This is a genomic window from Myxococcus sp. CA040A (genome assembly GCF_013336725.1).
GTDB lineage: Bacteria > Myxococcota > Myxococcia > Myxococcales > Myxococcaceae > Myxococcus > Myxococcus llanfairpwllgwyngyllgogerychwyrndrobwllllantysiliogogogochensis.
Genome location: NZ_JABUMR010000015.1, coordinates 115,344 through 170,792, shown reverse-complemented (window position 1 = coordinate 170,792; position 55,449 = coordinate 115,344). Strand labels below are relative to the sequence as shown.

32 protein-coding genes and 1 pseudogene (1 of these 33 cut by a window edge) are annotated in these 55,449 nt (G+C 70.0%); 10 read left to right on the top strand and 23 right to left on the bottom strand.

Annotated features, from left to right (window positions below; translation table 11 throughout):
- The 6 genes from HUA75_RS42395 to HUA75_RS42365 all read right to left on the bottom strand — a co-directional run.
- A partial coding sequence (locus HUA75_RS42395) for a condensation domain-containing protein (protein ID WP_254628061.1) occupies positions 1 to 998 on the bottom strand: 998 nt, incomplete at its 3' end.
- Between the two features lie 112 nt (positions 999 to 1,110).
- A complete protein-coding gene (locus HUA75_RS42390; protein WP_254628060.1) occupies positions 1,111 to 5,481 on the bottom strand; it encodes a type I polyketide synthase in 4,371 nt (1,456 codons plus the stop codon).
- A gap of 20 nt (positions 5,482 to 5,501) precedes the next feature.
- Positions 5,502 to 6,794, bottom strand: coding sequence for a glycosyltransferase (locus HUA75_RS42385; protein ID WP_174489685.1), 1,293 nt, complete (start codon positions 6,792 to 6,794; stop codon positions 5,502 to 5,504).
- A 41-nt stretch (positions 6,795 to 6,835) separates the two neighbouring features.
- A complete protein-coding gene (locus HUA75_RS47340) occupies positions 6,836 to 11,521 on the bottom strand; it encodes a beta-ketoacyl synthase N-terminal-like domain-containing protein (RefSeq protein WP_371746321.1) in 4,686 nt (1,561 codons plus the stop codon).
- Between the two features lie 27 nt (positions 11,522 to 11,548).
- Complete coding sequence (locus HUA75_RS42370; RefSeq protein ID WP_174489684.1) at positions 11,549 to 16,111, bottom strand: type I polyketide synthase; 4,563 nt, start codon at positions 16,109 to 16,111, stop codon at positions 11,549 to 11,551.
- Positions 16,112 to 16,118: 7 nt separating this feature from the next.
- Positions 16,119 to 22,592: a MupA/Atu3671 family FMN-dependent luciferase-like monooxygenase gene (locus tag HUA75_RS42365; RefSeq protein WP_174489683.1), complete on the bottom strand. Its 6,474-nt coding sequence runs from the start codon at positions 22,590 to 22,592 to the stop codon at positions 16,119 to 16,121.
- A 468-nt stretch (positions 22,593 to 23,060) separates the two neighbouring features.
- Here HUA75_RS42365 and HUA75_RS47335 point away from each other — a divergent pair, with 468 nt between their 5' ends.
- Positions 23,061 to 24,326 carry a cytochrome P450 gene (locus HUA75_RS47335; protein ID WP_246137301.1) on the top strand — a complete coding sequence of 422 codons (1,266 nt, stop codon included), beginning with the start codon at positions 23,061 to 23,063 and terminating at the stop codon, positions 24,324 to 24,326.
- 51 nt (positions 24,327 to 24,377) lie between these two features.
- Here HUA75_RS47335 and hppD read toward each other — a convergent pair.
- A pseudogene (gene hppD / locus HUA75_RS42360) lies at positions 24,378 to 25,412 on the bottom strand (4-hydroxyphenylpyruvate dioxygenase); the annotation flags it as partial.
- A 214-nt stretch (positions 25,413 to 25,626) separates the two neighbouring features.
- The gene (locus HUA75_RS42355) at positions 25,627 to 27,264 is read right to left on the bottom strand and encodes a cyclic peptide export ABC transporter (RefSeq protein WP_141644144.1); all 1,638 of its coding nucleotides are present in this window, start codon (positions 27,262 to 27,264) and stop codon (positions 25,627 to 25,629) included.
- A 177-nt stretch (positions 27,265 to 27,441) separates the two neighbouring features.
- On the opposite strand from HUA75_RS42355, the gene HUA75_RS42350 reads away from it, so the two are divergent.
- A complete protein-coding gene (locus HUA75_RS42350; protein WP_174489681.1) occupies positions 27,442 to 28,461 on the top strand; it encodes a DUF4105 domain-containing protein in 1,020 nt (339 codons plus the stop codon).
- On the opposite strand, the gene HUA75_RS42345 is transcribed toward HUA75_RS42350, so the two are convergent.
- From HUA75_RS42345 to HUA75_RS42335, 3 genes are all read right to left on the bottom strand, one after another.
- Positions 28,450 to 29,196, bottom strand: coding sequence for a hypothetical protein (locus HUA75_RS42345; RefSeq protein WP_174489680.1), 747 nt, complete (start codon positions 29,194 to 29,196; stop codon positions 28,450 to 28,452). The genes HUA75_RS42350 and HUA75_RS42345 overlap by 12 nt on opposite strands.
- A gap of 74 nt (positions 29,197 to 29,270) precedes the next feature.
- A complete protein-coding gene (locus HUA75_RS42340; RefSeq protein ID WP_141644141.1) occupies positions 29,271 to 30,227 on the bottom strand; it encodes a ketopantoate reductase family protein in 957 nt (318 codons plus the stop codon).
- 73 nt (positions 30,228 to 30,300) lie between these two features.
- Entirely contained in the window at positions 30,301 to 31,608 is a 1,308-nt protein-coding gene (locus HUA75_RS42335; RefSeq protein WP_174462577.1) for a styrene monooxygenase/indole monooxygenase family protein, read from the bottom strand.
- Between the two features lie 239 nt (positions 31,609 to 31,847).
- On the opposite strand from HUA75_RS42335, the gene HUA75_RS42330 reads away from it, so the two are divergent.
- On the top strand, positions 31,848 to 32,849 hold the full coding sequence (locus HUA75_RS42330; RefSeq protein ID WP_174489679.1) for a hypothetical protein: 1,002 nt from the start codon (positions 31,848 to 31,850) through the stop codon (positions 32,847 to 32,849).
- A 7-nt stretch (positions 32,850 to 32,856) separates the two neighbouring features.
- Here the strand turns inward: HUA75_RS42330 and HUA75_RS42325 are convergent, their stop codons facing one another.
- From HUA75_RS42325 to dacB, 3 genes are all read right to left on the bottom strand, one after another.
- The gene (locus HUA75_RS42325) at positions 32,857 to 34,020 is read right to left on the bottom strand and encodes an alanine racemase (protein WP_371746320.1); all 1,164 of its coding nucleotides are present in this window, start codon (positions 34,018 to 34,020) and stop codon (positions 32,857 to 32,859) included.
- A 68-nt stretch (positions 34,021 to 34,088) separates the two neighbouring features.
- On the bottom strand, positions 34,089 to 36,266 hold the full coding sequence (locus tag HUA75_RS42320; protein WP_174489677.1) for a prolyl oligopeptidase family protein: 2,178 nt from the start codon (positions 36,264 to 36,266) through the stop codon (positions 34,089 to 34,091).
- A gap of 163 nt (positions 36,267 to 36,429) precedes the next feature.
- Complete coding sequence (gene dacB / locus HUA75_RS42315) at positions 36,430 to 37,917, bottom strand: D-alanyl-D-alanine carboxypeptidase/D-alanyl-D-alanine-endopeptidase (RefSeq protein ID WP_174489676.1); 1,488 nt, start codon at positions 37,915 to 37,917, stop codon at positions 36,430 to 36,432.
- A 232-nt stretch (positions 37,918 to 38,149) separates the two neighbouring features.
- Here dacB and HUA75_RS42310 point away from each other — a divergent pair, with 232 nt between their 5' ends.
- A complete protein-coding gene (locus HUA75_RS42310; protein WP_174489675.1) occupies positions 38,150 to 39,091 on the top strand; it encodes an SH3 domain-containing protein in 942 nt (313 codons plus the stop codon).
- A 42-nt stretch (positions 39,092 to 39,133) separates the two neighbouring features.
- Here HUA75_RS42310 and HUA75_RS42305 read toward each other — a convergent pair whose 3' ends face one another.
- From HUA75_RS42305 to HUA75_RS42295, 3 genes are all read right to left on the bottom strand, one after another.
- Positions 39,134 to 41,257 carry a DUF4114 domain-containing protein gene (locus HUA75_RS42305; protein ID WP_174489674.1) on the bottom strand — a complete coding sequence of 708 codons (2,124 nt, stop codon included), beginning with the start codon at positions 41,255 to 41,257 and terminating at the stop codon, positions 39,134 to 39,136.
- A gap of 200 nt (positions 41,258 to 41,457) precedes the next feature.
- The gene (locus tag HUA75_RS42300) at positions 41,458 to 42,108 is read right to left on the bottom strand and encodes a hypothetical protein (protein ID WP_174489673.1); all 651 of its coding nucleotides are present in this window, start codon (positions 42,106 to 42,108) and stop codon (positions 41,458 to 41,460) included.
- Between the two features lie 168 nt (positions 42,109 to 42,276).
- On the bottom strand, positions 42,277 to 42,966 hold the full coding sequence (locus tag HUA75_RS42295; protein ID WP_174489672.1) for a hypothetical protein: 690 nt from the start codon (positions 42,964 to 42,966) through the stop codon (positions 42,277 to 42,279).
- 119 nt (positions 42,967 to 43,085) lie between these two features.
- On the opposite strand from HUA75_RS42295, the gene rdgC reads away from it, so the two are divergent.
- From rdgC to HUA75_RS42280, 3 genes are all read left to right on the top strand, one after another.
- On the top strand, positions 43,086 to 43,733 hold the full coding sequence (gene rdgC / locus HUA75_RS42290) for a recombination-associated protein RdgC (RefSeq protein WP_174462585.1): 648 nt from the start codon (positions 43,086 to 43,088) through the stop codon (positions 43,731 to 43,733).
- Positions 43,720 to 44,409: a hypothetical protein gene (locus HUA75_RS42285; protein ID WP_141646853.1), complete on the top strand. Its 690-nt coding sequence runs from the start codon at positions 43,720 to 43,722 to the stop codon at positions 44,407 to 44,409. Before rdgC ends, HUA75_RS42285 begins: the two co-directional genes overlap by 14 nt.
- A gap of 558 nt (positions 44,410 to 44,967) precedes the next feature.
- Positions 44,968 to 46,827, top strand: coding sequence for a hypothetical protein (locus HUA75_RS42280; RefSeq protein ID WP_174489671.1), 1,860 nt, complete (start codon positions 44,968 to 44,970; stop codon positions 46,825 to 46,827).
- 98 nt (positions 46,828 to 46,925) lie between these two features.
- Here the strand turns inward: HUA75_RS42280 and HUA75_RS42275 are convergent, their stop codons facing one another.
- From HUA75_RS42275 to HUA75_RS42265, 3 genes are all read right to left on the bottom strand, one after another.
- On the bottom strand, positions 46,926 to 47,465 hold the full coding sequence (locus HUA75_RS42275; RefSeq protein WP_174489670.1) for a GFA family protein: 540 nt from the start codon (positions 47,463 to 47,465) through the stop codon (positions 46,926 to 46,928).
- 62 nt (positions 47,466 to 47,527) lie between these two features.
- Positions 47,528 to 48,394 (bottom strand): hypothetical protein, encoded by an 867-nt coding sequence (locus tag HUA75_RS42270; protein WP_141646850.1) that lies wholly within the window; start codon positions 48,392 to 48,394, stop codon positions 47,528 to 47,530.
- 44 nt (positions 48,395 to 48,438) lie between these two features.
- Positions 48,439 to 48,879, bottom strand: coding sequence for a hypothetical protein (locus HUA75_RS42265; protein ID WP_174489669.1), 441 nt, complete (start codon positions 48,877 to 48,879; stop codon positions 48,439 to 48,441).
- Between the two features lie 226 nt (positions 48,880 to 49,105).
- On the opposite strand from HUA75_RS42265, the gene HUA75_RS42260 reads away from it, so the two are divergent.
- The 3 genes from HUA75_RS42260 to HUA75_RS42250 all read left to right on the top strand — a co-directional run bounded on the left by HUA75_RS42260 (position 49,106) and on the right by HUA75_RS42250 (position 52,308).
- Positions 49,106 to 50,113, top strand: coding sequence for a cupin-like domain-containing protein (locus HUA75_RS42260; RefSeq protein WP_141646848.1), 1,008 nt, complete (start codon positions 49,106 to 49,108; stop codon positions 50,111 to 50,113).
- A 243-nt stretch (positions 50,114 to 50,356) separates the two neighbouring features.
- Complete coding sequence (locus tag HUA75_RS42255) at positions 50,357 to 51,412, top strand: cupin-like domain-containing protein (RefSeq protein ID WP_174489668.1); 1,056 nt, start codon at positions 50,357 to 50,359, stop codon at positions 51,410 to 51,412.
- Positions 51,409 to 52,308 (top strand): hypothetical protein, encoded by a 900-nt coding sequence (locus tag HUA75_RS42250; protein ID WP_174489667.1) that lies wholly within the window; start codon positions 51,409 to 51,411, stop codon positions 52,306 to 52,308. The genes HUA75_RS42255 and HUA75_RS42250 overlap by 4 nt, the downstream gene beginning before the upstream one ends.
- Here the strand turns inward: HUA75_RS42250 and HUA75_RS42245 are convergent.
- The 3 genes from HUA75_RS42245 to HUA75_RS42235 form a co-directional block, all read right to left on the bottom strand.
- Entirely contained in the window at positions 52,277 to 52,675 is a 399-nt protein-coding gene (locus tag HUA75_RS42245) for a hypothetical protein (protein WP_141646845.1), read from the bottom strand. The genes HUA75_RS42250 and HUA75_RS42245 overlap by 32 nt on opposite strands.
- An 8-nt stretch (positions 52,676 to 52,683) precedes the next feature.
- Entirely contained in the window at positions 52,684 to 53,955 is a 1,272-nt protein-coding gene (locus tag HUA75_RS42240; RefSeq protein WP_174489666.1) for a hypothetical protein, read from the bottom strand.
- 84 nt (positions 53,956 to 54,039) lie between these two features.
- Positions 54,040 to 55,449, bottom strand: the 3' portion of a protein-coding gene (locus tag HUA75_RS42235) for a CHAT domain-containing protein (RefSeq protein ID WP_174489665.1). The gene runs 1,356 nt beyond the window's last position; the window shows 1,410 of its 2,766 coding nt (coding positions 1,357-2,766); its start codon lies beyond the right edge, outside the window — the gene reads right to left on this strand; the stop codon is at positions 54,040 to 54,042.

Sequence of the window (55,449 nt, the reverse complement as noted above, 5' to 3'; positions counted from 1 at the left end):
TCCGGCACGTTGCGGCCGGCGATGGGCGAGCCGACGGTGATGTCCGTCTGTCGCGAGTGCCGGTGCATCAACGTCTGGAACGTGGCCAAGAGCGTCATGAAGAGGGTGGCCCCCTCCTGCTGGCTGACCTCCTTCAGCGCACGCGTGAGCGCGACGGGGAGCGTGACGAACTGGCGGGAGCCCCGGTACGTCTGGCGCGCCGGGCGCTGCCTGTCCGTGGGCAGCTCCAACGGCGCTGGCAACGTCTTCAGGTGCTGCTTCCAGAAGTCCAGCTCGACGCGCAGCCGCTCACCCTGCATCCGCTCGCGCTGCCACTCCGCGAAGTCGGAGTACTGGATGACGAGCTCGGGAATCGCGGGCGCCTGTCCCGTGACCTCCGCCGCGTAGAAGGCCATCAGCTCGCGGACGAAGACACCCAGCGACCAGCGGTCCGTCACCAGGTGATGCATGGTGACCAGGGCCACGTGGTTGTCGGGCCCCAGGCGCAGCACCTTGCCGCGCAGCAGGGGGCCTCGCGCCAGGTCGAACAGGCGCTGGGACTCCTCGCTCGTGCGGCGCTCCACCTCCTCGTCCTGCTCCGCCTTGCCGAGCCGGGAGATGTCCTCCACTGGGATGGTCAGCAAAAGCTCCGGCACGACGACCTGGATGGGGAGCCCGTCGTCCCTCGCGGCGAACACGGTGCGCAGCGACTCGTGGCGTCGCACCACCTGATTCACACACCGCTCCAGCAGGGGGACGTCCAGCACGCCGGTGAACTGCACGGTGATGTGAACGTTGTAGGCGAAAGCCTCTCCGCCCTCGAGCTGGTCCACCACCCACAGTCGCTGCTGCGGGAAGGAAGCCGGTGCGGGCTCCGTTCCGGCGCGACGCGGAATGGTCCGCTCGAGCGCCTGCGTCGTCGTGGCCTGGAGCTGCCCCTTCTTCTCCTTGAGGAGCAACTCGTACAACGCGCGCTGCTTGGGAGTGAGCTTGTCGAGATTCTTGGAGCTACCGCTCATTGCTGGACTCCAACTTCGGTGCCTCCGCGACCCGGGGGGACCCAGGGCGGAGGAGAAGGTTGCGGGGGGCCGATGACGTGTCCTGCTCGGCCCGGCTGAAATTCAGTGCGGGCTAGCGCGAGCGTCGCGCCAGCTCGGCTTCAATCTCTTCGTCGCTGAGGTTGGACAGCTCCTCGAGCGCGGCTTGACTGGCGGCCTCTTCGAGCGCGGTCTGGTGGTCGGCCACCAGCTTCGCGAGAGAGGCCACGGTGGCGGCCTCGAAGAGCTTCGCCAGGGGAATGTCGAACTCGAACTGGGTGCGCAGGCGTCCGGCCACGCGCGTGGCCAGCAGCGAGTGGCCTCCCAGGTCGAAGAAGTTGTCGTTGAGGCCCACGGAGTCCACGCCGAGGACTTCCTGCCAGATGGCCGCGAGCTGTTTCTCCAGCTCGCTCGCGGGCGCCACGAAGGGCGTCTTCGCGCGACGCGGCTTGCCGGCCGCCCGCGCACCCGACGTGGGCTGGGACGTGTCGCGCTGAATCCAAAGCTTCCAACGCTGGGCCAGGTCTCCGGTGGCGACGATGACGTGTCCATCCACGCCGAGCGTCACCAGGCGACGGACGGCCTCGGCGCCTTCCTGGGGCGTCATGGCGTACTGGTCCATGCTGGTGCGTACGTGGGTGTGCTTCGTCTCTTCCGGCCACGGGTCCCACGACGCGCTCACCCAGCGAGTCCCAGTTCCTCCGGAGCGGGCTTGCGCGAAGGCGTCCATGAAGAGGTTGGAGGACGCGTACGTCAGGTAGCCGAGACCCCCGAGGACCGCGGCGTTGGACGAGAAGAGCAGGGCGAAGTCCACCGAGCGACGGCTCAGCACCTTCTCCAGCGCATACGTGCCGTAGACCTTCGGGCCGAACTGCGTCTCGGACTCGCCCCGACCAATCTCCGTCAGCGGGTTGTAGAGCGACGGGCCGTGGGTGACGCCCGCGCAGTGGAGCACGCCATGCAACGCGCCGAAGCGGGCCTCCACCTGCGTCACCGCCGCCTCCAGTTGCTGGGCGTCCGCGACGTCCGCGCCCACCACCATCACCTGCGCGCCGCTCTGCTCCAGCTCCCGTACGCGGAGGATGCGCTGGGCCACCGCGTCAGTCTCCGGGTGCGTGGCCAGATACGAATCCCATTCGGACGGCGCCGGCAGGGTGGTCCGGCCCAGCAGCGCGAGCCGTGCCTTGAGGGTCTGCGCCAGGTGCCTGGCCAGCATCAGGCCCACGCCGCCAAGGCCTCCGGTGATGAGATAGACGCCCTGCTCGCGCAGCGGCGCGTGCGCCTCTCCCGAGGGCTCGAGGCGGAGCGGCGCATGGGTCTGCGTGAAGCGCTGGTTGGAGCGCCACGCGACGACCGCGTCACGCGTGCGTTGACTGAACTCGGCCAGCAGGCGCTCCGCGAGCTTCTCCACGCCCGCGCTCCGAGGCTCGGGGGCAATCAAGTCGATGCAGCGCGTGGTGACGTGCTCCTGCTCCTGCGGAATCACCTTGCAGGGCCCCAGCAGCGTGGCCTTCTCCGGGAGGGCGGTGCCCTCGCCCGCGACGTCATGCAGCCGGTCCGTCACGACCTCCAGCCGCACGGGGCGGGAGGTGTCGCCCTGGGCGAGCGCCTGCCCCAAGTGCAGGAGGCTGTAGTAGCCCGTGTCCTGGACCTTGCGGAACAGCTCGGGCCCCGGGAGGTCCTCGCCCGACGAGGCGAGGCTCCACAGGTGGACCACCACGGACGGGCTCAGCTCCTGGTCCGCCAGGTCCTTCCACAGCGTGGCGTAGTCACCGCGCAGACGCGGGTCGAGAGCGTAGCGGCGCGCGGCGTCTCGCATGAACGCGCTCCCCTGGCGCACGCTCACCACGTCCTGTCCTGACTCCTCCAGTCGACGGCACAAAGCCTCGCCGACGCCCAGTCCATCCACGAAGACGACCCAGCAACGACGCTCGGCCAGGGCCTTGCGGTCCAGGGCCACGGGCGCCGTGCGATGCCAGGCGGGCACGTGGAACCAGTCCGCCATGTCCACCAGCTTGCCCTGCGGCACCTGTGCCTGCGTGGCCTCGACGCGCGTGCCCGGAGCCACCCAGTAGCGCTGGCGCTCGAAGGGGTACGTGGGGAGCGGCACGCGGCGCAGAACACGGCCCTCGCTCACGGCTTCCCAGTCCACCTCCACGCCCTCCAGCCAGAGCTGGCCCAGCGTGCCGAGCACCGCCACCGGCGCGGGCTGGCTGTCTCCAGCCGCGGGCAGGCAGCCTCGCACCGAGTGCGTCCCGGTGCTTCCCGCCAGCGCGCGCGCCCGATCGACGAGCGGCCCCGTGGCCCCCATCGCGAGCACGACGCGAGACGGCTCCTTCACCAGCTCACGAAGCGCGTCGTCCAGGCGCGGCGCGCGGCTCGCCGCGTCCTTCCACGTCTCCGGTCGAGTCGCCTCGGCGGCGGTGAGCAGGGCGCCCGTGGCGAGAGAGTAGAGAGGCACTTCGGGCGCCTTCAGCGTGGAGGCGCCCGGTGACAGGTCGCGGCCCTCGCCTCGGGCGACCACCAATGAGAGGGCCTCCTCCAGCGGGAGCGTGCCCGCGAGGCTCGCGGCGATCCACGCGCCCGTGCCCTCACCGAGCATCGACTCGGGCTGAACGCCCCATGACATCCACAGGCGCGCCAGGGCATACGGCTCGACGAAGCCCGCGGCGGCGCTCACCGGGCCGGAGCGGCTGGGACGGCTCCCGTCCTCCGGATACAGCACGGCGCGCAGGTCCACGCCGAGCCGCGACTGGAGCAGCTCCGCGCAGCGGTCCACTTCCGCGCGGAAGGCGGGCTCCGAGCGGTACAGCGACTCCAGCGGAGCCTCCGCTCCGGCGTCGGAGAAAAGGAAGGACACGGGGCGGTTGCCCGTCTCGTGCGTGCCCGAGAGGACGCGCTGGGGCTCCGCCATGCGCAACACGCGCACGGCATCCTGCCCGTCGCGAGCCACCACTACCCGACGGTGCGCATGGGCCTTTCGGCCCACCTGGAGCGTGTACGCCACGTCCGCCAGCGCCTGTTGCGGCTGGGACTCCAGGTGCTGCGCGAGCCGAGCGGTGGCCGAGTCGAGCGCGGTGTGGCTGCGCGCGGAGAGCACGAGCAACTCCCACGGGCGTCCGGTCGAAGCCGACGGCGCGGGAGGTGCTTCTTCCAGGACGATGTGCGCGTTGGTGCCGCCGATGCCGAACGAGCTGACGCCCGCGCGCCGGGGCGTCCTGCCACGCGGCCAGGGCTGCAGCGCGGTGTTCACGTAGAAGGGGCCGCTGTCGAAGTCGATCTGCGGGTTGGGGGACTCGAAGTGGAGGCTGGGCGGAAGCTGCTGATGCTTCATCGCGAGGATGGCCTTGAGCAGGCTCGCGCTGCCGGCCGCCGCGTCCAGGTGGCCCACGTTCGTCTTCACCGAGCCGATGGGCACCGTGCGACGACCCTTCGCCTTCGCGCCGAACACCTTCGTCAGGGCGCGCAGCTCGATGGGGTCTCCCAGCGCGGTGCCGGTGCCGTGCGTCTCCACGTAGGAAATCGTGTCGGCGGAGACTTCCGCTGCGGCGAGGGCGTCCTTGATGACGGTGGCCTGGCCCTGCACGCTGGGCGCGGTGAAGCTGGCCTTCACGGCGCCGTCGTTGTTGATGGCGGAGCCCTTGATGACCGCATGGATGGTGTCGCCGTCGGCCAGCGCGTCCTCCAGGCGCTTGAGCACCACCAGACCAATGCCGCTGCCGAAGATGGTACCCGCCGCCTTCGCATCGAAGGCGCGGCAGTGGCCGTCCGGCGAGGCGATGCCGCCGTACTGATACAGGTAGCCCACCTTCTGCGGGACGTTGATGGCGACGCCGCCCGCGATGGCCATCCGGCACTCGTCCGCGAGCAGGGCCTGTCCCGCCAGGTGCAACGCGACCAGCGCGGTGGAGCACGCGGTGTGCACGGAGTACGCGGGCCCGCGCAGATTGAGGCGGTGAGCGACGCGCGTGGTGAGGAAGGCCAGGTCATTGCCCAGGCCAATCTCGAACGGGTCCAGTCCACCCAGCGCCGCGGGGTTGGAGAAGAGGTTGAAGACGTACGTGTCCGTGCGCGCGCCGGCGTACACGCCGATGCGACCCTTGTAGCGCTCGGCGTCGTAGCCCGCGTGCTCCAGGGCCTCCACGGCGCACTCCAGGAAGACACGCTGCTGCGGGTCCATCACCTCCGCTTCCTTGGGGGTGACGCCGAAGTAGCCCGCGTCGAAGAGGTCCGCGTCCTCCAGGACGGCGGCGGCCTTCACGTAGTTCGGGTCCGAGCGGATGGCGGCCGTGTCCAACGCGCTCGCCTCCAGGTCCGCGTCCGTCAGGAAGCTGATGGACTCCACGCCGTCCCGCAGGTTGCGCCAGAAGGCCTCCAGGTCGCGTGCTCCCGGGAAGCGCCCGGCCATGCCGACGATGGCGATCTCCAGTCCCGTGGTGTCCGCGTTGGAAGAATCCGTGGCCATGTCTCTCTCCAAAGTCCCGCTCAAGTTTCGACCTTCCTCGCCCGCTGCTGCTTCAGCGCCATCCGCCGGCGCTGTTGCCGCCCCTCGTCATCCGCGTCCGCCTCGTTCTCGGTGCCCGAGTCCGAGGCGAGCCCTACTCGACGGACCAGGTCCTCGAGGAGGTGACGCGCCTTCATCGTTCCGTGCTCCGCGCGGAGCTGCTCGCCCAGCCGCGCCGCTGACGCCTGGAGGTCCGCGCGAGCGTGCACCGTGCTCAGCGCGTCCCCGAGGCGCTCCGCGTTCAGCTCCCCGATGGGAAGCGCCGCGCCTCCACAACCCAGCTCCTGGACAACCTCGCCCCAGGTGAACTGGTCATACGTGTGCGGCACGACGACCTGCGGGACGCCCGCCCGGAAGGCCGCGCCCGTGGTCCCCGCGCCACCGTGATGCACCACGCACGACACCCGCGAGAAGAGCCAGGCGTGCGGCACCTGACCCAAGGCCCTCACTGTCGACGGGAGGGCGCGCTGCCCCAGTCCGCTCCAGCCGTGCTGGATGAGGGCCCGTCGTCCCGAGCGCACCGTGGCCTGTACCAGCGCCTCCGTCAGCGCCTCCGGGTCCGCATGCGTCATGCTGCCGAAGGTGATGCAGACGGGAGGTTCGCCCTCCGCGAGGAACGCGGCGAGCTCCGCGTCCGGCGTGAAGCCCGGCTCATCGAGGAAGCAGTACCCGACGGTGTGGTGGTGCGGCGGCAGGTCCGCGGCGGGAGGCCGCACGTGCCGGCTCAGCGCGGTGAGCACGAGCTGATTCGACAGGCCATCCACCAGCGGATTGTCCAGCGGCGGCAGGCCGTGGGCTTCGCGCAGGGGATTGACCAGTCCGCGCACGGCCGCCTGGAAGGCCGGGCCGCCACCACCACTGCCGCTGTGCTCCACCAGCACCGTGACGAAGGGCAGGTGCGTCAGGTCATGCACCATGCGCGCGGCGGGCTGGACGCGCCCGCTGATGAGCACGTCCGCACCCCGACACGCGGCGCGCAGGTCCTCGAACATGCGGGGCAGCGACTCCACGAGCGGCTGGAAGAGCTGGAGCATGCCTCCGGCGGAGTGCACGACGTCCGGGCTCCCCATCATCGCCTGGGTGATGCCGCTCTGCGCCGCCCTCAGGTCGGGACCCACCGGGATGAAGTCGAGGTCATGGAGTTGCGCGAGCGCGCGGTACGAGGGCGCGGCGGCGAGCACGGGCTGATGGCCGTGGCGCTTCAGCTCGACGGCCAGCGCCACGAAGGGCTGGATGTCGCCGAGGGTTCCGAAGTTGGTGAGGATGGCTCGCATGGGGTGAGGGCGCGGGGAGGTCGAGGCGGAGCCGCGACGACTCAGTCGCCGTCCTCCGGCTCTTCGTCGTCCGCGCGTCGGCGTGAGCGCTGACGCTGGAGGTTCTGTTTGCGGCGCTGGACGGTGGACTCGCGCTCGTCGGCCTCGTTGTTCGCCGAGCCCGGCCCCGCCTCGGGCGGCTGGAGCAACGCCGCGAGGGCCTTCACCGTGACGCCTTCGTAGAGGCTGGACGCGGGCACGCTGACATTGAGCCGCCGCTTGAGCCGGTCGCTGAGCTGCACGGCGATGAGGGAGTCACCGCCCAGCTCGAAGAAGTTGTCCTGGATGCCAATCGGCGCCACGCCCAGCGTCTGCTGCCACAGGTCCGCCAGCGTCCGCTCCATGTCCGTTGTGGGCGCCACGTAGGCGCTGCGCAGGTTCGACGGCCGAGGATGTTGAGGGCGCGCCGCGGGCTCTTCGCGGAGCTCCTCGGACACGGAGGCCCGCGAGCCCGAAGACTGTCGCGCGGCCACGTCATGCGTGGACACCACCAGCCAGGGGCCCGTCGCATGCGCGAGCGCGCGGCTCATGGCCTCCGCGCCTTGCTCGGGAGAGAGCGCCAGACGGTCCAGCGCCTCGCCACGTGCGCCCGGGTGCGCGCCGTAGTCCTCCACCTTCACCACGTCCCAACCCAGGCTCAACCACCGCCGGCCTTCATGTGACGCGGCCTGGGCGAAGGCGTCCTGCCATGCGCTCGCGGCCGTGTGCGCGACCGTGGCCATGCCGCCGAGCACCGCGGAGATGGACGAGGCCACCACGCGGAAGTCCAGCGCACGCTCACCCAACACCGCGTCGAGCAGGGCCAGCCCTCGCGCGCGCGGGTCGAAGTGCCAGGCGCTCTCCTCGGGCCCCGTCTCGGAGACGAGTCGCGCCACCTGGTCTTTCGGGAGCCACGCCGCATGCACCACGCCGTGGAGCGCGCCGAAGCGGGCCACGGCCGTGTCGACGGCTTCGCGCAGCGACTCCTGCCGCGTCAGGTCGGTGGGGAGCACCACGACCTCCGCGCCCAGGGCCTCCAACTGCCGTGCCCGGCGGATCCGCTGCGTCCAGGCCTCGGTCTCACCGTGACTTGCGACGTGAGCGTCCCAGGTGTCGCGCGACGGAAAGCCCAGGGGCTCCAGGCACACGAGCTTCGCTCCTGGCGACAGGCTGGCCAGCGCGCGTCCATTCATCGCGCCCAGACCGCCCAGCCCATGGACGAGCAGGTACACGCCGCCGGGGCGCGCGCTCGGGTGGGGCCTGGGCGCATCGGGCAGCGGCAGTGGTTCCAGGGACTGGACCCAGCGATGCGGACCCCGCAGCGCCACCACCGTCTCCACGGGCACCGAACGCAGCTCCGCGCGGAGGGCCCGCAGTCCGGTGGAAGAGAGGTTCGCCGCCGGGCCCGTCACCACGTCCACGTGATGGAACCGCAGGCTCGGGTGCTCCTGCGGAATCACCCGGCAGGGGCCGAGCAGCGTTGCCTTGTCGGCGCGGAGCGACTCGTCGCCCGTCACGTCGTGGACGTGGTTGGACACCACCCAGACGGTGCAGGGCCGCTCGGGCGCGAACTCGACGAGCGCCCGCGCGAGGGCGACGAGCGTGAAGTAGCCGCTCGTCTGGACCTGCGCGAAGGACGCGGGGACGTCCGGCGTCAGGCTCCAGAGATGCAACACGGTGTCGGGGAGTCTGCCCGCATCCCGCAGCGCACCGAGGAGCGCGCGCAGGTCCGGAAGCGAGCCCGGCGCCACGGTGTAGTCCCACTCTCCCGTTCGACTGAAGCCGGCACCTGGCCGCACGCGGAGCACCATCCGCTCCTCGCCGGGCTCCGGTGTCAGCAGGGCCTCGGTGGGAGAGGACTCGTCCTCGAGCACCAGCCAGACGCGCGGGTGTGTCGCCTTCGCGGTGCGCCCGGGAGCAAGCGGCGTGCGCTTCCACGACGGGGCATGGAACCAGCGCTCCATCGGCGCCTGGGCGAGCGGGACCCCGAGCGTCTCGGTCGTGACGGGCGCGGCCTCGGCATGCGGCTTCGTGTCGGGCTCCACCCAGAAGCGCTGTCGCTCGAAGGGGTAGGTCGGCAGCGGAAGGCGATGGCGACGCTCCTCGCCGTGGAAGCCACGCCAATCCACGGTGACTCCGGCCTGCCAGAGTCCGCCCAGCGTCGTGTACGCGAGCGGCGGCGCGTCCGTGGCCACGGTGTCCTGCGGCGTGGGCATGGAGGCGAGCACCGGGCGTCCCGAGGTGGTGTCGGGATACCGCCGCGTCAGCCGGCTGAGCACCTGTCCGGGGCCCACCTCCAGCACGACGCGCTTGGGGTCCGAGAGCAGCGCGTGCAGTCCATCAGCGAAGCGCACCGCGCCACGCAGGTGCTGGGCCCAGTACTTCGGGCTCGTCGCCTGCTCCGTGGTGATCCACGTCCCGGTGACATTGGAGACGAAGGGCAGGGTGGGGGGCCGCAGCGTCACAGCCGCCGCGCGCGCGGTGAAGGCCTCCAGGATGGGGTCCATCATCGCCGAGTGGAAGGCATGGGACGTGACGAGCACGTGGCTGCGTACGCCCGCCTCATCCAACTGCCGCTTCAACTTCTCCACGGCCTCCGTCGGCCCGGAGGCGACGCACTGCATGGGTGCGTTCACCGCGGCGAGGCTCAGCTCGGTGCCGAGATAGGGACGGACCTCGTCCTCGCTCAGCGGCACCGCCAGCATGGAGCCGGACGGCAGCGACTGCATCAGCCGGCCGCGTGCGGCGACCAGTTGAAGCGCGTGCTCCAGGGTGAAGACACCCGCGAGGCATGCGGCCACGTACTCGCCAATGCTGTGACCGAGCATTGCCGCGGGCTTCACGCCCCAGGACATCCAGAGCCGTGCGGTGGCGTACTCGAGGGTGAACAACGCGGGCTGCGTGAACTCCGTGCGCGCCAACGTCTTCTCGTGCTCCGCGGGCTCTCCCGACTTCGGGTACATCACCTCGCGCAGGTCGCGCCCGGCCAGATGCGCCTTGAGCAGCTCGGCGCAGCGGTCCACTTCGGCGCGGAAGACGGGCTCCGCGTCATACAGTGCGCGCCCCATGCCCACGTGCTGCGAGCCCTGACCCGGGAAGAGGAACGCCACCGGGCGCTCCACCGCGTCCTGCGCCTCCGTGTGGACGCGTGCATCCCCTGTCGTGGAGAGCACTTCCACCGCGTCGCCCACGCTTCGCGCGAGGACGAAGCGTCGCTGCGAGAAGCGCTGGCGTCCCGCCTGGAGCGTCCAGGCCACGTCCGCGAGCTTCGCGTCGGGCTGGGACTTCAGGGCCTCGGCCAGTCGCTTCGTGCTGGCCTCCAGCGCGGAGGGCGTGCGCGCGGACAGCGGCAACAACTGCCACGCGCGACGCGAGGCCGCGCTGTCGAGCGACCGAGGCGCCTGCTCAAGCACCACGTGCGCATTGGTGCCACCCACGCCGAACGAACTCACGCCGCCGCGCCGGGGCAGTGCGCCGGCGGGCCAGGGCTTGAGCGTCGCATTGACGTAGAAGGGACTGCCGTCGAAGTCGATGGCCGGGTTGGGCCGCTCGTAGTGAAGGCTGGGCGGCAGCTCTCCGTGCTTCACGGCCAGGGCTGTCTTGATGAGGCCGGTGATGCCGGCGGCGGCGTCCAGGTGGCCGACGTTGCCCTTCACCGAGCCCAGCGCGCAGAAGCGCCGCCGCTGCGTGGAGGAGCGGAAGGCGCGCGTGAGGGCCTCCACCTCGATGGGGTCTCCCAGGGGCGTCGCGGTGCCGTGGGCTTCCACATAACCGATGGAGTCCGCGTCCAGTCCGGAGGCCGCGAGCGCCTCCGCCACCACCTGGGACTGCCCTTCGATGCCCGGGGCGGTGTAGCCCGCCTTGAGCGCGCCATCGTTGTTGATGGCCGAGCCCTTGATGACGGCGTGCACCGTGTCGCCATCTCGCACGGCGTTGCGCAGCTTCTTCAGCAGCACGACGCCCGCGCCGCTGCCGAACAGCGTGCCCCGGGCCTTCGCGTCGAAGGGACGGCAGCGGCCATCCGGCGACGCCATTCCACCCTCGGCGTGTCGGTAGCCATGGAGGAAGCTGACGTTGACGGACGCTCCGCCCGCGAGTGCCATGTCGCACTCGCCATTGAGCAGGCTCTGGCAGGCCAGGTGCACAGCCACCAGTGACGTCGAGCACGCGCTCTGCACCGCGTGGCTCGCGCCCCGGAGGTTCAGCTTGTACGAGACGCGGGTGGCCAGGAAGTCGGTGCCGTTGCCGATGTTGACCTGCACCGGCTCGACGGACTCCAGCACGCGGGGATTCCGCGCCAGGTTCATCAGCAGATACGTGTTGAGCGTGGCCCCGCCGTACACGGAGATGGCGCCCGGGTAGTCGCGCGGCGAATAGCCCGCGTGCTCCAGCGCCTCCCAGCAGACCTCCAGGAAGACGCGGTGCTGCGGGTCCGTCAGCTCCGCCTCACGCGGCGGCATGTCGAAGAAGGCGGCATCGAAGGACTCGGGCTCCGGCAGCACCGCCGCCGCGCGCACGAAGTCGGGGTCCTCCACCAGCTCCGGAGCAACTCCCGCCGCGAGACACTCCTCGGGGGTGAAGAAGCGGATGGACTCCACGCCGCCGCGTACGTTCGCCCAGAACTCCGCCGTGTCGCGGGCGCCAGGAAAGCGCCCGGACATGCCGATGATGGCAAGGTCCGCGTCGTCGATGTCTGCTGGCTGCTTCACGTCCACGTCATCCACTCCTTGACTGCTTCACTCACGGCGACTGCGCCGCTCCCTGCGCTGGGCTCCCCGGTTCTGACTCGTCTCGAAGCTGGGGGACTCCTCCGGGGCGGGCAGTCCTCCCAGTCGCTTCGCCAGCGCGGCCACGGTGGGAGCCTCGAAGACGGAGGTGAGGGGGACTTCGCGCCCCAGCTCCCGCTTCAGACGGCCGACAATCTTGAGCCACAGCAGCGAGTTGCCACCCAGGTCGAAGAAGTTGTCGTGGATGCCCAGCCGCGCCAGTCCGAGCTGCTCCTGCCACACCTTCGTCAGCGCCAGCTCCACGTCATCCGTGGGCGCCACGTACTCGGTGCCGAGCTGGGGCCGCTCGTGCGTCGCGCCACCCGCCGCGTCCGCGTGCTTCCCCGTGCCCTCGCGCCGCACCCACCGCGCGACGCGCGCGACCAGGTCGCCGGTGGACACCACCACCTGTCCACTCAGGGGAGACTCCACCACGCGGCGGAAGGCCTCCACTGCTTCAGTGGGCGACATGGCGAACACGTCGATGCTCGTGCGGACCTCGCGAGTCACCTCGTCCACGCCGGGCCAGCCGTCCCAGTTGGTGCTCAGCCACCGGGTCAGCCCCTCGCGCGAGCGGGAGATGGCGAAGGCATCCAGGAAGGCGTTCGCCGCGCCGTACGCCGCGAGCCCCAATCCTCCGAGCACCGCGGCGTTGGAGGACACGAGCAGCACGAAGTCCAGGGGCCGGCCCGTCAGCGCGCGCTCCAGCGCGTAGGTGCCATGGACCTTGGCCCGGAAGTGGGGCGCGCAGGCCGCCGCGTCCAGTCCGGAGAGCAGTGCCACCGCGCCTTCACCCGCGAGTCCCGCCGCGTGAATCACTCCGTCCACCGTGCCGAAGCGAACGTCCGCCTCCGCGAGCGCCATGCGCAGCCGCGACTCGTCCGCCACGTCCGCGCGGACCACCAGCACCTCCGCGCCCGCTGCCTCCAGGTCCTTCACCGCGCGCTGCTTGTGCCCGCCCGGGTCCACTTCCAACCCCGCACGGCTCACCAGGATGAGCCGGGCCTGATGGGCGCTCGCCAGATGCCGCGCGAGCAGCAGGCCCACGCCACCCAGGCCGCCGGTGATGAGGTACACGCCGCGGGCCTTGAAGGGCTGCGCCGCCACGCCATCCTGTTCGAGCCGCAGCGGCTCATGCGTCTGCGCCAGCCGGTGTGTCCCTCGCCAGGCGACCACGGGCTCCGGGGTGTCGGAGGCGAGCTCGCGCAGAAGGGCGCTCGAGGTCATCGCCACGCCTCCAGGGCCCAGGTCCACGTAGCGGCAAGCCAGGGTGTCGTGCTCCTGGGGAATCACCTTGCACAGCGCGGGCAGCGTGGCGTGCTCGGGATTGACCGCGTCCGTGCTCTCCACGTCGAACGCTCCGCGCCCCACCACCGTCAGCTCCACGGGGCCGGGAAGGGACTCCTCCGCCAGCGCGCGCGTCAGCCGCAGCAGGGGATGGAACCCGCGCTCCTGAAGTTGGTCGAAGCGGGCCTCGGCCGACTCGTGCTCCGAGCTGTCGAGTCCATCCAGGCTCCACAGATGGACGATGCGCTCCACCTTGAAGTCCTTCGCCTTCAGGGCCAGCAGCAGGAACGTGGGCTCCTCCGCGTCCATGGGGTCCAGGCTGAAGCGGTGCCCGCCCAGCTCCTGGAGTCGAGCACCGCGTGACACGCGCGCCACGCGGTGCCCCGCGCTCTCCAGACGCGCGGCCAGCGCCTCGCCCACTCCACCCGCATCCACGAACACGACCCAGTCGCGCACCGTGTTGGCGCCCGCACGAGGCAGGGGCAGCGGCGCGCGACGCCACGAGGGCAGGTAGAACCAGCCGCCGACGTCCGACGTCTTGCGCGCCGCGCCTCGCCGCTGAGCGGACGGGGCCTCCGGTGCGAGCCAGTAGTCCTGTCCCTCGAAGGGATAGGTGGGCAGGGGCACGCGCAGGCGCCGCTTGTCGCCGCGCACCGCGTTCCAGTCGACGCCGATTCCCGCCGCCCAGAGCTTGCCGAGCGTGGCGGTGAGCAGTTCCTCGTCGGGCACCGGGTCCTGCGGATGGCGCAGCGAGGGAAGGACCGGCGGCGCCTGGGGCCCCGTGAGCTGGAGGCGCGCGAGCGTGCTCAGCGTGCGGCCGGGGCCGACCTCCAGGTAGACGCGGTGGGGCAGCTCCGCCAGCGTGCGGATGCCATCGCCAAAGCGCACGGTCTGCCGCAGGTGACGCGTCCAGTAGACCGGGTCCGTGGCCTCCTCGGGCGTCATCCATGTGCCGGTGACGTTGGACATCAACGGCAGCGTGGGCGCGTTGCGCTGGAGCGTCCCGATGAACTCCTGGAAGCGCGCGAGAATCGGCCCGACCAAATGTGAGTGCGCCGCCACGTCGATGGGGATGTGACGGAACTCCACCTCACGTCGCGTCAGCTCGGCCGCCAGGGTCTCCACGGCTTCCACCGTGCCGGCCACCACGCACTGAGAGGGGCCGTTCACCGCCGCCAGGGACAGCGTCTCCCCGAGCAGGGGCCGCACTTCCGACTCGGGCAGCGGCACGCTGAGCATTCCGCCACCCGGTAGCTCCTCGAAGAGCTTGCCGCGCAGCACCACCAGCGCCAGCGCGTCCTCCAGCGAGAACACTCCCGCGAGACAGGCCGCCGTGTACTCGCCCAGGCTGTGGCCGATGACGGCCTCGGGCTTCACGCCCCAGGACTCCCAGAGTCGGGCCAGGGCGTACTCGATGGTGAACAGCGCGGGCAGCGCCAACGAGGTCCGCTTGAGCCGCTGACTCGCGCTCGCCGCGGAGTCCGCGTCCGGGTACATGACGGGCTTCAGGTCGAAGCCGAGTCGGGGGCGCAGCAGCGCGCAGCACTGGTCCACCGCTTCGCGGAAGGCGGGCTCGGCGGCGTAGAGACCCCGGCCCATGTCCGGGTACTGCGCGCCGCCGCCCGGGAACATGAAGACGGCCGAGGGCGTGGCGGAGCCGGGCGCGAGCGTGAAGAGTCGCTGCGGATCCCTCGTCTCCAGCACACGCACGGCATCGTCCCTGTCGCGGCACACCAGCACGCGACGGAGGTCCAGCGCCTTTCGCCCCGATTGAAGCGTCCACGCCACGTCCGCGAGCTGCTGCTCGGGATGCGCCTTCAGGTGCGCCAGCAGGGCGGTGGTCTGCTTCTCCAGCGCCGTCTGCGTCCGGGCGGAGAGCACCAGGAGCTGCCAGTCGCGAGGCGCATCGCCCGGCCGGACGAGCGGGGACTCTTCCAGGATGAGGTGCGCGTTGGTGCCGCCGATGCCGAACGAGCTCACCCCCGCGCGGCGCGGCGTGGCGCCTTCGGGCCAGGGCGTGAGCGCGGTGTTGACGTAGAAGGGGCTGTTGGCGAAGTCGATGCGCGGGTTGGGCGTATCGTAGTTGAGGCTGGGGGGCAGCTCCGCGTGCTCCAGGGAGAGCACCGTCTTCACCAGTCCGGTGACTCCCGCCGCGGCGTCCAGGTGCCCCACGTTCGTCTTTACCGAGCCCAGCCCGCAGAAGCCGCGCTTGTCGGTGCCCGCGCGGAACACGGTGTCGAGCGCCTGCACCTCGATGGGGTCTCCGAGCGGCGTGGCGGTACCGTGAGCCTCCACGTAGCTGATGGACTCCGGCGTCACCTCCGCGATGGCCTGGGCCCGGGCGATGACCTCCACCTGGCCCTCCACGCCCGGCGCGGTGAAGCCCACCTTCATCGCGCCGTCGTTGTTGATGGCCGAGGCGCGGATGACGGCGTGGATGGTGTCGCCGTCGTTGAGTGCATCCTCCAGGCGCTTGAGCACCACCACGCCCGCGCCGCTGCCGAAGAGCGTCCCCTGGCCCTTCGCGTCGAACGCGCGGCAGTGGCCATCCGGAGAGGTGATGCCGCCCTCCTGATAGTGGTAGCCGGTGCGCTGCGGAACGTGCACGGACACGCCGCCCGCGAGCGCCACGTCGCACTGGTAGCCCAGCAGCGACTGGCAGGCGAGGTGCGTGGCGACGAGCGACGTGGAGCAGCCCGTCTGCACCGTCAGGGCCGGACCCTTGAGGTCCAGGTGATAGGCCACGCGCGTGGCGAGGAAGTCCTTGTCGTTGGCCACCATGGCCGGGAACGTGTCCTCGGCCTGCTGGAACTCCGCGCGCGCGAGCAGGTTGAAGAGCAGGTAGCTGCTCAGGCTGGAGCCCGCGTAGATGCCCGTCGTCCCCGGGATGCGCCCCGGCGCGTAGCCCGCGTGCTCCAGCGCCGTCCAGACGCACTCCAGGAAGATACGGTGCTGCGGGTCCAGCAGCTCCGCCTCACGCGGGGCGTAGCCGAAGAAGCCCGCGTCGAAGCGGCCCGGCCGCTCCAGCACCGGCGCCGCGCGGACGAAGTGGGGGTTGGCCAGGAAGGCCGGGTCCACACCCAGGGATTTCAGCGCGTCGTCGGAGAAGAAGGTGATGCCCTCGACTCCGTCGCGCAACAGGCGCCAGAAGGCGGCCACGTCCTCCGCGCCGGGCACGCGCACGGCCATGCCAACGATGGCCACCGCCAGCCCCAACTCCCCCTGGTACTCCGTGTGACGCCCCATGAAAGTCCTACCCCTGTTTCCTGGCCCGTTGCTGCTGTCGTTTCAGGCTTTCGAGCTGGCGCTTCGCCCGGTCCTGCGCCGTCTCCACCGATGAGGCACCCGCCGGAGTCCCCTGCCGCAGGAAACGCGCGAGCGCGCTGACGGTGGGGTGCTCCAGCAGCTTGAGCAGCGGCAGCTCGCCCCCGAGCGCCGCCTTGAGTCGTGCGTGCACCTGGACCATGAGCAGCGAGTGCCCACCCAGGTCGAAGAAGTTGTCGTTCACGCCCACCTGCTCGACCTTGAGCACTTCCTTCCAGATTTCGGAGATCTGCTGCTCGAGCTGGCTCTGCGGCGCCACGTAGGCCGCGCGTGAGGAGCGCGCCGCGGTGGGCGCGGGCAGGGCCTTGCGGTCCACCTTGCCGTTGGGCGTGAGGGGCAGCGCCGGCAGGTCCACCACCAGCGACGGCACCATGTGCTCTGGCAACCGCTGCGCCACCGCATCGCGCAGCGCCGCCGCGTCGACGGCGTGTCCGTCACGCGCCACCACGTAGGCGACCAGTCGCACGTCGCCCGGGGTGTCCTCGCGGGCCACCACCACCGCCTCGCGGACCTCGGGGCGAGAGCTGAGCACCGCCTCGATTTCACCCGCCTCGATGCGGAAGCCGCGCACCTTGAGCTGGTGGTCCACGCGGCCCAGGAACTCCACCGTGCCGTCCTCGCGCCAGCGAGCCCTGTCTCCGGTGCGGTACAGCCGCGCGCCCGGCTCGCGAGCGAACGGGTCCGGCAGGAAGCGGTCCGCCGTCAGCTCCGGACGTGCCAGGTAGCCGCGCACCACGCCCGCGCCGCCGATGAAGAGCTCTCCGGGCACGCCCACCGGCACCGGGCGCAGCCGCGCGTCGAGCAGGTAGAACTGCGTGCGCAGGAACGGCGTGCCGATGGAGACCACCGGCCCGGCCTCGCTCTTCACGTCGTGCGTGGACGACCAGATGGTCGTCTCCGTGGGGCCGTACATGTTGAGCAGCCCGGAGCCCTCGCCCAGGACCTGCCGCAGCGACGCACCCAGGGAGGAAGGGAGGGCCTCGCCGCCGACCATCAGCCGGCGCAGCCCGCCCACCGCCTCGGAGGACTCGGGCTCGGCCAGCAGCGCGCGCGCCAGCGACGGCGTGCATTGCAGGTGCGTGACGGCGTGCTCGCGCAGGTTGAGCGGGATGGAGCGCGCGGTGCCGGAGCGACGGCCATCGCGATCCGCCTGGAGCTTCACCTCGAGGAGCAGGGGGAGGCTGGCCAGCACCGTGTCCGCCGGGATTCCGAAGTCGATGAGGCACCCCACCTCGTCCACGCCCAGGGCCCGCAACCGCTCCATCTGCTCGCGCACGGAGCGCGGTGTGCCGAACAGACCGCTCGTCTCGAAGTAACGCTCGAACGCCTGCGCCGCCAGCCGATCCAGATCCGCCTCGGTGGCCGTGTTCAGGTCCACGCCCAGCGTCTGCCCCAGGCCGCGCATCAGGTCCGCGGAGCTGCGCAGGTAGTCGCGGAAGGGCTTCTCCACCACCGAGCGCACCTTGGCGGCGTCCTCGCCGATGAAGGTGTGCAGCATCAGCGTGACGTGGCCGTCACCCGCGTGGCCCGCCGCGCGCCAGGCATCGCGGTAGAGGACCAGCTTCTTCTCCAGGTCTTCCCACGTCTGTCCCAGCAAGTGGGTGAGGACATGGCAGCCCAGGCGTCCCGCCGTGAGGAACGTTTCGGGGTTGCCCGCCGCCGTGAGCCACACCGGCAGCTCCTTCTGCACCGGACGGGGCCGCAGCGTGACGTCCACCTGCGCGCCCGCGCCGCCCGTCATCCGCAGCGTGTCGCCGCGCCAGAGGCGGCGCACCGTGTCCAGCCCCTCCAGCATCAGCTCCCGCCGCTTCTCGTAGCGCTCGGGCGCGAAGACGAAGTCATTCGCGTGCCAGCCGGAGGCGACGGAGATGCCCACTCGGCCCCGGGACAGGTTGTCGACGAGGGCCCACTCCTCGGCCACGCGGACCGGGTGGTGCAGGGGCAGCACGACGCTGCCGGCGCGGATGGCCACGCGCTCCGTCACGGCGGCGATGGCGGCGCCCGCCACGGAGGGACTGGGGTACAGCCCGCCGAAGGCGTGGAAGTGGCGCTCCGGCGTCCACACCGCCGCGAAGCCATGGCGGTCCGCGAACTTCGCGCCCTCCAGCAGCAGCCGGTAGCGGTCTCCCGACGACGCCTCCGCGTCATCCGCGAAGTAGAAGAGGCTCAGCTCCATCGACTTGCGCTTCGCGGCCGAGGCCCGGGCGGGCGCCTTGATGGACGCGCCTTCGCCCTGCACCACGACCTTGAAGCCGCGCGTGAGCGTCCACAGCAGCTCCAGCACGGAGATGTCGAAGGAGATGCTGGTGACGGCCAGCCACGAGCCCACGGGCTGATGGCCGATGCGCGCATCCATCGCGGTGAAGAAGTTGGCCACGCCGCCGTGGGGCACCATCACGCCCTTGGGCCGCCCCGTGGAGCCAGACGTGTAGATGACGTACGCCAGGTGGGCCGGGCTCATGCCGAACGGGGGCGGGCTGTCGCGCCGCTCGCCGTCGGCCAGGGCCACGCTCTCCAACGTCACGACGCGCGCCTTCCCCGGGGGCACGGTGCCCTCCAGGTGCGTCTCGGTGAGCAGCACGGCCGCGCCGGAGTCCTCCAGCATGTACGCCAGCCGCTCGCGGGGATAGTCCGGGTCCAGGGGCACGTACGCGCCGCCCGCCTTGAGCACCCCCATCATCGCGACGACCATGGCGGCCGAGCGCTCCACGCACAGGCCCACGCGCACCTCGGGCCCGACACCCATCAGCCGCAGGTGCCACGCCAGCGCGTTGGAGCGCGCGTCCAGCTCCGCGTACGTGAGCGTCGCGTCGTCACCCACCACGGCCACCGCGTCGGGCGTCTTCGCCGCCTGGGTGCGGAACTGCGCGTGGATGCACGCGTTGTCGTCCTCCGACTCCGAGGGCGTCAGGTCATTCCAGTCCACCAGCAGCCGCCGCGTCTCCTCGGCGTCGAGCAGGGGCAGGTCCTCCACCCGCGTCTCGGAGGAGTCCACCGCCGCGCGCAGCAGCGTCTCCAGGTGCCTGGCCAGGCGCGCCACGGTGGCGGACGAGAAGAGGTCCGTGCGGTACTCGAGCGCACCCGTCAGGCCGTCCGGCGTCTCCGCGAGCGACAGCTGGAGGTCGAACTTCGACGTGCCCTCTACCGCTCCGTCCGGCACGGGCAGCACCGGCTGCCACTGCATGCCCGGCACCGTCAGGTCCGTGGGAGGCAGCGCCTCCAGCAAGAGCGCCGTCTGGAACAGCGGGTTGTCCGCGCCACCCCGAGGGGCTCGCGCCGCGCCGACGACTTCCTCGAAGGGAAGGTCCGCGTGGGACAGCGCCTCGTGGAAGGTCTGCCGCGTCCGGGAGAGCAACTCGCGGAAGCTCGGCTGGCCCGCGAGGTTCGCGCGCAGCACGAGCGTGTGCGCGAAGAAGCCCACCACGTCACGCAGCTCGGGGCGCTCGCGGTTGGCCACCACGGTGCCCACGGCGAAGTCCTCCTGCCCGCTGTAGCGGTGCAGCAGCGCCGCCCAGGCCGCCGACAGGGTGACGAAGAGCGTGCAGCCCTCGCGACGTCCCAGCGCGCGCAGCGACTCCACCAGCGGACGCTCCAGCGTGAGCCGGTGCAGCGCGCCCTGGAAGCCCGGCTCCCGGGGGCGAGGGAAGTCGGTGGGCAGCTCCAGGCGTGACAGGCCCGCGAGCTGCTTCGCCCAGTACGCGCGCTGTCCGTCCAGCAGCGCGCCCAGACCCTGCTGCCAGCGCGAGAAGTCCGTGTACCGGAAGGCGGGCAGCGGCAGCTCGGCGGTGGCCCCGGAGACCTGGGCCCGGTACAGCGCCGCCAGCTCACGCGCCAGCACGCCGATGGACCAGCCATCCGTGGCGATGTGGTGCTGCGTCATCAGCAGCACGTGCTCGTGCTCACCCAGGGCCACCAGCGACGCGCGCACGGAGGGACCCTCGGCCAGCCGGAAGGGCTCTCGCGACTGCTCCAGCGACAGCCGTCGCAGCTCTCCTTCGCGCACCTCGGGCTCCAGCGTGCGCAGGTCGAACCGGGGGAGCGCCAGCGGGGCGGGGGCACGCGTCACCAGGCGCGGCTGTCCCTCCACCTCGGGGAAGGCCGCGCTCAGCATGGGGTGCCGCGCCAGCAGCGCGTCCAGGCTTCGGCGCAGGGCCTCCGCGTCCAGCGGGCCCGTGAGCCGCAGCTGGAAGTGGAGGTTGTAGAGCGCGCTGTCCGGGACCAGCCGGTCCAGGAACCACAGCCGCAGCTGGCCCGACGACATGGGCAGCTCACCCTCGCGAGGCCCCGAGGTCAGCGGCGGCGCGACGAGCGAGGCCACGGGCCGGATGCCCTGCCACGCCTCCAACAGCCGCGCGGCGGCCGACTCCAACGTCGGGCTGGTCCAGAGGAAGGCCGCGGGCAGGGCCACGCCCAGCTCGGACTCCAGCAGGCCGTGCAGCTCCAGCACCATCAGCGAGTCCAGGCCCAGGCTCGCCAGCTCCGTGTGGCCCTGGAGCTTCGCGGCGTCCAGGCGCAGCGTGCGCGCCACGGCGTACCGCAGGAAGTCCGCGACATGCGCGGGGCGCTCGGCCTCGGACGCGGAGGCCAGCAGCTCCTTGAGGGGCAGGGACGGCGTCGCGGGTGCTTCGATGACCTCGGGCTCCGTCACGGAGGCCTCGACGATCTCCAGCTCACCCGCGAGGTATGCGGCCTTCGTCGCGCGCCGCTGGATCTTCCCGCTCGACGTCTTCGGGATGCTGCGCGCCTGGAGCAGCACCACGCCATGCGCGTGGACGGAGTGCTGCTCCGCGAGCACGCGGCGCACCGAGGCCACGACGGCCGAGGCATCGAAGCCGTCGCGCACGTCCACCTCCGCCGCGAGCACCAGCCGCTCCTCGCCCTCCACGTCCACGCTGAAGGCCGCGCAGCAGCCGGCGCGGATGGCGCGGTGGGCGCGCTCCGCCTCCAGCTCCAGGTCCTGGGGATACAGGTTGCGGCCCCGGATGATGAGCAGGTCCTTGAGCCGTCCGGTGACGAAGAGCTGCCCTTCGGGCGACAGGAACGCCAGGTCTCCGGTGCGCAGGAACGGGCCCTCGCCCGAGGCCAGCCGCGCCTCGAAGGCGTGCGCCGTCTCCTCGGGCCTTGCCCAGTAGCCTTGCGCCACGCTCGGACCCGACACCCAGACCTCGCCCACGGCGTTCGCCGCGAGCGGCTCACGCGTCTCCGGATGGACGATGAGAACCCGCTGATCCGGCGCGCTGATTCCCGCGCCCACGAGCGTGCGCACGCGCGCGCCCTCCACATCCGAAGACGGCGCCTCCGCGCGACCCTGCTCCAGCGACTCCGCGGTGAAGCGTCCGTGGACGAAGGCTTCGCCCTGCGTGCCACCCGTGACGATGAGCGTCGCTTCGGCCAGGCCGTAACAAGGGTAGAAGGACGTGCTGCGGAAACCACAGGGCGCGAAGGTGTCCGCGAAGCGCTCCAGCGTCTCGCGCCGCACCGGCTCCGCGCCGTTGAAGGCCAGGTCCCAGCTGCCCAGCTTCAGCTTGGCCCGGTCCTCCTCCGTCGCCTTCCGCACGCACAAGTCGTAGGCGAAGTTGGGACCTCCGCTGCACGTCGCCTGGAAGTGGGAGATGGCCTCCAGCCACCGCAGCGGGCGCTGCAGGAAGGAGATGGGCGACATCAGCGTGCAGGGGAAGCCGAGATACATCGGCTGAAGCACTTTTCCGATGAGCCCCATGTCGTGGAACATGGGCAGCCAGCCCATCCCCGACGAGCGCGACGCATCCAGCCCGAACCCTCGGGAGATGAGCGCTTCGTTGTGGAGGATGTTGGCATGGCTCACCATCACCCCCTTGGGATTGCCCGTGGAGCCGGACGTGTACTGGAGGAACGCCAGCGTGCCGCCCTCCAATTCCGGGCGCCGCCATTCGGCCGCTTGAGACTCCGGCACCGCGTCGCTGGCCAGCCACGGCAGCTCCGCCAGCTCTGGCGCCTGCGGCTTGAACAGCTCCGACATCTCCAGGATGAAGCTCGTGGTGAGCACGTAGCGCGCGCCGCTGTCCTGGGCGATGGCGCGCAGGCGGGGCAGGGTGCGCTCCAGCCGTGTCGGGTCCGGCGGATAACAAGGCACCGCCACCACGCCGCCGTAGAGACAGCCCATGAAGCCCGCGACGAACTCCATGCCGGGCGGATACAGCAGCAGCGCACGCTGTCCCTGCGCCCCGGAGGCCCGCAAGAGCGCGCCCAGCGCGCGCGCCCGCGTGTCCAGCCGTGCGTAGCTCCACTCCTCGATAGGGCCGTCGACGTCTCCCGATTCGAGAAAGCGATACAGCAGCGAATCACCCTGTGTCTGCGCGCGATGGCACAGCAGATCCACGAGGTGGAGAAAGTCACCCGGTGACGGCTCGTTGCGCTGTTTCATCCCTGCTCCCAGGCGGACGGCTCGCGAAGTTGGTTCCGCGGGCCCGAGGAGTAGGCCGCTCCTGGGACCGCTTCAGTCCAGTTGGCTGCTGGTGAAGACCTCGCCCCTCAACAGCGGGCGGATTCGACAATCCGCCTCGCGGGAGGTACGGCCATGGAGCTCCCCCCGATCTGCCGCGAGAGGCCCGCTACCGCGCGGTGGCACGGCACCGTTGCTGGGAGCCGTGAACGAGGAAAATTAGGTCGGAGGTGAAGCATGCCCTCTGCCTTCATCCCTTGTTTTATCTGGAATGTCTAGTCAGCCTCGAACCGCGCTAACTCCTTGGTTTGTCAGGGGGTCAGGCACTTCTGATAAACTGGTGGGATTCGCTCCCGAGACCGCATGGCTTCGACTCCAGCTTCGTCTTACCCCCCGGGTCCCCGGGGTCTCCCCATCTGGGGCAACCTCCTGAGCCACGAGAAAGACCCGTTGGGTCTCTTCGTCGAGAGTTTCCGAGCGCATGGTGATGTGGTCCGCTTCAAGTTGGACGCCAAGCCCACCTACATGTTGAGTCATCCGGACCACGTCCGGTACTTCCTCACCGAGAACGCCCCCAACTACGCGAAGCCGGAGCTGGTGGACGACCCGTTCCTGGGCAACGGGCTCTTCGTGAGCGAGGGGAACTACTGGCGGCGGCAGCGGCGGCTCGTCCAGCCCGCCTTCCACCGGGAGCGGCTGGCCGGCCTGCTGACGGGCATGGTGGACCTCATCCAGCGCAAGCTGGCGCAGTGGGAGGCCGTGCGGGAGCCGGGGCGGCGGTTCGACATCGCGGAGGAGATGGGGGTGCTCTCGCTGCGGATGACGACGCGGGCGCTGTACTCGGATGAGCCCGACGAGCCGACGGCGGAGGCCATGCGCCGGATGATGTGGATGCTGAACGACCGCGGCTCGTTCCTGTACCGGCTCCTGAAGTTGGAGCGGCTGCCCATCTACAAGAAGAAGTGGGCGGACTTCTTCGCCACGTTGCGGCTGCTCAATGGCAAGGCCAAGGAGGTCATCGTCCAGCGCAAGCAAGGCGGTCCCGAGGACGACATCATGGCCATGCTGCTGGCGGCGAAGGACCGCGACACCGGCGAGGGCATGACGGACAAGGAGCTGCGCGACGAGTTCATGAACCTCTACTCCGCGAACGAAGGCGCGGGGGCCGCGCTGGCCTGGGCCTGGCATCTGTTGTCGACCCACCCGGAAATCGCCGACCGGCTGGCCGCCGAGAGCGCGGCGGTGCTCGGTGGCGGGGCGCCGACCCTGGAGTCCCTGCCGCGCCTGCGCTACGCCATGCAGGTGTTCGAGGAGACGCTCCGGCTCTATCCCACGGCCTGGAAGCTGGTGCGCGTGGCCAAGGAGGCGGACACCGTGGGTGGCTACCGCGTGGAGCCGGGCACGGTTGTCGTCGCCATCACCTACGTGCTGCACCGGCACCCGGAGTTCTGGTCGTCACCGGAGACCTTCGATCCGGACCGCTTCGCCCCCGAGTCGCGCGGGGCGCGCCACAAGTTCGCCTACATTCCGTTCGGCGCGGGCCAGCACATCTGCATCGGCAACAACCTGTCGCTGATGTTCGGCGCGCTGGTGCTGGCGATGGTCTCCCAGCGCTTCCGCCTGCGCGCCATTCCCGGGCGGAAGGTGGACATCTATCCGGGCATCTCGCTGCTCCCCCGGGGCGGACTGCCGCTGACGCTGGAGCCCCGGAAGTGATGTGACGTGCGTGGCCGCGGGCTCGTCGCAGCCCGCGGCGCGCGTGGCCTCCTGCTCCTTGGCCGCGTAGAGCGCCTGGATGTTGGCGCCACCGAAGCCTCGGGCCTGCTGCCGCTGGATGACCTCGAAGAAGAGGGTGCGCCGCGCGTGCTGGGAGCGGGTGAAGACCTGCAGCAGCACGCCCCAGGCGTCCCGGTCCATCAGGATGTTGCGCGCCTGGAGCAGCTCCCGCCGGAACGGGCCCAGGGTGCCAAGCCTCGCCTCCAGGTCCTCGTAGTACCCCCGGGGCGCGTCGAGCAGGCCCACGCCCCGCTGGGTCAGCGCATCCACCGCGCGGGTGATGTCGTCCGCGAGGAACGCCAGGTGCTGCACGCCCGAGCCGCCATGGGCGTCGACGAAGTCCTCGAGCTGTCCCCTCCGCGCACCGGAGACGGGCTCCTGCAGCGGGAAGCACACCTGTCCCCCCGCGGCCTGCACCACCCGCGAGCTCATCCCGCTGTACTCGGTGCGCACGTCTTCCTGGTGCGTCTGCGCGAAGCCGAGCACGTCCACGTAGAACCCCACCGTGTCCAGCAGCCGGCCCCGCTCCAGGGCGAAGGCGAAGTGGTCCACCCCGGAGAACAGCGTCGCGCCGCCCGAGGGCCCCGCGTCCACCGGCAGGTATGCGCCCGGGAGGTACGCACCCGACGGCGTGTCGCGCTGGATGAACGAATGCACCCAGTTGCCTGGCCCCGCGATGGTGGCCTTCACCACGCGCTGGCCATCGGCTTCGTAGGTGAAGGGCTCGGCCACCGCCCGGGCGCCCCGGCTCACCGCCTCGCGAAAGGCCGTGTGCGCGTCCGGTGTCCCCAGCGCGACGTCTCGCACGCCGTCGCCATGGGCCCGCACGTACGCGGCGACTTCACCCTCGGCGCCCAGCGCGGACGTGACGACGAGCCGCGCGGCTCCCTGCTCGAGCACGAAGGAGCGACGGCCGGGCAGCCCCGTCTCCGGTCCACCGCTGGCCACCATCCGGAAGCCGAGCGCGTGGCAGAAGTAATAGGCGGAGAGCGCCGCGTCGCCCACGAACAGCTCGGCATGCTCCACCCGCGTGAGCTCCACTCGGAGAACCTCGATTCAAGTGGGCGAGACCATTCCAGGCCAGCCCGATGGGAGCGCGAGACGGTGATTGCGTTGCAATAAGTCTTATCACGGATTGCCGCCGTAAACCTCTCAGCATGTCATCCGCGAAAGGTGTCGGACGCTGTATCACCCGGTGCTCACGCCGAGACATCACGTGGGGCGATGTATCACCCGCGGCTCACGCCGAGACGGCGGTGGGGGCGGTGTCTGGCATGGAGACGAGCTGTCCTGACTCGAGCTTGAGCAGACGGTCGGCCAGGTGGAAGTAACGGTCGTCGTGGCTGATGACGAAGACGAGCTTCCCCTGGTTCTTCAGCGCGGGGAGCATCTCCCGGTAGAACAGCTCGCGGAAGAGGGGGTCCTGGTCCGCGGCCCACTCGTCGAAGACGTAGATGGGGCGGTCCTCCAGGAACGACGTGAGCAGGGCCAGGCGCTTGCGCTGTCCCTGGGAGAGCGACACCGTGGACAGCTTGCCGTCCTCCACGCGCACCTTGTGCTGCAACTGGAGCCGGGACAGGAAACCTTTCGCCTTCTCCTCGAGCCCGGGTTGGTCCAGGCCGAGCATGCGCTCGAAGAGGTGGAAGTCGAAGAACACGGAGGAGAAGAGCTGGCGGTAGGAGCGGCGGTTGGCGGCGGTGATGGGCACGCCGTCCACCCTCAGCTCCCCCTTCTCCGGCGAGTACAGTCCGGTGAGCAGCTTGGCCAGCGTCGTCTTGCCGCTGCCGTTGCCGCCCACGAGGAAGACCAGCTCGCCCCGGCGCATCATCGTGTTGATGGGGCCCAGGGTGAAGGTCGCGCCGTCCTGCTCGCGGTAGTAGGTGTGGGTGATGTCCACCAGCTCGACTCGCTCGAACTTCGTCGGCACGGCGCCGTCGGCGGGAGGCTCCGGGTCCGCCAGCGACAGGCCCAGTTTCTCCAGCTTCTTCATCGCCACGTGGCTGCGAGACAGGGCGGGCCACTGGTTCATCAGGCCGTCGAGCGGCTGTTGCAGGTACAGCACCACCAGCGCGTACGCGGCCAGCGTGGACATCTCCACCGTCTGGAACCGGGGCACGCCGAAGAGGATGACGGCGATGACGGCCATCACCATGAAGCCGCCCCAGCTCCCGGTGATGATGAAGAGGTTGTTGGTCGTCAGCGAGACACGTGAGACCTCCTCGGCCGTCGGCTTGAGCTCCTTGTTGAAGAAGTCCTCGCTGCGCGCGTGGTGGAGCTGCAGCTCCTTGGCGCCGTCGATGAGCGTCCTGAAGTTGGAGTACAGGGCGTCCTGGCTCTCGCGCCGCTTGTAGAACTGCGAATACGCGTAGCGGTTGGGGATGGCCACGCTCGCCATCACCACGGCGATGACCGCGAGGATCATCATCAGGAGCGGCCCGGACAGCCACGCCAGGTAGACGAGGCAGCCCGCGAGCGTCGCCAGGCAGATGATGACGCCGGGGATGACGGAGATGGTGCTGTTGATGACGGCGATGTCCTCCGTCAGCGCGGCCAACAGCTTGTGCGGCCCGGCGCTCTCCAGCTTGCTCAGCGGCGCCTCCAGCATGCGCCGACACAGCGACAGCCGGAGGTCCAGCAGGGCCACCTGCTGCATGGAGCTGAGCTGCATCTGAGACACGATGCGCAGCACCAGCACCGCCACCGCGAAGCCGAGGAACGCGGGCATCAGCGTCAGCGCGTCCGCCACCGTCCGGGACGTCAGCGCCTGGTTCATCACCGCGACGAGCGCCGCGCTGCATGCACCCGTGAGGATGCCCAGGAGCGCCGCGAGAATGATGGGGAGTTTGGACTTCTGGAAGAGCAGGGCGAGCAATGACACGACGGCTCCCGGAGACCCGGAGGGACCTGAGAATCGGGCCCTCGCCGCTCTCATACGTCATTGCCGCGCGAAGTGATACCCGGGGACAGGCTGCTTATCGGGTTATCATGGTGCCAGGCGGGACGGGGTTGCGCCGCCCCTGGCGAGCGGCCCGGGGGCGCGGAATACTGGGCGGATATGCGACTGCCCTCCCTCGTCCCCAACGTCCTGACCGCCCTGGTGCTTTTCGGGGGGACCGCCTGGGTCGGGCTCGCGCTCGCCTTGACAGGGGCGGGGCCCGAAGGGGCGCACCTCCTCAGGGCATTGGGTGCCCTGGTCGTGGCGGGCCTGGCCCTCGTCGTGTGGCGGCGGTTCGGCTCGCGGTCGGGCGCGGTGGCGGTGGTGCTCGCGGCGTGTGGGGGGCTTCACGTCTGGGCCTGGTCCCAGGCGCCGTCGACCGAGCGCGACTGGGCGCCGGACCTGGCACGGATGGCTCGCGCGGACGTGGAGGGCTCGCGGGTGACGATTCACGACGTGCGCGACTTCCGCTACCGGAGCACGACGGACTGGGATGCGTCCTGGTACTCGGCCACGTATGACGCGCGCGAGCTGACGGGTGCGTGGTTCATCGTGGAGCCGTTCTCCGGCTTCTTCGGCGCCGCGCACACCATGGTGAGCTTCGGCTTCTCGGATGGGCGCTACCTCGTCTTCTCCGTGGAGATTCGTCGCGAGAAGGGGGAGACGTTCTCCGCCGTGGGAGGGCTGTTCCGCCAGTTTGAACTCGTCTACGTCGTGGGGGACGAGCGGGACCTGGTGCAACTGCGCTCCAACCACCGGCATGACGACGTGTATCTCTATCCGGTGAACGCGTCGAAGGAGCGCATCTCCGACTTCTTCCTGGACATGGTGGCCCGGATGAACGCGCTGCACGCGAAGCCGGAGTTCTACAACTCGCTCTCCAACAACTGCACCACCAACCTGGTGCACCACTTCGAGAAGGTGAGCGCGGTAAAGGTGCCCTATGACCACCGCACGCTGCTGCCGGCCTTCTCCGACGCGCTGGCGTATGAGCTGGGGCTCATCGAGACGGACGCGCCGCTGGAAGTGGTGCGCGCGCGGCACCTCATCAACCCCCGCGCGCTGGCGGCGTCGAACCAGCCGGACTTCTCGCGACGCATCCGTGAGACGCAAGCGCGCGCGGCTGACTCAGCTCCCTGACGCCGCGTTCAAGACGGGGGCCGGCCCGGCCTCCAGGTGGCGGACGTAGTGCGCCTCCAGCGTGGAGAAGTAGCCGCGCTCCTCCCACAGCAGGGCGAGCAGGCGGTCCGCCAGCGACTTCACCTCCGCGCTCTCGCCCGGCTCGGGCGCGCGGGGGCCCACGTTCCTGGGGTTGAGGAACACGCGCGTGGCCTCCGCCACCAGCAGCCGGCTGCTCGCGAAGAGGCGCCGCAGGGCCTGGTTGACGGGCCTGGCATCCACCTCCGCGCAGGCCGCGACGATGGCCGCGTGGATGGCTCGAGGCTTGTCGCCCTGCAGGCTCAGCGCGTCCAGGTCTCCTCGCTCCAGCGCGTGGTGGAGCAGGTAGCCGTGGTGCAGGGACACGGAGGCCACATCCACGCAGTCCTTCACCCACAGGACGAAGAAGACCTTCCGGAAGAGCTTCTTCACCGGAAGCAGCATCATCCCCTTGAGGTAGCTGGCCAACCGCCCGCCCAGCGTGCGGCCCAGGCTGGAGCCCGCGAGCGCCTCCACGGCCTGGTTCGGCGCGCGCAGCCCGCGCTCCTCCAACAGCGAGCGGACCAGCTGCTCGCGCACCTGGAAGAGGGCGTAGTCATCCAGGAAGGGGACGGGGATGAGGGGCGTCAGCCCGGAGGCGACGGCATGCAGCGCCACGCGCGCCAGGGGCGGAGACGACGGAGGGCTCGGCGTGGGACGGGGGCTCGGCTCGCTCATCACTCATCTCTATGCGAAATCCGGCGGACGATTGCGTCAGGCCGTCGGCCCGCTCGGTCGGTGGACGGACAGGCTCAGCCCTGACGCGCGCCGCGCACGTGGGGCATCAGCACGGAGTACAGGGTGCTCATGACGGGCGTGGGGACGCCGAGCGCATGGCCGCGCCGGGCCACCGTGCCCTGGAGGTATTCGACCTCCAGCGGCTTGCCCGCGTCGAAGTCCACCATCATCGACGGGCGGATCTCCGGGGCCATCGCCTCCATGAAGCGCATCACGTCGTCGGGACGCGTGGTGGTGGAGACGCCCTCCGCGGCGGCGACGCGGAGCACCTCGGCGGCGGCCTCGCGGAACATCTCCCGGAAGAAGGGGACCTCTCTCAAGGGGCCAATCGAGGAGCGCGCGGCGGTACAGAAGCCGGACATGGCGGCGAGGAAGGCGAGCTTCTCCCAGAGGGGCGCGCGGATGTCGGCCACCGCCTCCGCGTTGAGGCCCGCCTGGGCGAGCACGTCCCGAAGCGCCTGGACGCGCGGGGAGACGCGTGAGATGTCACCGAAGGCCTCGCCCAGCACCACCCGGTGCAGCGTGCCCGCCTGACGGATGACGCCCGGCTCGGTGATGGCGGTGGAGATGTACGTCGTCCCTCCGATGACCGCGGCCTCGCCCACTGCGGCGGCCACCTCGGAGGGGCTGTCCACGCCGTTCTGGAGCGTGACGACCACCGTGCCGGGAGCACCGTGCGAGGGCTGCTCCTTCGAGGCGAGCAGCGTCTTCACCTGGGCGAGCACGCTGGCGACGTCGTAGTTCTTCACCGCGAGCACCACCACGTCCACCGGCCCCAGCCGCGCGGCGTCCTCTTCGGCGCGGACGGGGACGGTGAAGTCCCCCTCCTGACTGAGGATGGTGAGGCCCCGCTCCCGCATGGCGCGCAGGTGCGAGCCTCGGGCGAGGAAGCCCACGTCGTGCCCCGCGCGCACCAACCTCGCGCCGTAATAGCCGCCCACTCCACCCGAACCGACGATGCCAAATCGCATGGCTCGCGAGGATAGCGAAGCGCCGCCGCTCCCGCAGGAGCGTTTCGACGGCGCCTCGCCCGGACTTCGAGTCTCAGCCGGCGAGCGGCCGGATCCTGGCTCCGGTGTCCCAGCCCAGGGCCCCGGACGCGGCCAGCACGTCCGCGCTCGGCGTTCCCGCGTGGGCGATGAACTCCGCGGAGGCGTCGGGCGAGGCACAGGCGGAGAGGATGCGCTCGGGAATCATGAAGGCGCTGACGATGGCATCGGCCACCCGGTTGTCCCGGCTGCCGGCGACCAGCAGGTCGACGACGTGCGGCGGAGGCGGCTGGAGCAGCGCGTTCGTCCAGTCCGTCGCCGGGGCGACGGCGGTCCACATCCGCGCCTCCGTGTCGCGGCAGAACGTCTCGTCGAAGGGGCGCTCGGACAGGAGCGCGTCCTGGATGGCGATGGCCAGCGTGAAGGCGGAGGCCGACGCGGCGTTGGCGCCCTGGCCGGCGACGGGGTCGTTCGTCACGTGGGTGTCGCCCACCGCCATGACGAAGCGGCCCTCGCCCACCTGGGCCCAGGCGCGGCGCACCACGGGCGTGAAGCCTCCCTGGAGGAAGTCCAGCGGACCGCGGACGCCGAACTCCGTCGGGTCGATGCGCTCGTAGGTGGCGGGCGCGTGGCGGCGCATGAGGTCCAGCAGCATCGCGTCGAAGGCGGCCGGGTCGTCGTCGCGCTTGAGGGAAATCATCGACGCCAGCTCGCTTCCGGGCACCGCCTCGATGAGCGTGCTGGGGACGCGGCCGTGGCGGGTGATCATCTGCGATTCGAAGACCTCACCCTGTCCCGGCACCAGGTTGACGTGCATGCCGAAGGGCTCCGGCATCCGCAGGCCCTTGAGAATCGCCGCGAACAGCACGCGCGGAGGCCGGGTATGCGGCGACAGCTCCGGCACGCGCGGAAACAGCGCGTTGAGCCCATTGCGCCCGGAGGCCACCACCACCAGCGCATGGCGCCGCGTCAGGCCCTCCAGCGCGACGTTGTCCACCGGCGCGACCTCCAGCCGCCCTCCGCGCTCCACGAAGGCCTCCGCGAGCCGGGGCTGATAGAGGCGATAGTCCACGCAGAGGCTCGGCTCGAGGACGCGCCCCTTCACGCTGAACGGATGCGGCCCGTGGACGTGGATGGCGCAGCGGTTCATCGCCAGCTCCGGCGCGCCCCAGAAGTCCACCCACAGCTCCCGCTCCCGTGCGCGAGTGGGCGCATGGTGAGTCACCGTGTTCAGAAGTCGGCCTGCGCGAAGGGCGTCTGGCTCCTGCTCCGCGTAGAGCGTGACGGGAATGCCCTGCGAGAGAAGCTTCAGACCCAGGTGCAGTCCGGCAGTGCCGGCGCCGACGATACCGATGCTCGCCATCTGTCTCTCCTTCACTTTTCCCGACTTGAAAGACTTTGCGTCGGGACGGCCCCTCAGGGGATGTGGGGTTCCCCGGGTGTTCCGGGGTGCGCAGGGCTCCATATCACAATGTGAATGGAGTTCTTTAGACTGGTCATACCCCGAGTCTCAGGAACATGGGGGTCCCCGGGCACCCGTTCGCGATTGGACCGTTGGGTTCCAGGTTGGGGCCGGACAGTCGGCGGCCCTACAGTCGAGGGATGAGCGCGGCCCTCGACGTGGTGCTGGAAGTGGGCGACGTCACCGAGATGACGGCGGATGTCGCCTTGTTCAAATATGCACAAAAGCTGTACGGCGCGGCTGGCGAGGCGTCACGGCGGCTGGAGGCCGTGGGCGTGCCGCCGGTGCAGGTCGCGGTGCAGCCGGGCGAATTCCGCTTCGTGGAGACGAAGGGCGCGCTGGCCGCGCCGCTGGCGCTCTTCATGGGCACGGTGCGGCTGGGCGAGTTCGGCTACCACGAGATTCGCCAGTTCGCGTTGCGCGCGCTGAAGGCGCTGGAGGCGCACGCCTCGGTGAAACACGTGGCGGGCACGGTGCACGGCCCCAACTACGGGCTCGACGAGGATGAGGCGGTGCTGGCCTTCGTGGGCGGACTCATCGAGGCCTTCCAGCGCGGCACGGGCCCCAAGGGGTTGGAGCGCTTCACGGTGGTGGAGCTGGACATGCGCCGTGCCCTGCGGCTGCGCAAGGCGCTGGAGCGGGGCCTGGGTGGGACGCCGGGCGTGGAGACGCTGCCAGGGGGAGGTTTCCGGGTGCGGCGCAGCAGCGCGTTCGTGCAGGCGCCGTCCATGGCCAGCGCGGGCACGGTGTCCATGGGAAAGCCTCACGCCTTCGTGGCGATGCCCTTCACGCCCGAGTTGGAGGACACGTACCACTACGGCATCCAGGGGCCCGTGAAGGCGGCGGGTCTGCTGTGCGAGCGCGTGGACCAGGCCGTGTTCGACGGGCCCATCATCCAGCGAATCAAGGAGCGCATCGACACGGCGAAGGTCGTCATCGCCGACCTGTCGCTGGCCAACCCCAACGTGTACCTGGAGGTCGGCTACGCGTGGGGCAAGGGGCGGCCCACGCTGCTCCTGGTCCGGGACGTGAAGGAGCTGCGCTTCGACGTCGCGTCCTACCGGTGCATCGTCTATCGCAACATCCGCGAGCTGGAGTCGGTGCTCTCGCGCGAGTTGGAGCGGCTCGACAAGCTGGTGTGAGCGGAAGCTACCAGCCGCGCGCGGCGACGGCCCACGTGGCCGTCACGGTGTCGCCGCGCAGCACGTGGAGCCGCTCGTGCAGATTGACGGCGGCGCAGACGTGGTTGGGGACGACGCGCAAACGGTCCCCCACGCGGGGGCGCCAGGACGTGCCCGAGACGTCGAGCAGGCCGTGCTCCTCGGAGACGCTCCGGACGACGAGCTCGGGCCTGTCCAGCAGCGCGCCATAGCCACCCGTCGGGGCGAGCCCTTCCTCCTTGGCCAGGGCCTTGGAGCCCGCGTCGACCACCACCTGGCCGGGGACGGCGGTGCTCACCACGGTGGTCAGGACGGAGAACGCGCACTCGTTCCAGGCACAGGCGTTGAGCGCGGCGGTGTTGCGGTCATTCAGCACGTTGATGCCGGGGCGGATCTCCGTCAGGCCTTCCACTTCGTGCGAGCGCCACAGCATGGGCGTGGAGCCTCCGCTGACGACGTCGGGGCGGAGTCCCTCGGAGGCGAGCGCGTCCACGAACTCGCGCACGCGCGCTCCCTGGTCCTTCAACGCGGCCTCCTGCTGCTCCACCGGCACGCGCACGTGGCCTGGATAGAAGATGATGCCTCGGTACGTCACGCCGGACGTGGCGGCGACCGCGCGGGCCAGGGCCATGGCATCGGCCGGGGTCTGCACGCCCACGCGGCGCATGCCCAGGTCCAGCTCCACCAGCACCCCCACGGTTCGCCCGGCGTCCCGGGCCGCGTGGCCCAATCCCTCCAGCGCCTCCACCGAGTCGAGCGCCACCGTGAGCCGCGTGCGCCGGGGCAGGGCCATCAACTGCGCGAGTCGGCTCGGGCCCACGGGTGGGTAGGCCAGCAGCACGTCGTCGCAGACGGTGGCCATGACCGCGGCCTCGCGCGGCGTGGCGACGGTGGCGCCCATGGCCCCGGCGGCGAGCTGGAGCGCGGTGAGCTCCGCGGTCTTGTGCGTCTTCGTGTGGGGGCGCCAGTGCAGGCGGTGCTCCCGCGTGTACGCGGCCACGCGCGCGAGGTTGGCTTCCACGCGGTCCAGGTCCACGAGGGCGGCGGGAGTCGTGAGCGCTTCGAGCGGGAGCAGGTCCATGCGGCGCAATCTGGCACCGCGCGCGCTGGCGCTCCAGGTGTCCGTGGCCAGCGCGTGCCCTTCACCTGACACGACGAGGCCCACCTCGGGCCCGGAGCGTTTCCTCCAGGTCCAGGGCGGGCCTCGCCAGCGTCAGCGTGTTACTGCGGCTTGGGGGCCGCGACCTTCTTCGCCGGCGGCAGGTACTTCACGCCGAGCTGGCTGAAGATGAACGAGTACGCGTCCACCTCCTCCTCGATGCGGGCGTTGAGCGGGGTGCCGGAGCCGTGGCCCGTCTCGGCGTCGGCGCGCAGCAGGATGGGGCTCTTGGCCGCCGTGGCCGTCTGCATCCGGGCCACCATCTTCCGCGAGTGGAACGGGTCCACGCGCGGGTCATTGGCGCCGGAGGTGAACAGCACGGGCGGGTACTTCGTGCCGTCCTTCACGTTGTGGACGGGCGAGTAGGCCAGCAGCGCCTTGAACTGCTCGGGGTCCTTCACCGTGCCGTACTCGGTGACGTTGAACTGGCCGTTGGACGTGCGCTCCGAGCGCAGCATGTCGTAGAGGCCCACGCGGGCCACCACGGCGCCGTACGCCTCCGGGTGCTGGGTGACGACGGCGCCCATCAGCAGGCCGCCGTTGCTGCCGCCCTGGATGGCCAGCTTCTTGGGCTGCGTGTACTTCTGGTCCACCAGCAGCTTCGCGCAGGCATAGAAGTCGTCGAAGACGTTCTGCTTCTTCGTCAGCGAGCCCTCGGCGTGCCACTTCTCGCCGAACTCCGAGCCGCCGCGCAGGTTGGCGATGGCGTAGACGCCGCCCTGCTCCAGCCACAGGCCCGCCAGCGGGCTGAAGCCCGGGCTGATGGAGATGTTGAAGCCGCCGTAGCCGGTGAGCAGCGTCGGGTTGGTGCCGTTGAGCTTCGTGCCCTTCTTCTTGAGGATGGTGAGCGGAACCTTGGTGCCGTCCTTCGACGTGGCCTCGGTGCGCACCACCTCCACGTCGCTCACGTCCATCGGCGAGGTCTTGGCCAGGGCCGTCTTGGTCACCTTGCCGTCCGCGGGCGTGAAGCGGTACCAGGCCTGCGGCTGCACGAAGCTGGAGTTGCTGAAGTAGATGTCCTCGCCGCCCGCGCTCACCAGTCCGCCCACCGACGATACCGGCGGGGTGGGGACCAGGCCCAGGTCCTTGCCCTTCAGGTCCACCATGCGCAGCTGCGACGGGCCGCCGAGCTGCTCGCTCACGTACAGGCGCGACTTCGTCGGGAAGAAGCCCTGGACGCTGGCCTCGCCCTCGGGCAGCAGCACCGTGGCCTTGTCCAGCGTCGGGGTGGCCAGGGCCAGGCGCAGCACCTTGCCGCGCGGAGCGTCCTGCCGGCTGAGCAGGTAGAGGGCGCCGTCATGGCCAAAGCGGGCGCGGATGACCTTGTCCGCGAACTTCGTCACCTGCGCCCACTTCCCGTCGGGGCCGTGGAGGTACAGCATGAACTCGCCGCCGTCGCCGTTGGCGACCATCGCCGTGATGAACTTGCCGTCGGGCGACGTCTCCAGCTCCGTCATGGCGATGCGCGGGAAGTCCTTGCCCAGCGCGTACGTGTCCTTCTCCGTGGGCGTGCCCAGCTTGTGGAAGTACACCTGCTGGAAGAAGTCCCGGTCCTCCGCCGGGCGCTCCTCGCCGCGCGGATAACGCGTGTAGAAGTAGCCCGTTCCGTCCGCGTTCCACGCGAGGCCACCGCCCGCCGTGCCGCCGTTGACGCGAGGGACGACCTCGTTCGGCAGCGGCTTGCCCGTGGCCACGTCATAGACGGAGACGTCGCCGCTCTCCGTGCCGTTCTTCGACAGCGACACCGCCAGCTTCTTGCCGTCCAGCGTGGGCTCGATGAAGTCGATGGTGGTGTGGCCCGACGGGTCGATGACCATGGGGTCCAGCAGCGAGCGCTCCTTCGACGTGTCGTCAGCGGAGCCAATCACCACCACGTACGGCTGTTGCCGGGGCGGCTGATACTTGATGCCGATGAGGGTGCCGTTGGCCTCCGTCAAACCCGCGTAGCCCGGGGACTTCCAGGACAGCAGCTCGGCGACGCGCTGACGGATGCCCTCGCGGCCGGGCAGCCTGTCCAGGATGGCCCGCGTGTGGGCGTTCTGGGCGTCGTTCCACTGCTTCACCTTCGCGTCATCGGTGGCCTCCAGCCACTGGTAGGCGTCCTTCACCTCCGTGCCGTGGTAGGTGTCGACGACCTCCTTCTTCTCCGTGACGGGCGGCTTGGACGCGCCCTTGCCTGCGGCCGGGGACGTGAGTGGCAGCAGCAGTGCCGCCGCGGCCAGTGCGGTTGTCAGCTTCATGTTCACCTCGGGGATAGGGAAAGGCGGACGCAGCCTGCCACGTCCTATCCTCCGTGGCGTCGGTTCCCTTCAGGGGAATGTCGCCACGGAGCCCGTGTTCCCTCGGGTTGCTTCCAGGCGTGCGCTGCGTCAAAGCCGCCGGGGAATTCGAGAACGCCCATCGTCACGGGGCGCGCAGGGGAAGCTCGACCAGGGCGGCGGCGAAGCGGTCGAAGGCCTCGTTGGCGGGGAGGGCGGTGGTTTCGTCCATGTTGCCGAGCATCAGCGCGAAGACGACGCGCGGGTGCTCGGCGTCACCGGGCCGGTCCACCACGCCCGCGAAGCACTTCTGTCCGGAGAGTGTGCCCGTCTTGGCGCGGATGCGGCCCGCGGTGATGGCGGTGACGGGGCGGGTGGCCAGCGTGCCGTCCACGCCGGCCACGGGCAGGCTGTCCACCAGCGCGGCGCCGTAGGGCTCGCGCAGGCTGGTGAAGAGCACGCGCGCCAGGCCTCGCGCGGTGGCCAGGTTGTAGCGGGACAGGCCGCTGCCATCGACGGGGCGCAGGTCCCGGGCGGGGATGCCGCGACGGGTGAGCTCCTCGGCCAGCGCGGTGCGCAGCGTGGCGTAGCCCTCCGTGCCGCTGCGCTCGCGCGCGAAGCGCAGGCCCAGCCGCTCCGCGTAGAGGTTGAGGGACTCCTTGTTGGTGGCCTTCACCAGCTCCGACAGGGGCGGGCTGACCAGGGTGACGAGCGGCTCCGGCACGGGCGGGCGCAGGGGGCCGGGAGCCTCCAGGGTGGCGGGCAGGCGGGGCACGCCGCGCTTGAGCAGGGCTTCCTCCACGCAGGCGGAGAAGAGGACCTGGGGCTCGTCCACGGAGAGCTTCACCGCGGCGGAGCGGGGGCACTGGTTGACGGGGGAGCGCCACACGCAGCGCACGCCCGGGGCACCGCGCTGGCGCGTGCAGGAGAGGTTCGCGCGCTCCGCGTTCGGGTCCACGCGGACGATGGCGGAGAGCGTGGCGAAGGCCGGGGTGAGCTGCACGGTGGGAGGCAGCGCGCAGTCGGCGCCGTCCGCGCGGGACAGCGCGAGGTCCACGACGTTCTCCCGGAAGACGAAGGGCGTGGGGGCGGCGCTGTAGGCATAGGCGGCGTCATCCCAGGCCCAGCCCGGACCGAAGGCGGCCTCCACGTCGTCGGTGCCTCGCACGCGCACCTGTCCGCGCCACTGCTGGACGCCGCGCGCCTGGAGCGCGTCCGCGACCTGCTCGCAGGCGAGCGCCGTCTCCGGAAAACGCCACGAGCCCAGCGACGGGTCACCCGAGGGGTCCACCACGAGGTCGCCAAGGTACAGCCCGTTCGTCAGCGTGCCCTCCAGTGTCACCGGCGTCTGGAAGCGGAAGTCCGGACCGAGCGCGGAGAGCACCGACGCGGTGGAGACGACCTTCATCGTGGACGCGGGCAGCAACCGGACGTGCTCCCGGTGCGCGAACAGCGGCTCGCCTGTTCGCGCGTCCAGCACGAAGGCGCTCGCGAGCGCGCCCTCGTCCTCCAGGGTGGCGAAGAGGCTGCTCGCCACCGAGCCCACGGTGCGAGCTTCGGGGCGCCGCGCATGGTGGCAGCCGGCGAGCATCGAGGTGGCCAGCAGCAGGGAGAGGGGCAGGGCTTGGCTCATCACGCGCGCCACGCTAACCCTGACGGCAGTGGGTGTCATGCGGCGAGGTGCGGGGGAGGGTGAGCCGTACCAACCCGGCCGTCCGGTATGCGACCCGGCTGTCCTCCCTTCGTGTGACTCGGCTCATCGTGTCACCGGGGCCGCATGAGAGGAATTGGGTGCGGGGCCTTGCTTCGGGGGGAGGGGGTGTTGGAGAAAGGGCGCGGGTTGTTCCCACCAGGGATGGTTCCGCATGTTTCCCGGCTTGTGGCTGTCGTTGCTCCTGACGCAGACGTCCGCGCCCTCGCTCCACTACACCGCCGAAAAGGTGAAGGAGGGGCAGCAGCGCACGCCGGAGCAATTCGCCTTCACGACCTGGGAGCCGTCCTGCGAACTGGCGACATTGTTCGTGGGGGTGGATGAGGCGAACCTCCGGAAGGAGCCCTCGACGGAGGCGGCGGTGGTCGCCGTGTTGCCCCTGGGCGCGGCCGTGCGAGTGCAGGAGCGTGGCACGGCGCGTCTGAAGGTGGGGGAGTACGTCAACCACTGGTACTCGGTGGAGCATGTGGACACGAAGGGCACCGCGGAGAAGGCGGACGACTCGGTCTTGCGGGGCTGGCTCTTCGGCAACACGCTGACGCCTTTCCGGTTCGAGGAGGACTTCGACGGGGACGGAGAGAAGGAGGTCGCCACGGTGGTGATGAGTGGGGACTTCAAGATTCGCGTCCGGGTCCTGGAGCCGAAGCTGAAGCCTCCCTTCCGAGTCAGCAGCGTGGACGCCAGGCCCGCGGGGGAGAACTGGCGCCAGGTCAGTGGCGGACCGGCGGCGGTGACACTCGTTCCCTCGAAGACCGCGGGAGTCGTCCTGCTGCGGGTGGACTCCACCCCCGAGGAGTGTGGCGACTACAGCACCACGTACGTGAGCTACACCGTGCCAGGGAACAAGAAGGGTGTCCTGGGCACGGCGAAGCTGGCGCTGTTGCTGGAGGGCGTGTCGGAGGCTCCCGGTGTCTCCCGATACGAGGTCTCCTTCCAGGCGCGGAAGAAGGAACTCACGATGGTGAGGACCGATGAGCAGGAGGATGAGTCCGGCAATGTGCTGACGACGAAGGCCCAGACGCGCTACCAGCTCAAGGACGGCGTCTATTCCGAGCTGACGCCGGCGGACTCCTCCGTGGCGGAGTCGAAGCCCTGACGGACGACGAGTCCCCGTCACGAAGGGACTCGTCGCCGAGCGTCAGTGCGTCGCGGGGACTGGACTCAGGGGCGTGAAGCCCAGCTCGTAGCCGATGTCCACGTTGGAGATAACCAACGGACACCAGAAATTCGGGTGGGTGAGCCGGGCCTTCCAGCAGAGCTGAGAACCTCCGGACGGCGGAAGGCTCATCACGGCTTCGTTCTGTCCGGGCTCGAAGGGTACGTTCAACCAGGTGGGCGCGGGATTCGTCTGGCAGCTCCCATTCGCGCACACGTTGCAGTCCGAGGCGACGGCGTACGCGATGCCGAAGTTGCTCGCTGATTGCTGGCACTCCAGGGGAGCCCAGTCGGTCTTGCGAACGCGCAGGCGGGAGATGGCGCACTGGCCATCCAGGGCGGGGCTGATGACGTTGGAGCGGACGTTGCCTGGCACGCGAGTGGCCTGAAGGAGGAGCACCACGTTCGTGAAGTCCCGATCGCCTCCTCCGTTGAGGTCCTCGATGCCGAGGATCCAGTTGCCCGGGCTCGTGGTCACCGCTTGCACCTGGAAGTGCGGCATGTTGCCGTTGCTGACCTTGGGCACCCAGCTTCGCGCCTTCGGCAGGACGAGGTTTCCATAGGCGGGCGTCCCGAGCAGGTCGTGGGAGGTCTCTTGGAGCCAACCACAGAGCGGCTGGCTGGTGGAGGCATCGGGGCAGGTGTAGTCCATGGGCCTGATGGGATTGCAGCGCGGGTCACGCGCACAACCCAGGTTGTACTGGGCCACCGGAGAGGTTCCGCGGGCATCCTGATCCAGGTTCCAACCCGGCTTCGAGAAGAAGACGGACGTGGAGGTCTTCAGGTGCAGGCTGCACCGGCCATCTATCGCCTTCATCAGGCAGGGATACACCGTGCCGTCACCGTTCGGGTCGTGGGTGGCGTCGTAATAGGTGATGAGGAAGAAGACGATCTCCCGTCCCGCCTGGATGCGCCCCAGCTTCACGGTGCGGTCGGCCGGAGTGATGCCAGGGTCCGGGTTGGTGGTCCGAAGCACTCCGTCCGGCGTGTACGCGGAGGTGTCGTAGTCGGGAAGGCCGTCCTCGAAGGACTCGCTCCGGTCTTGGACCGGGCCCAGTTGTTTGAAGGTGGTCCTGTTGGGGTCGTCGTCAGTCAACAGGAAGGCCAGATGCCCGAGTCCCATGTTGGCATTCGCGGGCGCCGCGGGCTCGAGCAGATTGGGGATGCGCGCGAAAAGGCCTCCGTCCGAGAAGCCGGTGGATGGAGTCTGCGCGACAGCGAGTGCGCCGACGACATCCACGGGGATGAGGTTGTTTGTCTGTCCCGGTCGGGCGTCCGCGAGCAGGACATCGGGCGAGAAGACCGGGTTGCAGGTTCGGTCCATCGCCAGTTCCGGCTGGCTGAGGAAGCCATTGACCGAGAGGAAGGGTTGGGAGCAGCGGCGAGTCGTGCCGATGTAGGGCCGTGATGCATGGAAGCCGGACGGAGGCGCGAGGTTGTAGATGTCCTCGTGGAGGTCGGTGATGCCGTTGTTGTTGGCGTCGCTCAGGAAGTCGTCGCCGGAGTATTCGGGGGTCCCGCGGGTGTCGACATAGCCGCGCGCGATGAGGTCGTCGTAGTACATCCAGCCCAGCGAATGGGATGCCAGGGCGTCGGTGCTCAGGAAGGACAGGGACAGCTCGACGTCCGAGGCGAACATCATCAACTCGCCGCCGAAAACGGAGAGGAGCGGCTCCGGATAATTCAGCGCCGAGTTCGATAGGAGGGACACGTTGTCGAGGGACTGGAACTGGCCTTCCGCGAAAGGGGGCTGGTGGTCGTCGTTGAGGGTGGGGCCCACTTGGAAGGAGAAGTCCACTTCGGAGGAGAGGCCCTGTGCGTTGGTGACGGTGACCTTCACGGGGGCGCTGCCGGGGATGATGCAGTCCGGGGCGGTCCAGGTGATTTCGCTGCTGTCCTCGCCGTTCAGCTGGGTGCTCAGCTCTCCCATGGTGGCGGTCCAGGTGAAATTGATTCGACCGCCCTGGGGATCACGTGCCCTCACCACCAACCGCGCGGTGCCGCGCGAGGGCACGACGGACTGGGACTGGCTGCTACCGAGAATCAGGGGCGGTGGAGGGGTCCTCGCGGCGGCTGCCCGGGTGCCCGTGGCCAGCAGTGCCAGCATGACGACGAAAGCCAGGCTTCGTGGAACTGGAGTTGGAATCAATGACAAGACAATCCCCCTCGGATTGACGGTTGATGGATGCTGCCCCCGTGCTGAATCCAGCCTTCCGAGGGCGCGCTCATGGACGCCGGAGCGTGCACCGACTGACGGTGCGCGCTCACGCCGCGATGCCACGCTTTCTCCGGGGGGTATGGGTCGAATCAGAACCGGCCGACGAGCCCCGCGAAGCCGCCATCCCTCGACGCGCCCACGGTGGGGGCGACCAGGAGCCCCTCGTCTCGCCGCGGACTTCGCGCGGAGAGCCCACCCCCGCTGAATCGGTGCGACAGCTCGTTGAGCAGGAGCGCGCCCACGGTGGGAATCAGCAGGCTGAGCACGATGTGCGTGCCTCCCTCCGTCACGAGCGGTTCGCCCGGCGCGTTGTCCCCCGTCATCAGGGCCACGACCACCGTGCCGAGCCCGCCGCCCAGCACGCTGAGCGCGAAGTCGCCGTTGCTCCCGAGGGCCCGGCCCGTGGCGAAGACCCCGATGCCCGAGCCGCCAGCCATGCCGATGAAGATGGGAATCAGGCTTTGTCCGCAGTGGATGGTGGCGGGGAAGGAGCCGCAGCTCGTGAGCCTGCCCATGGAGAAGAGCCCGCCAATGGTTCCTCCAGCGGCGGTGCCCGCGGCGCCGCCCAGCAGCGTCCCCGCGAGTCGGACGCGGGTATCGATGGGCGTGGAGGCGCCTCGCACGCCGCTCGGGTTGTCTTCATTCGCCGAGGTGAGGGGAGGGGGACTGAGGCCTTCCTGGGCGAAGGACGTGAAGGACAGCAACGCGACGACGAACAGTGTTGGGAGACGAGCGGTCATGACAGACACCCAAAGCTCGTGCGCCCGGCCGGGCACTTCACTTCAGGGTGGGGTGTGGGAATGGCCAGGAATGACATGCGCGAGTGGCCCGAGTCCGCGCATGACTGGCGAGGCCACAATAGCCGAACGCCAGCTGGCCGACGCAAGTGACCGGTGGTCTCAGCCTCGCTAGAACCTGCCAGCGACTCCACCCATCAGCCCGCCGTGAGGCGTCACCCGGAAGGTGAACGTGGGCAGCGGCGCTCCCTGGCTGCGTGTCTGGGAAAAGCGAGACACCGCGGGCGGCTCTGAGCGGGAGAGCTCATAACCCAGCATGGCGCCGATGGGAGGCAGGGCCAGGAGGGTGATGATTCCGAAGGCGTCTGCCCCTTCGTTGGCGAAGAACCCCAGCGCGCCCGCGCCAGTGCCCGCCAGCCCGCCCACCACGGTCGCCAGGAGCGACCCGCGCCCCCTCATCACGCTTCCGGCCGCGTAGGTCCCCATCGCCGAGCCCAGCGCCATGCCCGCGAAGCCCGCGACGATGGGGAGGGCGCAATCCTCGTCGATGAACGCGCAGTCCCCCACGAGGGTTCCTCCGAGCAGTGCCAGGACGCCGCCTCCCACCATCCCCAGCCCGCCCGCCACCGTCTCGATCATGACGCGCGGCACGGTGGACACCCCTGCCTTCTCGGGGGCCTCGGCCAACGGGGGTCGCTGAGGCACGAAGGGCGCGGGCTCCACGTCGTCCGGCGCGGCGATCAACGGTGGGGCCTGGACCGTCGTGGGCGCCTGGGCGTCCTCCCGCGCGAGGACTTCCCAGGGGAGGACGGCACCCAACAGGAGCACGGCGAGCAGGGGCGACACGGCGGCGAGCTTCATGGACGGTACCTTCCTCAATCAGAGGGGTAGGCACCAGCGCACCGGTGTCCCACTCGGGAGAGGACAGCACCAAGAGTGCCTTGACGTCGTAGCTCGCGCCCCCCATCCTGCCGCGCCCCATGCCTGTCCTTCGTGGTGCCGTCACCTTCTCGCGCTTCCGGGTCGAACCCGCCAAGGAAGCGCCTTCCGACATCAAGCGCTGGCTGACCCGTGGTCTCAAGGCGCACGCGTTCGAGCCCATCGACCGTCGCTCCGAGGATGACCGCGCGGCCGGCTTCGTCGAACTGGAGAACGCGGACGCCGTCGAGTTCTCCGTCGGCCGCGTCTTTTACGGAGAGTACGTCCTCTTCTCCTTCCGCATCGACTCGTTGAAGGTCCCCGCGTCCGCGATGAAGGAGGAGATGGCGAAGTGGTCCGCCAACTTCGAGGCGGAGAATGACCGTCCGCCCAGCCGTGGCGAGAAGACGCAGGCGAAGGCGCAGGTCAAGCAGATGCTCCGCACCCGCGCCACGCCGCGCACCAACGTGCTGGACGTGAGCTGGAACCAGAAGACGCAGCAACTGCAGATCTGGGCCGCGTCCCGCAAGGTGGTGGAGGAGATCATCATCGCGCTGGAGAACGCGCTGGGCCTGAAGCTCGTGGGGCTGACGCCGGCCGCCATCGCCCAGACGTCGGGAATCGACGAGAACGCGCTCGGGCCCACGGCGGAGCTGATTGGCATGGACTTGCCGGCGACGTCGGCGGAGGTGGCACATGGCGAAGCGTGAGCAGGCGCGGGCGGAAGCCGCCTTCGCGCGAGGAGATGTCGGCGTCGACGGCGCCGCCACCGAGGAGACGAAGGACGTCGCCGAGGTGGAGCGTGGTCAGGCGCGAGAGCAGCTCCTGCGGGGCCGGGCCTACCTGGGCCGCGAGCTGCTGACGTGGATGCTGTGGCGCTCGGAGACGGGTGACGCGCTGGTGGAGCTGGAGGGCACGGGCGTCAACGTGCTCTTCATGGGCCGCATCACCCTGCGCGGCGTGGCGGGCGACGTCACGGAGCTGAGCGCGAAGGGCACGCTGGCGCCGTACTCGGAGCAGGTGAAGCACGCGCTGGACAAGGGCCTGCTGGTGGCCCAGGCGCGCATCCGCTTCACGCATGGCGAGAAGGAGTATGAGGCCACGCTCGACTCGGAGTTCCTCGACGTTCGCGCCGCGAAGCTGCCCGCGCTGATGAGCGAGGAAGAGGATGACCAGCTCAACGAGCGGCTGTTCCTCACCGAGCAGCTGTCCGCGATGATCGACGCGCTGGTGGGAGACTTCCTCAAGATTCGCGTGGGGAAGACCTGGAGCAAGCAGGTGGTGCCGGCGATGAAGGAGTGGATGCGCGGCGACGAGCAGGGCGCCAACGCGCTCTCCAAGGCCGCGCGCGCCCGGGGCCGCGACGCCCGCGCAGCCCGGCACTGAGCATTGGGGCCGCTGACAGGGGCGTGTTCCCCTGTCAGCGCCTCGCGAAGCGTGGAACGGAAGCCGCGCGCCCGTTGTCGGCTCTCCACGATTCACGGACTCAACGCCATACGGACAGACGCCCGCTTCAAGCGAGCCGTCAATGATTCCTCCCGGTCGGGAGAGGCATTCCGTCAGGAATGTCAGACATTGATGAAAGAGGCAGCGCGGATCCGTCAATGCCGGGGGTCCAAAGCCGCACACATGTCAGTCCATGGGCGGAAAGGGAGTGGATACGCGGCCGCGAACAACAGGCTTGGCGAATCCGCGAATCCAGGGTAACTGTTCCAGACGCAGGGGCCGCAGCCACGGGATGGATCATCGATTCATCCCTTGATGGGACGTATATCCATGCAAGCAGCCCCCTTGTTCCGCTCTCCGGCGGTGAAGCTCCGTACAAGTCCCTGGATTCGTGCCCTGTTCCTGCTCGTGGTCCTGGGTGGGGGGCTGGCGCACGCCGCCAGTTCTCAGGCCGTGTCCCGCTCAAGTCCCTCGAGCCTGGCGTCCCTGCTTCCAACCATGTGCGCCCGCGTCCATGGGACCGCTGGCTTCCAGCGCGCTTTCTGCGCGGCCGGCAATGTCGGCGCCACCTGCGTCGGCGACGTCACCCGGACCTGCACCGATGATGGCAGCACCCTCCATCCGCGCTGGTATCAGGCCGCCATCGACTGGGCGAAGGCCAACGGCCACTCGAGGGTGGTGTTGGATCCAGGCACCATCACCATCTCCGAAGCCACGAAGCTCGCGTGGAGCTGGCCCTGGGGCAATGGCTTTGGCCTCCACGTCCCGACGGGAATCCACCTGGAGGGCACGTCGCTGTCCCCGCCCACCATCATCAACGTCGACCACGACACCACGAAGCTCAACGGGTTGATCATCGTCGCGGGCACGGGCACCGAGGAGGGCCTGCTCAACGACGCCAGCGTCTCCAACCTGACCCTGGTGGGCACCACGAACGTTGGCTACAGCCAGGGACAGGAGTGCCCGGCGCGCGCCCACTCACTCAACTCCATCCTGGAGTTGGATGGCCACGAGCCGCCCTCACCCGACGCCACGGTCTTCAACACGGGGACGATGCCGCGCCGGTGGACCGTCGGCGTCCAGGTCAACCACGCCGAGGCCATGAACGGCCCGGCGGTGAACGTCCACCACCTGCGCATCGTCCACCTCGGGGCGGGTATCGCGTATGGCTGGAACACGGCCCACGTGAAGGAGAACCCCACGTGCGAGACCACGCCCGGAATCAAGATCTCCATCCAGCCCGCCAGCGCGACGTGGAACGGGCCCACCAACCCCGTGACCTATCACTGCCCCAGCGGGTGGGATCTCAAGGCGCTGAGCCGCCGGCCCGGCACCGCCGAGTGCCGCCCCACGTCCTGCAACGCGGACGGCAGCATTCCCTCCGGACAGTGCCCGGCGCTGCCCCCGCTTGGCGAGGGTGAGACCGTGCCGAACACGATGTACTGCATGCGAGTCGACCCCACCACGGAGTTCGGAACGCGGCGGTATTGCACGAATCAGCCCTTCGAGTTCCGAGGCAACGCCAATGCCCGCTCCCAGGTCCACCACAACTCCATCTGTGATGTGAACGTGGGCATCAACATCGTGGGCGGTAACGTCGACGTCTCCAAGAACGTCGTCCTGCGGGCGCCCCACAACGTGCCCCTCACCAGCAACTTCGGCCTGAGCACCGACGGGCACATGCCGTACACCAGCTCGACCACCCACACCGAAAACTTCGTCTCGGGTTTCTCGCTGGGCTTCCTCACCGACGGCAGCCAGTACACCGTCGCGCCCCCGTGCGCGTTTCGCCAGTTGACCGGCTTTGATATCGGGGACTTCGGCGACTACAACCACGTGCTCGAGCTGCAGCAGCACCTGCTCGATGACGCGCAGAAGTACTACGCGTTGACCGAACCGATGCGCGGCTTCATCGACCATGTGTATGTGCGCGACAACCGCTTCTACAAGAACCCGATTGGCATCACCTTCTACCGGGTCAACTGGGGCTTCGTCGGCTTCAACACCATCGACTCCCAGCTCACCGGCGTGAAGGGGCAGGTCGGCGTCCTCGTCGACAACACGCTCAATAGCTGGGTTTACGGAAACACCATCCGAGACTTCAGCACCAGCCTCGAGTTCCGCGGGTCGCCGGGCCATCAGTCGACGCTGGGCTCCTGCTACAACGGCAACCACGTGGTCTGTGATGCGCCGGGCTGCCCCAACTGGGCCAGCTACCCCAACGTGTTCTCGGGAAGCGATGTCGTGGGTGGCACGGCGTGCAACGTCGCGTACTCGGCGAACTACTGCGCGGACCCGACGTCGCTGCCCTCACCTTCTTTCCCCGTGGGCGTCACGCGGCAGTGCTACTCATACTGAGGTAGCGGTGGCGTCAGGGATGCGCGGCGTGGAATGGACCGCGCATCCTTGCCGCGAGTCAGCGGAGCGCTTCACGCACCGTCAGGCCAGGGAGGGTGTCAGAGCTGCAGCTTGCCGTTGACGCAGGTCATCTTCGGGCTGCGGAACCCCATCGCGATCCACGCGCCCAGGAGCTTGGCGAAGAATGAGACCGATTGCCGCTTCCCGTTCGGGATATCGTCGGGAAGCGTCGAGCCGGGCGGAAGGTCCTCGGTCATCGTCCGCAGCTGGAGCGGGGGCAGCGTTCCCGCGGGCCAAAGGCAGCCATAGAGGCTGAGCCAGTGGCCGCCCTGGAACTCGAGGAAGACGGGCGTGTTGCAACAGGTGGCGACGACCCGCCGGGTCTTCGCCTCGGGCGTGAGGCGGAACTCCTTGAAGTGCTCGGCGCCCGCGAGGAAGCGGACGCGGTCCTTGCGGTAGAGAACGAAGCGCGTCGCGCCGATTGTTCCCAGGATGCGCGGGGCCGAGGGAAGGGTCTGCATCCGGGCGCCGGCGGCACGGCAGCTATTGCAGCAGCATTCGGTGCTGACGATGGGCGCGCCCTCCACCTCGAGATGGACCTGTCCGCACGCGCAGCCGAGTCGAGTGGTCTGTGTCATGTCCGTGCTTTCTACATGCTGGAGTCTCCGACGCGCAGGTGATTGTAGGGCGCGTCGCGGGCTCACGGAGCGGGTGGGGCGAGCGCCCGGAAACCCTCCGCGAGCGCGAGACCGATGTTGCCCATCAAGTCCTGCCGCGCGTTGACCACGTAGAGGTGGGGCGTGAGCGCCCAGACCTCGCGGACGATGCGACGGGGAGGCGGGGCGGGCTGGGTGCTCAGCTCCGCCTGGAGCAGGGGCAGCACCTTGTCGGACAGGCGCAGCGCGGTGTCCATGACGAAGACGGACACGTGCGGACGCAGCGCGCGCACGCGCCGGAAGAAGGCGCCCACCTCGTCCGCTGCCAGGTGCTTGGGCGGCGAGGACTTCATCTCCAGATAGACGAGTCGTCCTTCCGCCGCGCCCACGACGTCCAGGTCTCCGCCGACGTCGGGCGCATGGAACTTCACGCCCGCGGCCACGTCGAAGCCGAAGCGGCCTCGCAGCTCGTGAGCGACGTACCACTCCAGCGTGCCTCCGAAGCTGGCGGTGGGGTGGCGCAGCAGGTAACGCCCGTCGGCCTCGCGCGTGGCCAGGTCCAGTGCCACCAGGTCCTCGGCGAAGGCCGTGGCGCCGGCTTCCTCCAGATAGCGCGTGGCCTCCATCGGCGTGAAGCTCCCGTGCCGCAGAATGGCGCCGCGCAGGAACAGTCGGAACGCGTAGTGGCCCAGGCGCTCCACGAGTCGCTCCGCCCGAGCGCCGCTCACGTCGGCGGGGAAGGGCAGGTCCAGCGGTGCGACGGTGGCCTGGAAACCACGGCGCGCCAGCATCGCCAGGGGCTCGTTGCCCGGTGGCACCAACAGGCGCGGCGCGGGGGAAGCACCAGCCTCGCCCAGCTCCAGCTCACGCGCCGTGGGGAGGTCTTCCTCGGGGGGCGGCTGCTCCGTCATGGCCGCACCCTAGCCCGCTTCGGGACGAGAGGTGGGGCCGCGGCTCACTGCACGTAGACGGGGCAGTAGCGCAGGAACTCCGTCACCGGAGGCTGGCAGAGCTGGAGGATGCGGGAGTCGGCACCGAAGCTCTTGCTGCGCGCCTGGAGGTAGCAGGAGGCCGGGTCATCGTCGGTCGTGGCGAACTGGCAGAGCTGGAGGGCCTGCGCCTGCGTCAGCGAGCCCTCGTCCTGGACACGCAGGAAGCATTTCGCGGGAGCGTTGGAGCGCGCGCCGCGACAGAGCTGCGTGGCCGCGTAGTCATCGGTGAGCCCGCCCTGGCTCGCGGCCGTGTAGCAGGAAACCTGGGGAGCGACCGCCTCCCCATCGTCGTCATCATCCTGCGCGAGCCCACTTGCCGGGGCCACGAGCAGGAGCACCACGCCCAACCCTCCCGAGCTGGTGTGCCGCAGAAAGGACCGGAACCTGGGGCTGTCTGATTTCATCGCGGGCCTCGTGCCGAGAATCTAGGGAGCACTCCGCGAGGGATGAGCAGGCGAGGCACAAGGCCGGCCCCCGACGGGGCGAGCGATGGGGCGCCACCCGGGCCCCGCGCCCCCAGGACTCGGGGAAGAAATCCCAGGCCCGAGGCAGGGATGCCTGCCTGGTGGGCTTGCCCTGGAGGACCGAGCGCCTTGTACAGTGCCCACCGCGATTGTCAGCGGAGGCGGCATGGCCGACGTGGCATCCAGCCTGGGCTCGGAGTGGCGGGCGTGGCTGGCGGAGAACGTGGTGCGAGGCGTGGCCTCGGAGCGACTCGTCGACACGCTGGTGTCGGCGGGCGTGCCGCTCGCGAGGGCTTGCGCGGAAATCGAAGCCACGCGTGCGCATCCGGCCGTGGCGGCGGGTCTGAGACGCATGGCCCCTCACGAGGACGTGCTCTGCCTGCTCGACACCCGCGTCGCGCTGCATCGTCACTCCGGACGGCACCAACGCCTGGAGCGGCGCACGGACGTGTCGGTGCACGAACTGATGGCGCGCTATTACCTGGCGCACGAACCCGTGCTCCTCGCGGGCTTCATGCGCGACTGGCCCCTGATGGCGAACTGGCGGCCGGAGGCGCTCTCCCGGCGCCATGGACACGTGGAGGTGGAGGTCATGGCCGGCCGTGAGGCGCGCGCGGACCACGACGTGGAGCCGGATGCCTGTCGCTCGGTGATGCGCCTGGGCGAGTTCCTCCGCAGGCTGGAGGAGGGCGGCCCCACCAACGACCTCTACCTCACGGCTCGCAACTTCGCCCTGGAGCGAGAGGAGTTGCGCGGGTTGCTCGACGACGTGCGCTATCCGCCGGGCCTGCTGCGCGAGTCAGCGCGGGCCGGTGCGGTGAAGCTCTGGGTGGGGCCCTCGGGCACTCGGACGGAGCTGCACCACGACCTGGGCACCGTCCTCTTCGGACAGGTCTTCGGCCGCAAGCGCTTCCGCCTCATTCCCTCGTTCCACACGCACCACGTCTACAGCCACCTCGAGGTGTGGAGTCAGGTCGACGCGGACCGCCCCGACCTCACGCGCTTCCCCTCATATCGCGAGGCCGACGTCCTCGAAGTCGTCGTCGAGCCCGGCGACATGCTGCTGATTCCCGCGGGGTGGTGGCACTGGGTACACGCGCTGGACGTCAGCGTGTCCGTCACCTTCCAGGAGTTCGACGTCCCGGACGGCAATACGTGGTGGAAGCTGGGATGAACCGCTTCCGCCGTGCCGCTACTTCTCCAGTGGCGGTGTGGTGGGGGGCTCGGTGGGGCGCGTGCGCTCCTGCGGCGGCGCGGAATGACCTCCCGGATTGGGGACGATTCGCGGCGCCTGGCGCGTGGCCGGGTTGGGCGGCGGGTTTGGGACGATGGTTGGAGCAGGATCCTTTGACGTGGTCATGCGGTCCCCAATGCAACGTGGTTGCCTACCCGGGTGGTATATCGCACCCCGCGAACCATGACTCCTGACGAGCGCGAGAGCCTGCCGCCCCCGGTGCGTTCCTGGCTCGCTGAGAACTTGACCTCGGGCGTGGACCCGTCCCGGCTCGTCCAGGCCCTCCAGGCCCAGGGTCTGTCCGAAGCGCGGGCCCGGGAGGCGGTGGACGTCGTCTCGGCCCACCCCGCGGTGCGTCACGGTCAGCAGGCCGTCTCCCGGCGCCGGGAGCTGGAGTCGCTGCTCGAAGTCCGGGCCGCGCTCCATGCCCAGTGTCACCCGGGCCTGTCGCCCGTGGCCGTGGATCGACTGCGCCACCTGGCCCCCGATGCGTTCTTCGAGCGCTACTACATTCCCAACCGCCCCGTCGTCATCAAGGGACTGCTGGACGACTGGCCGGCGCTGACACGCTGGTCTCCGGAGTGGCTGGCCGAGCGCTTCGGCGACGAGGAGGTGGAGGTCATGGCGGGCCGCGACGCGGAGCCGGACCCGGACTTCCATGCGGAGCGCCTGCGCCGGACGCTGCCGCTGCGCGAGCTGGTGGCGCGCTTTCGTGACACCCGCGCCTCGGACGATGTGTACCTCGTGGCCCGCAACAGCCTGCTGCTGCGCGCCGCGTTCCGCCCGTTGCTCGACGACCTGCGTCCGCCCCGGGGCTACATCCATCCAGACCTGAGCGCCCCGGACAGCGTGCACCTGTGGTTCGGCCCCGCGGGGACCTTGTCGAAACTGCACCACGACCACCTCAACGTCCTCTTCTGCCAGGTGCTGGGGCGCAAGCGCTTCTGGTTGTCTCCGTCCTGCGAGACGCCTCGGCTCTACAACGACCGGGGCCTCTACAGCGCGGTGGACATCCTGGCGCCGGACGTGAGTCGCTTCCCGGACTTCGCGCGGGCCACGCTGCACTCGTGCGTGGTGGGGCCCGGTGACGCGCTCCTGATTCCTGTGGGGTGGTGGCACGCGGTGCAGGCGCTCGACTTGAGCGTGTCGGTGACGTTCGTCAGCTTCGACAGGCCGGAGCGCAACGTGGAGTGGCGCGACTATTGGATTGGCCCCAGGCCAGAGAAGGTCCAGCGATGACGGATGCGGACAAGCACGTTCCCGCGGCGCGCGGGACGAACACGCTGGCGCCGGAGTGGCGGCGCTGGGTGGTGGAGAACCTGCTGCGCGGCGCCGAGGTCGACGACCTGGTGTCCGTGCTGGAGCGCTCGGGAGTTGACTCGGCGCTCGCGCGCGCGGCGGTGCATACCGAGGCGGAAGACCCCTGCTACCAGGGCGCGGCGCGAGCCGTGGCCATGCAGCGCAAGCTGGAGGGACTGCTCGACCTCTACGGCGACCTCCATCGCCAGTCGCCGGGCCACACCCATGTCCCCCGGCATGACGCCCTGACGCCCGAGGACTTCTTCGAGCGCTACTACTTCCAGAACCTCCCCGTGGTGGCGCGCGCCACGGTGCTCGCGGACGCAGGCTCGAAGGACACGCTGGGGCAGCTGGGCGCACTGGCGCGCGTCGCCGAGGCCGCGAGCGTGTCGCCCGGCGCCTTCGTCGTGCCCGCGAGCGCGAACGTGACGTCGAGCCTGCCGGTGCGTGTGCCCCAGGGGCTGGTGCTGGAGAGTGCGCCCGTGGGCCTGTGGTGGGAGGAGCCGGGCGCGGACGTTCCCTTGACTCCCTCGCGCCGCAACATGCTGCTGGGGCAGGTGCACGGGCGCAGGCTGCTCCAACTGGTGCCCGCGTACGCGCTGCATCGCGTCCTGGGCTCGGCCTCGGTGCCCGAGGGTGTACCGCGAATGGAAGTGGAGCTGTCGCCCGGGGAGCTGCTGCTGTTGCCCGTGGGGTGGTGGTTCGCGCATCGCTCACCGGAGGGCGGCGCCGCCATCGTCTTCGAGTCCTTCGCCGCGCCCGAGCCCAACGTGTCGTGGACGCCCCGGCCGGAGTCCCGCGAGCCTACGCCTCCTCCTCGCTCTCGAGTCGACTGAGGAGCTGTCGGGCGAAATCTCGCAGCGCGGGAGCCGAGGGCTCGCGGTCCAATCGCTCCAGCGAGTCACGGATGGTGGCGAGTCGTCCTGCCTGCGCGAGGATCTTCAGCGCTCGCAACTGCACCAGCTCCTCGGGAGGCATGGAGTGGGGGACGGGAGGTTGTCCTCGCAAGGGGACACGGCCTCGCTGCGCAAGCAGGTCCACCAGCACACCCACGTCCTCATCCTCCAGCGTGCTGACGGCCGAGTCCCTGGTGGCGGCTTCCATCTGCTCCAGGGCGTCCATCAGTTCGCTCCAGGCGAAGCCGCGGTGCGGGGGTTTTCGCTCCGCCACCATCCGCCTGAGCTGTTCGCGTGTCGTCGGCATGACAACTCCTAGCGTGTCCACATGATGTCTATCTCCGGGACTTGCGCCGTCCCGACGGTGATGCCGAGCTCATTGCGCCCCAGGTCCACCTCCCAGAGTCTTCCGTTCGCGCGCAGCGTCCCCATGAGGAAGGGCAGCGTCGGGTGCAGGTATCGACGCCGGAATGACGACTCCTGGCCCAGTCTGACGGGCCGGCCATCCGCCGGGGGCAGCGGCATGTCCAGCTCCACCGCCTCTGTCCGGAAGCAGGCGTCGTAGAGATACAGCCGCCCCGAGTCCTCCAGGAAGTTGAGGCAGTGGCCGTCATCCCAGCCGGCCATGAAGACATACCGGGACGCGACATGGCTCAGCAGCTCCACCGGCTCGTCCGGCGCGAAGGGATAGCGCGCGCAGTCGAGGAAGCGTCCATACAGACGCGTCATGCGACTGGGCTCGAGCTGGTTGATGCCCGGCGCCACCGCCACCATCGCCTCCCAGCGCGCCTCGTCCGTGCGTGGGTCATCCTTGGGCGCCAGGTGCAGCGTGCGCCCTTCCAGCGTCACGCCCTGACAGTTGGCGAGCTGTTGGAAGAGTTGATACCAGCCGCCACACATGCCGCCGCCGACGGCCAGCATGTGGCGCACCGTCCAGGCGGGCACGCCGTAGCGCAGGCCCGTCTCCGGCAGTCCCCGCAGCAGCGCGTCGCAGATGTCCTTGCGCGACTCCAGTCCCGCACACCAGCGCGAGGACCAGCGCACCAGGGGCACGTAGGCGCCGGACGGGGGCGCGCCCTGCTCGCCGTGGCGCATGGGCGCGCCCGTGGTGAAGAACTCATGTCTGCTGTTGCCGAGGAAGAGCTTGCGCGTGCTTCCGTCCGCGTCCGTCCACTCGGCGACCCACTGGAGCTCCAGCGCGTGCGTGCCGATGTGATTGGGCAGCGACCGATTGAAGGACACGGGCTCCGCGAGCGTGCTCCAGCCCGCCGTGCGCTCCAGGCTCACCGGATGTGGCCCGAGCCAGCGGACGGGCGTTTCCAGGCCATTCGCCGAGGACAGCGAAGGGCCGAAGGCGCTCAGTTCGAACGAGGCGGGGACGAAGTGGTTCGCCAGCAGCGCGATTCGGACGGAGGGACGTGTCCCTCGGACGTAGGCCACGGGCTCCGCGCGGTGGCCTCGAATCCACTCGGGCTGTTCGCCCAGGCGGGTGTCCGTGACGGGACTCCACAATGCAACCGCGCCGCACTCCGCGTCTCCCCGGTCGAAGTGCAGGCTGTAGATGGCCAGCGGTTCCGCGTCGTGCATGTCCACCCCCCCCTTGTCCGTGCCGGAGGGGCACGGTCATTGCTTCACGCCTTCCGGAGACGCCCCCACGGGCCTCCGGTGGGCCTATTCATACAACAAGACGCGCGTCACCCACGGCGCGCCCTTCACGTCGCGCAACCAGCGCAGCCGCTCCGCGCGCAGCGCCACCGCGGGCGTCGCACCCGCGTGGATGCGCTCGCGCACGCCCTGGAAGAACCGGCCCGCTGAGTCAGGAATGTCCACCGTCGCGGCGAACACCGCGCGAGCCCCCGCGCCCACGAAGGCCTGGGGCAGCGAGGACGTCTGGTGAAGGAAGGGCGGCAGCCGCGCCGCGCTGCACGCGCCCAGCAGCACCACCGGCGAGCCCTCCAGGCGCACCTGCTTCAGCGCCTCCGAGGTGAGCGCATAGCGTCCGTCATACTCGGGAGCCAGGGCGATGACCGGTGCTTCGGACAGGCTGCGGTCCACCACGCCGTGCGCGTGGAACTCGATGTCGGTGGCTCGCGACATCGCCTCCAGCACGCGCGAGGGCGTGGCCTGGGCGCCAGACAGCTCCATCGACTGGCCGATGGGCGCGGGCGTGGACTCCCACGAGGATAGCCGCGCGAGCCCCAGGCCCGAGGGGGTCTCCACGTTGGCCACCACCACATGCAGCGGAGGAGGTGGCTTCTTCTTCGGCTCCGGCGAGGCGTCCATGGCCACGCGGTAGCTCCACGCCATCTCCGGCGGGAGCAGTCCGGAGCGGCTGTCCAGGGGCGGCGCCGCGAGCACCTCTACCCGAGGGCACGAGCGCAGCAACGCCAGCAGCTTCTCCGGCACCAGTCCGGAGAGGTCGTCCCCCAGGGGCTCCTTGCGTGAGGCGTCATGGTGCCCGAGCACCTGTCCCCGGGGACCGAGCGCCACCACCACCGTGCGCTCGGCTTCCGCCGCGGCGATGAGCGCGCACTGCTTCGGGCTGGCGACGCCCAGATGGTCGGCCACGACGCCTGGCACCTCGGAGAAGGCGCCGGCCTCTCCGGCGGTGACGGCCATCGTCTGATAGGCCACCGCCACCGTGTCGCGTGCGTCCGCGTCCGTGGTCAGGTAGGGCGCGGCCTGTCGGATGACGGCGGCGAGCCGCGCGTTGCCCTGCTTCCGGTCCTTCAGCAGCTCGAAGCGCGCCTGGACCAACTGGGCGAGCATGCGACGGCCGGGAGTCTCCCGCGTGGCGTGGGCCCGCGTCAGCTCCGCGCTGATCTGCTCCGCGTCCTCGGGCCGAGGGTCCAACCGCATGAGGTCGGTGAGCGTCCACGCGCCGATGAGCCCCACGGACGGATTGCATTCCTGCGCGCGCGACAAGGCGCGGCGAGCCTCCTTGGGCCGCAGCCGCATCAACTCCAGGGCCGCGATGTTGCGGTGGACGTAGTTCTTCACGTCGCAGGTGTCCGGGGCGCGCGCCAGGTACTCGGACAGGTACGCGCGAGCGGAGGCGACGCGGAACTGGAAGCGCGCGGC

Excerpts from the sequence above, each read along its gene's own strand:
- HUA75_RS42390 (WP_254628060.1), bottom strand. The coding sequence starts at position 5,481 with ATGGCCACGGATTCTTCCAACGCGGACACCACGGGACTGGAGATCGCC.
- HUA75_RS42345 (WP_174489680.1), bottom strand. The coding sequence starts at position 29,196 with ATGAGCGAGCCGAGCCCCCGTCCCACGCCGAGCCCTCCGTCGTCTCCG.
- HUA75_RS42295 (WP_174489672.1), bottom strand. The coding sequence starts at position 42,966 with ATGAAGCTCGCCGCCGTGTCGCCCCTGCTCGCCGTGCTCCTGTTGGGT.
- HUA75_RS42305 (WP_174489674.1), bottom strand. The coding sequence starts at position 41,257 with ATGCTGGCACTGCTGGCCACGGGCACCCGGGCAGCCGCCGCGAGGACC.
- HUA75_RS42245 (WP_141646845.1), bottom strand. The coding sequence starts at position 52,675 with ATGCCGACGACACGCGAACAGCTCAGGCGGATGGTGGCGGAGCGAAAA.
- HUA75_RS42320 (WP_174489677.1), bottom strand. The coding sequence starts at position 36,266 with ATGAAGCTGACAACCGCACTGGCCGCGGCGGCACTGCTGCTGCCACTC.
- HUA75_RS42365 (WP_174489683.1), bottom strand. The coding sequence starts at position 22,592 with ATGAAACAGCGCAACGAGCCGTCACCGGGTGACTTTCTCCACCTCGTG.
- HUA75_RS42330 (WP_174489679.1), top strand. The coding sequence starts at position 31,848 with ATGAGCGCGGCCCTCGACGTGGTGCTGGAAGTGGGCGACGTCACCGAG.
- HUA75_RS42265 (WP_174489669.1), bottom strand. The coding sequence starts at position 48,879 with ATGAAATCAGACAGCCCCAGGTTCCGGTCCTTTCTGCGGCACACCAGC.
- HUA75_RS42340 (WP_141644141.1), bottom strand. The coding sequence starts at position 30,227 with ATGCGATTTGGCATCGTCGGTTCGGGTGGAGTGGGCGGCTATTACGGC.
- HUA75_RS42255 (WP_174489668.1), top strand. The coding sequence starts at position 50,357 with ATGACTCCTGACGAGCGCGAGAGCCTGCCGCCCCCGGTGCGTTCCTGG.
- HUA75_RS42300 (WP_174489673.1), bottom strand. The coding sequence starts at position 42,108 with ATGACCGCTCGTCTCCCAACACTGTTCGTCGTCGCGTTGCTGTCCTTC.
- HUA75_RS42350 (WP_174489681.1), top strand. The coding sequence starts at position 27,442 with ATGCGACTGCCCTCCCTCGTCCCCAACGTCCTGACCGCCCTGGTGCTT.
- HUA75_RS42240 (WP_174489666.1), bottom strand. The coding sequence starts at position 53,955 with ATGCACGACGCGGAACCGCTGGCCATCTACAGCCTGCACTTCGACCGG.
- HUA75_RS42335 (WP_174462577.1), bottom strand. The coding sequence starts at position 31,608 with ATGGCGAGCATCGGTATCGTCGGCGCCGGCACTGCCGGACTGCACCTG.
- HUA75_RS42385 (WP_174489685.1), bottom strand. The coding sequence starts at position 6,794 with ATGCGAGCCATCCTCACCAACTTCGGAACCCTCGGCGACATCCAGCCC.
- HUA75_RS42370 (WP_174489684.1), bottom strand. The coding sequence starts at position 16,111 with ATGGGGCGTCACACGGAGTACCAGGGGGAGTTGGGGCTGGCGGTGGCC.
- HUA75_RS42280 (WP_174489671.1), top strand. The coding sequence starts at position 44,968 with ATGTGCGCCCGCGTCCATGGGACCGCTGGCTTCCAGCGCGCTTTCTGC.
- rdgC (WP_174462585.1), top strand. The coding sequence starts at position 43,086 with ATGCCTGTCCTTCGTGGTGCCGTCACCTTCTCGCGCTTCCGGGTCGAA.
- HUA75_RS42260 (WP_141646848.1), top strand. The coding sequence starts at position 49,106 with ATGGCCGACGTGGCATCCAGCCTGGGCTCGGAGTGGCGGGCGTGGCTG.
- HUA75_RS42285 (WP_141646853.1), top strand. The coding sequence starts at position 43,720 with ATGGCGAAGCGTGAGCAGGCGCGGGCGGAAGCCGCCTTCGCGCGAGGA.
- dacB (WP_174489676.1), bottom strand. The coding sequence starts at position 37,917 with ATGAGCCAAGCCCTGCCCCTCTCCCTGCTGCTGGCCACCTCGATGCTC.
- HUA75_RS42250 (WP_174489667.1), top strand. The coding sequence starts at position 51,409 with ATGACGGATGCGGACAAGCACGTTCCCGCGGCGCGCGGGACGAACACG.
- HUA75_RS42310 (WP_174489675.1), top strand. The coding sequence starts at position 38,150 with ATGTTTCCCGGCTTGTGGCTGTCGTTGCTCCTGACGCAGACGTCCGCG.
- HUA75_RS42275 (WP_174489670.1), bottom strand. The coding sequence starts at position 47,465 with ATGACACAGACCACTCGACTCGGCTGCGCGTGCGGACAGGTCCATCTC.
- HUA75_RS42270 (WP_141646850.1), bottom strand. The coding sequence starts at position 48,394 with ATGACGGAGCAGCCGCCCCCCGAGGAAGACCTCCCCACGGCGCGTGAG.